This window comes from Streptomyces sp. NPDC014734 (genome assembly GCF_043083325.1).
Lineage (GTDB): Bacteria > Actinomycetota > Actinomycetes > Streptomycetales > Streptomycetaceae > Streptomyces.
Map to the genome: position 1 here is coordinate 1 of NZ_JBIBYN010000031.1, position 57,671 is coordinate 57,671.

38 protein-coding genes and 2 pseudogenes (1 of these 40 running past the window's edge) are annotated in these 57,671 nt (G+C 71.9%); 18 read left to right on the top strand and 22 right to left on the bottom strand.

Features of this window, described 5'->3' with window-relative positions; all coding sequences use genetic code 11:
* The coding region (locus tag ACF1CT_RS33250; protein WP_391787742.1) for a lantibiotic dehydratase at positions 1-1,812 on the top strand (1,812 nt) is incomplete at its 5' end.
* 312 nt (positions 1,813-2,124) lie between these two features.
* Here ACF1CT_RS33250 and ACF1CT_RS33255 read toward each other — a convergent pair.
* The 3 genes from ACF1CT_RS33255 to ACF1CT_RS33265 form a co-directional block, all read right to left on the bottom strand.
* Positions 2,125-9,363 carry an amino acid adenylation domain-containing protein gene (locus ACF1CT_RS33255; RefSeq protein ID WP_391787743.1) on the bottom strand — a complete coding sequence of 2,413 codons (7,239 nt, stop codon included), beginning with the start codon at positions 9,361-9,363 and terminating at the stop codon, positions 2,125-2,127.
* Positions 9,360-15,896, bottom strand: coding sequence for an amino acid adenylation domain-containing protein (locus ACF1CT_RS33260; RefSeq protein WP_391787744.1), 6,537 nt, complete (start codon positions 15,894-15,896; stop codon positions 9,360-9,362). Before ACF1CT_RS33260 ends, ACF1CT_RS33255 begins: the two co-directional genes overlap by 4 nt.
* 66 nt (positions 15,897-15,962) lie before the next feature.
* Positions 15,963-16,883 carry a TauD/TfdA family dioxygenase gene (locus ACF1CT_RS33265; RefSeq protein ID WP_391787796.1) on the bottom strand — a complete coding sequence of 307 codons (921 nt, stop codon included), beginning with the start codon at positions 16,881-16,883 and terminating at the stop codon, positions 15,963-15,965.
* 294 nt (positions 16,884-17,177) lie between these two features.
* On the opposite strand from ACF1CT_RS33265, the gene ACF1CT_RS33270 reads away from it, so the two are divergent.
* Positions 17,178-18,584 (top strand): MFS transporter, encoded by a 1,407-nt coding sequence (locus ACF1CT_RS33270; RefSeq protein ID WP_391787745.1) that lies wholly within the window; start codon positions 17,178-17,180, stop codon positions 18,582-18,584.
* A gap of 53 nt (positions 18,585-18,637) precedes the next feature.
* The gene (gene panD, locus ACF1CT_RS33275) at positions 18,638-19,063 is read left to right on the top strand and encodes an aspartate 1-decarboxylase (protein ID WP_391787746.1); all 426 of its coding nucleotides are present in this window, start codon (positions 18,638-18,640) and stop codon (positions 19,061-19,063) included.
* A gap of 101 nt (positions 19,064-19,164) precedes the next feature.
* On the opposite strand, the gene ACF1CT_RS33280 is transcribed toward panD, so the two are convergent.
* The 8 genes from ACF1CT_RS33280 to ACF1CT_RS33315 form a co-directional block, all read right to left on the bottom strand.
* The gene (locus ACF1CT_RS33280) at positions 19,165-19,854 is read right to left on the bottom strand and encodes a LuxR C-terminal-related transcriptional regulator (RefSeq protein ID WP_391787747.1); all 690 of its coding nucleotides are present in this window, start codon (positions 19,852-19,854) and stop codon (positions 19,165-19,167) included.
* 5 nt (positions 19,855-19,859) lie between these two features.
* Entirely contained in the window at positions 19,860-20,483 is a 624-nt protein-coding gene (locus ACF1CT_RS33285) for a LuxR C-terminal-related transcriptional regulator (RefSeq protein WP_391787748.1), read from the bottom strand.
* A 473-nt stretch (positions 20,484-20,956) separates the two neighbouring features.
* On the bottom strand, positions 20,957-21,994 hold the full coding sequence (gene sbnB / locus ACF1CT_RS33290; RefSeq protein WP_391787749.1) for a 2,3-diaminopropionate biosynthesis protein SbnB: 1,038 nt from the start codon (positions 21,992-21,994) through the stop codon (positions 20,957-20,959).
* Positions 21,988-23,139: a 2,3-diaminopropionate biosynthesis protein SbnA gene (gene sbnA, locus ACF1CT_RS33295; RefSeq protein ID WP_391787750.1), complete on the bottom strand. Its 1,152-nt coding sequence runs from the start codon at positions 23,137-23,139 to the stop codon at positions 21,988-21,990. The genes sbnB and sbnA overlap by 7 nt, the downstream gene beginning before the upstream one ends.
* A 32-nt stretch (positions 23,140-23,171) precedes the next feature.
* Positions 23,172-23,423 carry an MbtH family protein gene (locus ACF1CT_RS33300; protein ID WP_391787751.1) on the bottom strand — a complete coding sequence of 84 codons (252 nt, stop codon included), beginning with the start codon at positions 23,421-23,423 and terminating at the stop codon, positions 23,172-23,174.
* A gap of 582 nt (positions 23,424-24,005) precedes the next feature.
* Complete coding sequence (locus tag ACF1CT_RS33305) at positions 24,006-25,100, bottom strand: NUDIX domain-containing protein (RefSeq protein ID WP_391787752.1); 1,095 nt, start codon at positions 25,098-25,100, stop codon at positions 24,006-24,008.
* Between the two features lie 524 nt (positions 25,101-25,624).
* On the bottom strand, positions 25,625-25,885 hold the full coding sequence (locus tag ACF1CT_RS33310) for a hypothetical protein (protein ID WP_391787753.1): 261 nt from the start codon (positions 25,883-25,885) through the stop codon (positions 25,625-25,627).
* 117 nt (positions 25,886-26,002) lie between these two features.
* Positions 26,003-26,512, bottom strand: a complete 510-nt coding sequence (locus ACF1CT_RS33315; protein ID WP_391787754.1) for an NUDIX domain-containing protein — start codon at positions 26,510-26,512, stop codon at positions 26,003-26,005.
* Between the two features lie 693 nt (positions 26,513-27,205).
* Here ACF1CT_RS33315 and ACF1CT_RS33320 point away from each other — a divergent pair.
* Positions 27,206-28,498, top strand: a complete 1,293-nt coding sequence (locus tag ACF1CT_RS33320; RefSeq protein WP_391787755.1) for a hypothetical protein — start codon at positions 27,206-27,208, stop codon at positions 28,496-28,498.
* A gap of 459 nt (positions 28,499-28,957) precedes the next feature.
* Here ACF1CT_RS33320 and ACF1CT_RS33325 read toward each other — a convergent pair whose 3' ends face one another.
* The gene (locus ACF1CT_RS33325) at positions 28,958-29,524 is read right to left on the bottom strand and encodes a TetR/AcrR family transcriptional regulator (protein ID WP_391787756.1); all 567 of its coding nucleotides are present in this window, start codon (positions 29,522-29,524) and stop codon (positions 28,958-28,960) included.
* 95 nt (positions 29,525-29,619) lie between these two features.
* Between ACF1CT_RS33325 and ACF1CT_RS33330 the strand changes: the two genes are divergently transcribed.
* A complete protein-coding gene (locus tag ACF1CT_RS33330) occupies positions 29,620-31,089 on the top strand; it encodes an MFS transporter (RefSeq protein WP_391787757.1) in 1,470 nt (489 codons plus the stop codon).
* A gap of 220 nt (positions 31,090-31,309) precedes the next feature.
* Here ACF1CT_RS33330 and ACF1CT_RS33335 read toward each other — a convergent pair.
* Positions 31,310-31,925: pseudogene (locus tag ACF1CT_RS33335) on the bottom strand (TetR-like C-terminal domain-containing protein).
* Positions 31,926-32,018: 93 nt separating this feature from the next.
* On the opposite strand from ACF1CT_RS33335, the gene ACF1CT_RS33340 reads away from it, so the two are divergent.
* On the top strand, positions 32,019-33,329 hold the full coding sequence (locus ACF1CT_RS33340; RefSeq protein ID WP_391787758.1) for an alpha/beta fold hydrolase: 1,311 nt from the start codon (positions 32,019-32,021) through the stop codon (positions 33,327-33,329).
* A 348-nt stretch (positions 33,330-33,677) separates the two neighbouring features.
* On the opposite strand, the gene ACF1CT_RS33345 is transcribed toward ACF1CT_RS33340, so the two are convergent.
* From ACF1CT_RS33345 to ACF1CT_RS33355, 3 genes are all read right to left on the bottom strand, one after another.
* Positions 33,678-35,342 (bottom strand): TlrC/CarA/OleB/SrmB family ABC-F type ribosomal protection protein, encoded by a 1,665-nt coding sequence (locus tag ACF1CT_RS33345; RefSeq protein WP_391787759.1) that lies wholly within the window; start codon positions 35,340-35,342, stop codon positions 33,678-33,680.
* 631 nt (positions 35,343-35,973) lie between these two features.
* Positions 35,974-36,906 (bottom strand): DMT family transporter, encoded by a 933-nt coding sequence (locus ACF1CT_RS33350; protein ID WP_391787760.1) that lies wholly within the window; start codon positions 36,904-36,906, stop codon positions 35,974-35,976.
* On the bottom strand, positions 36,903-37,721 hold the full coding sequence (locus tag ACF1CT_RS33355) for an SDR family NAD(P)-dependent oxidoreductase (protein WP_391787797.1): 819 nt from the start codon (positions 37,719-37,721) through the stop codon (positions 36,903-36,905). The genes ACF1CT_RS33350 and ACF1CT_RS33355 overlap by 4 nt, the downstream gene beginning before the upstream one ends.
* Positions 37,722-37,879: 158 nt before the next feature.
* Here ACF1CT_RS33355 and ACF1CT_RS33360 point away from each other — a divergent pair, with 158 nt between their 5' ends.
* Positions 37,880-38,485, top strand: a complete 606-nt coding sequence (locus ACF1CT_RS33360; protein WP_384779312.1) for a TetR/AcrR family transcriptional regulator — start codon at positions 37,880-37,882, stop codon at positions 38,483-38,485.
* 477 nt (positions 38,486-38,962) lie between these two features.
* Here the strand turns inward: ACF1CT_RS33360 and ACF1CT_RS33365 are convergent, their stop codons facing one another.
* Positions 38,963-39,265 (bottom strand): recombinase family protein, encoded by a 303-nt coding sequence (locus tag ACF1CT_RS33365; protein ID WP_391787761.1) that lies wholly within the window; start codon positions 39,263-39,265, stop codon positions 38,963-38,965.
* A gap of 505 nt (positions 39,266-39,770) precedes the next feature.
* On the opposite strand from ACF1CT_RS33365, the gene ACF1CT_RS33370 reads away from it, so the two are divergent.
* Both ACF1CT_RS33370 and ACF1CT_RS33375 read left to right on the top strand, forming a co-directional pair.
* Positions 39,771-40,559 carry an ArsR/SmtB family transcription factor gene (locus ACF1CT_RS33370; RefSeq protein WP_391787798.1) on the top strand — a complete coding sequence of 263 codons (789 nt, stop codon included), beginning with the start codon at positions 39,771-39,773 and terminating at the stop codon, positions 40,557-40,559.
* A gap of 61 nt (positions 40,560-40,620) precedes the next feature.
* Positions 40,621-41,130 (top strand): hypothetical protein, encoded by a 510-nt coding sequence (locus ACF1CT_RS33375; RefSeq protein ID WP_391787762.1) that lies wholly within the window; start codon positions 40,621-40,623, stop codon positions 41,128-41,130.
* Between the two features lie 938 nt (positions 41,131-42,068).
* Here the strand turns inward: ACF1CT_RS33375 and ACF1CT_RS33380 are convergent.
* The 3 genes from ACF1CT_RS33380 to ACF1CT_RS33390 all read right to left on the bottom strand — a co-directional run bounded on the left by ACF1CT_RS33380 (position 42,069) and on the right by ACF1CT_RS33390 (position 45,675).
* Entirely contained in the window at positions 42,069-43,244 is a 1,176-nt protein-coding gene (locus ACF1CT_RS33380; RefSeq protein WP_391787763.1) for a protein-L-isoaspartate O-methyltransferase, read from the bottom strand.
* A gap of 110 nt (positions 43,245-43,354) precedes the next feature.
* Positions 43,355-43,816 carry a hypothetical protein gene (locus ACF1CT_RS33385; RefSeq protein ID WP_391787764.1) on the bottom strand — a complete coding sequence of 154 codons (462 nt, stop codon included), beginning with the start codon at positions 43,814-43,816 and terminating at the stop codon, positions 43,355-43,357.
* On the bottom strand, positions 43,813-45,675 hold the full coding sequence (locus tag ACF1CT_RS33390) for an ABC transporter ATP-binding protein (protein WP_391787799.1): 1,863 nt from the start codon (positions 45,673-45,675) through the stop codon (positions 43,813-43,815). The genes ACF1CT_RS33385 and ACF1CT_RS33390 overlap by 4 nt, the downstream gene beginning before the upstream one ends.
* Positions 45,676-46,527: 852 nt before the next feature.
* Here ACF1CT_RS33390 and ACF1CT_RS33395 point away from each other — a divergent pair.
* Entirely contained in the window at positions 46,528-46,773 is a 246-nt protein-coding gene (locus ACF1CT_RS33395; RefSeq protein ID WP_391787800.1) for a transposase domain-containing protein, read from the top strand.
* Here ACF1CT_RS33395 and ACF1CT_RS33400 read toward each other — a convergent pair.
* Positions 46,730-47,716, bottom strand: coding sequence for an alpha/beta fold hydrolase (locus ACF1CT_RS33400; protein WP_391787765.1), 987 nt, complete (start codon positions 47,714-47,716; stop codon positions 46,730-46,732). The genes ACF1CT_RS33395 and ACF1CT_RS33400 overlap by 44 nt on opposite strands.
* A gap of 145 nt (positions 47,717-47,861) precedes the next feature.
* On the opposite strand from ACF1CT_RS33400, the gene ACF1CT_RS33405 reads away from it, so the two are divergent.
* The 8 genes from ACF1CT_RS33405 to ACF1CT_RS33440 all read left to right on the top strand — a co-directional run bounded on the left by ACF1CT_RS33405 (position 47,862) and on the right by ACF1CT_RS33440 (position 56,790).
* Positions 47,862-48,494 carry a helix-turn-helix domain-containing protein gene (locus tag ACF1CT_RS33405; RefSeq protein ID WP_391787766.1) on the top strand — a complete coding sequence of 211 codons (633 nt, stop codon included), beginning with the start codon at positions 47,862-47,864 and terminating at the stop codon, positions 48,492-48,494.
* Positions 48,495-49,803: 1,309 nt separating this feature from the next.
* The gene (locus tag ACF1CT_RS33410) at positions 49,804-50,721 is read left to right on the top strand and encodes a ribokinase (RefSeq protein ID WP_391787767.1); all 918 of its coding nucleotides are present in this window, start codon (positions 49,804-49,806) and stop codon (positions 50,719-50,721) included.
* Positions 50,718-51,755: an ABC transporter permease gene (locus tag ACF1CT_RS33415; protein WP_391787768.1), complete on the top strand. Its 1,038-nt coding sequence runs from the start codon at positions 50,718-50,720 to the stop codon at positions 51,753-51,755. The genes ACF1CT_RS33410 and ACF1CT_RS33415 overlap by 4 nt, the downstream gene beginning before the upstream one ends.
* A 220-nt stretch (positions 51,756-51,975) precedes the next feature.
* Positions 51,976-53,007 (top strand): sugar ABC transporter substrate-binding protein, encoded by a 1,032-nt coding sequence (locus ACF1CT_RS33420; protein ID WP_391787769.1) that lies wholly within the window; start codon positions 51,976-51,978, stop codon positions 53,005-53,007.
* Entirely contained in the window at positions 53,007-54,575 is a 1,569-nt protein-coding gene (locus ACF1CT_RS33425; RefSeq protein WP_391787770.1) for a sugar ABC transporter ATP-binding protein, read from the top strand. The genes ACF1CT_RS33420 and ACF1CT_RS33425 overlap by 1 nt, the downstream gene beginning before the upstream one ends.
* A 55-nt stretch (positions 54,576-54,630) precedes the next feature.
* On the top strand, positions 54,631-55,086 hold the full coding sequence (gene rbsD, locus ACF1CT_RS33430; protein WP_391787771.1) for a D-ribose pyranase: 456 nt from the start codon (positions 54,631-54,633) through the stop codon (positions 55,084-55,086).
* Positions 55,087-55,206: 120 nt separating this feature from the next.
* Entirely contained in the window at positions 55,207-55,920 is a 714-nt protein-coding gene (gene deoC, locus ACF1CT_RS33435) for a deoxyribose-phosphate aldolase (RefSeq protein WP_391787772.1), read from the top strand.
* Between the two features lie 111 nt (positions 55,921-56,031).
* Positions 56,032-56,790, top strand: coding sequence for a GntR family transcriptional regulator (locus ACF1CT_RS33440; RefSeq protein ID WP_391787773.1), 759 nt, complete (start codon positions 56,032-56,034; stop codon positions 56,788-56,790).
* 551 nt (positions 56,791-57,341) lie between these two features.
* On the opposite strand, the pseudogene ACF1CT_RS33445 reads toward ACF1CT_RS33440, so the two are convergent.
* Positions 57,342-57,671 (bottom strand): annotated as a pseudogene (locus ACF1CT_RS33445) (2-oxo acid dehydrogenase subunit E2) (its annotated part continues 639 nt past the right edge of the window); the annotation flags it as partial.

Consider the following 57,671-nt stretch of genomic DNA (forward strand, 5'->3'; position numbering starts at 1 on the left):
TCGTCGTCGGTGTTCTTCTCCAGTTGGTCGATCGACGCGCTGGCCAGGACGTTGTCGGCCGACGAGCGGCTGATGGCCTGGATACCCCCGCGCCGGATGCCCTACATCCGGGCCGACTCCGACGACGGACCCGTCCGCATCCCGGGTCGCCCCCCGCAGCAGGCGCCACCCCACCTGGTGGCCCTGCTCCGCCTGGTGGACGGCCGTCGGCCGCCGGGCGAACTGGCCCGCGCACTGGGCCTGCCGCCCGCCGAGGTGACCACCGCACTGGCCGAACTGGTGCGCCGTCGCTGGGTGACCTGGCGGCTGGAGGTTCCCTCCGGGCCGTGTCCGGACCGGGAGTTGCGGGCGGTTCTGGAGCGGGTCGGTGATCCGGTGCTGCGGCGTGGTGCGCTGGAGCCGTTGGAGGTGCTGGAGCGGGGCCGGGACCGGGTGCAGGCGGCCGGCCGTGACGCCGGTGCGCTGTGCGAGGCGCTCGCCGCGCTGGAGGAGGACTTCACCCGGATCACCGACACCGCCTCCCAGCGCGCCAAGGGCACCCATACCGCACCGAACCGGTCGCTGGTCTACTCCGACACCCGGCGCTCCGCCACCGCCCGAGTCGGCCGCGACGTCCTGGACGCCATGGCGCCCCTGGACCCGCTGATGACCAGCGCCGCCTGGCTGATGTCCCAGCTCGGCGCCCGGGTGGAGCGGCGGGCCGCCGAGGTCTACGAGAGACTGGCCGCCGCCTCCGGCGGGGACCGGGTCAATCTCGCCGACTTCTGGTTCGCCTGCATGCCGATCCTGCACGGGGCCGCGGTCACCGACGCCGAGGAGGTACTGGCGGAGTTCCAGCGCCGCTGGGCACGGATCATTCCCGTCCCGGAGAACGCCCGCCACGTCCGGACGACGCACCGCGCGATCGCACCGCAGGTGGCCGAGGCGTTCCCCCCGGCCCCTGCGGCGTGGACCGCCGCCCGCTACCTCAGCCCCGATGTGCTGATCGTCGCCCGCGACACCGAGTCGGTCGGCAACGGCGACTTCGAACTGGTCCTGGGCGAACTGCACCTGGCGTCCAACACCATGGGCGCCTCGCTCTTCGTCAGCCAGCACCCCGAGCCGGACGAACTCCTCCGCCAGACCGGCCGGGACCATCCCGGCCCCCGGCTGCTGCCGCTGCTGCCCAAGGAACACAAGTCGCGGCTGTCCGTCCGGGTGCGCAATGTGCTGGTCCGGCCGGAGGACTACTGCATCGCCCTGCTGGAGCTCACCGCCGACCCGCACCGGGACCGCACCGTACTCAGCGCCGACGCCCACGTCACCCGACGCGGGGGCCGGCTGGTCGCGCTCCTCCCGGACGGCGGCGAGTTCGCCGTCACCGATGTGTTCGGCCATGTCCTGACCACCCTGGCCATGGACATGTTCCGGCTGCTCCCCGACGCGGACCATGTGCCGCGGGTGGCGGTGGACAAGCTGGTGGTGAGCCGGGAGTCGTGGCGGTTCACGGGCGGTGATCTGGGGTTCGCGGGGGAGAAGAGCGAGGCCCGGCGGTATGTGCGGGCGCGGAACTGGCGGAGCGAGCGGGGTCTGCCGCGGTACGTGTTCGTGGTGTCGCCGACGGAGCCGCGTCCGTTCTACGTGGATTTCGACGCCCCGGTGTATGTGAACATCCTGGCCAAGGCCGCGCGGCGGCTGGCGCGGAAGGACCCGGAGGCCAAGCTCACCATCACCGAGATGCTGCCCACCCCCGAGCACGCGTGGCTCACCGACGACCGGGGCAACGCGTACACCTCCGAACTCCGCTTCGTCGCCGTCGACCAGCACCACTGACAGCGCGACACACCCTCCGACGGGGTGCCCGACCACATCGGCCGGGCGCCCCGTCCTGCTGTGTCCGCCTCCGGCACGAGCCGTCCGCCGCCCCCGCGAACCCGCCGCGTGCGGCCGGACCGGCAGGCGCCCGTTCCCGTCGGATCCCGAAGCCCATCGCACCCCTTGGGCCGGGGTGTCCGACGACCACCGGAACCCGGGCACCGCGTGCGGGGCCGGCCCGGCACAGGGCCCCGGCCCGCCCCGGTGCGCGGACAGCACGGAGCCCGGCCGGGTGTTCCGGCCGGGCTCCGTCGGTGTCCTCCGCCGGGGTCAGCCCAGCAGCTCGGCCAGGGTCCCGGCCAGCGACGTGACATGGGGGAGGCGCATGACACCGAAGTGGTCGCCGGGGACCCGGTGGGCCTCGACGGCGGCGTTCAGCTCCCGCCAGCGGTCCAGATACTCCTCGTAGGTCTGGCCGAGAGCCACCTCGTGCTCGCCCCGGGCGAGTTCGTCGCTGATGATCAGGTGCAGCGTGCCGGGAAAGTAGCGGTGCCGGTAGGTGAGGGTCATCTCCATCACCTCGCGCCAGATCCGGGCCGACGGGAGCCAGACATCGGCCCCGTTCCGCTCGGGGAGCACGATCCCGGTCTCCGGGTCCGCGTCGTCCACCAGATGGTTCAGCAGCTTCAGGATCTCCTCGCGCAGCGCGCCCGTGTCCTCCCGCGGACCGGCCGCGGCCAGCTCCTCCAGCTTGGCGGTGCAGCTCTCGATCAGCCGGAACTCCTCCCACAGGCCCTGCCGTTCGTGGCTGTCCAGGCCCGGGTCGAGCAGGATGAACGTCACTTCCTCGCCGTCCGCCCCCAGCCGGTCCGCCATCTCGGCGGTGATCCCGCTGCCGCCGCACCAGCCGAGCAGCCGGTAGGGGCCGTGGGGGCGGGCCCGCCGGATCTCGGTGACGTACCGCTCGGCCATCTCCGCGGCGGTGGGCACCGGCATCCCGGGGCCGGACTGGAGCCCGGGCCACTCCAGGGCGGCGACCGGCAGGTCCTCGGCGAGGTGCGGGACCAGCCGCTGGTACCAGTGGGCGCTGCCGCCCCCGGGGTGGACGCAGAAGAGCGGCGCCTGTCCGCCCTCCCTGCGCAGCCACATCAGGGCACCGCGTGAGGTGCCGCCCGCCCTGCCGCGTTCCGCCGCGGCGGCGACGGCGTCCAGGGTGTGGTGCTCCACGAAGGCCCGCACCGTCAGTTCCAGGCCGTGGCGTTCCCGCAGCAGGGCGATGGCCCGCAGAATCAGCAGGGAGTGTCCGCCGAGCAGGAAGAAGTCGTCGTGGACGCCCACCCGTTCGAGGTTCAGGACCTCCGCCCACACCTCGGCCAGGGCCCGTTCGGCGGTGGTGCGCGGGGCCACCACCTCGCCGCCGGTGCCGACGCCGTCCGGCGCCGGCAGCGCGGCCCGGTCCAGCTTGCCGTTGGCGTTCAGCGGCAGCTCGTCCAGCCCGACCCAGGCGCTGGGGACCAGGAACGCCGGTACCCGTTGCCGCAGCGCGGTGAGCAGGGCCGCCGGGTCGAAGACCGCGTGCTTTTCCGGGACGACATAGCCGACCAGTTGCTTGTCGCCGTCCGGGCCCGGACGCACGGCCGCGGCGGCCTCGTGCACACCGGGCAGACCGCTCAGCGCGGCCTCCGCCTCGCCGAGCTCGATGCGGTGGCCGCGCACCTTGACCTGGTGGTCGCGGCGGCCCAGGAAATGGAGGACACCGTCCGGGTCCTGGCGGACCAGGTCGCCGGTCCGGTAGAGCCTGCCGCCGGGCCAGGTGCCGGTGGGGTCGGGGACGAAGCGGTCGGCGGTCAGCCCCGGCCGGCCCAGGTAGCCGCGGGCCACCCCCGGGCCGCCGAGCAGCAGTTCGCCGGGGACGCCGTAGGGGACCGGGTTGAGGTCCACGTCGGTGACCAGCGCGGTGGTGTGCGCGATCGGCAGGCCGATGGGGAGGGGCCGGTCCGTCTGCTCCGCGGTGAGGGCGTGCTGCCCGGTGGCGAAGGTGGTGCACTCCGTCGGCCCGTACATGTTGCTGACCCGCAGCCCGTGGCCGAGCGCGGTCCGCACCCGGCCGGGGGAGAGCACGTCCCCGCCGGCCAGCAGCGTACGCAGCCCGGTCAGCGCCTCGGGGCAGCTGTCCACCATCAGGTGGAAGAGGCTGGTGGTCAGGAACGCCACGGTCACCCGCCGCTCCCGCAGGACCTCGGCGATGCCCGCCGTGGTGGGGGTGCCGGGCGGGGCGAACGCCAGCCGTCCGCCGTTGGCCAGCGTGCCCCACAGCTCGAAGGCGGAGGCGTCGAAGGCCAGCGGGGAGACCACCAGCACGGTGTCCCGCGGCCCGATCTCCGCGTGGTTCTCGCCGTGCACCAGGCGCACCACGTTGCGGTGGGTGACCTGGACGCCCTTGGGACGCCCGGTGGATCCCGAGGTGTAGATGACGTAGGCGACGTTGTCCGGGCCGGTGCCCGCACCCGGATCGGTCCGCGGCTGCGCCTCCAGCTCGGCCCGTTCGGTGTCCAGCAGCACGCTCCGGACGCCGCTCGTGAGCGGTCCGGACAGCCGTTCAGCCAGCGCGCTGCGGGTGACCAGCAGCCCGGCGCCGGAGTCGGCGAGCAGACAACCGATCCGCTCCTCGGGGTACTCCGGGTCGACCGGGACGTAGCAGCCGCCCGCCTTCATCACGCCGAGGAGAGCGACCACCGTCTCCGGGCCGCGCTCCAGGCAGACCGCGACGGGATCCTCGGCCCGGACCCCGCGGGCCCGCAGCAGATGGGCGAACTGGTTGGCACGGGCGTCCAGTTCCCCGTAGGTGAGGGTGGAGTCCCCGTCGGCCATCGCCACGTCCTGGGGCCGGGAGCTGCCGGTGATCAGCTCCGGCAGGGTCGCCTCGGGCGGCAGGGGACGGGGCGCCGGGGTGGTGGTGGGTGCGGCTAGCTCGGCGGCGCGGAAGGCGCCGGGGGCGTCCTGCGGCCGCTCGGCCATGGTCCGCAGCACCTCCACGAAGGTGGCGGCCATCGCCTCCAGGCGGGCCCGCCCCGCCCAGCCGGGGCGGCAGGTCATCCGCAGTTCGCCGGGGAAGGTCCACACGTCGAAGGTGAACTCGTTGGGGCTGCTGTCGGTGATGGCCTCCGGGGCGGTGTCGGAGTTGTCCAGCACATGGAAGTCGAGGTAGCCGAAGACCACGTCGACCAGCGGGACGCCGCCGCCCCACTCGCGCTGCATGGCGGGCAGGGGATAGCGGCGGTGCGGCCAGACGGCCGCCTCCTCGGCGAAGACCGCGCGCAGCAGCTCCTCCCAGCTGGGCGCGTCCAGGTCCACCGCGAACGGCACGGTGTTGAGGTACATGCCGCGCACCTCGTCACCGTCCGGAAGCTCGGGGCGGCCGTTGCACACGGCGCCCGCGAAGAAGCGGCGCTGCCCGGAGATCAGGCCCATCAGCTTCAGATGGGCGGTGTAGAGCACCGTCTTCAGCGAGGTGCCGGTACGGGAGGCGAGACGGCGCAGCGCCGGGTCCAGCTCGGCCCAGGGGACCCGGACCTCGTGGGCGGGCCCGCCGGACTCGGCGAGCGCGGTGGGAGCGGGCAGCTCCAGGCGGGGGAAGCCGCCGATCCTGCCCTCCCAGAAGGCGCGGTCCTGCGCCGAGGCGAGCGAGGCCCGCTCCAGCGCGATGAAGTCGGCGTAGCGGGCGCGCGGCGGCGGGGTGACGGCGCAGTCGGCGTCGTCCCGGACGCGGCCGTAGCCGGCGCGGATCTCCTGGATCACCGAATGGTGGCTCCAGCCGTCCAGGATGGCGTGGCACTCCGTGTGGGTGAGGGTCCAGGTGTCCTCACCCGTGCGGTGCACGTGGTAGCGCAGCAGCGGGGCGCGCTCCAGATCGAACGGGACGCGCTGCTCGGCGGCACGGAACTCGTCAAGGGCGGACCGCTGTTCATCCGGCGTCAGCCCGCGCAGATCGGTGAACCCGACCTCGGCCTCGGCATGCCGGTGCACCAGTTGGAGCGGCCCGGAGAAGCCGGACAGCCGGAAGGAGGTGCGCAGGATCTCGTGCCGGTCGACGAGCCGCCGTACCGACTCGCGCAGCGCCGGGAGGGAGAACGGGCCGTCGTCGACGAAGTCGAAACTGCAGACGTTCTGGTAGGTATTGGCCTCCGGGTCGGCCAGCAGCTCGTACACCATCCCGGCCTGGACCTCGCCCAGCGGGTAGGCGTCGGCCAACCCGTCCGGCAGTCGCTCCCGGTCGGCCGGGTCGAGCTGGGCGAACGGTGCGACCAGCCGGTCTCGCTGCCCGTCATCGGTGGTCTCGATGGCGACGGTGGCCAGCTGCGCGGCGGTGGGGTGGGTGAACAGGTGCTGTACGGACAGGGAAAGGCCCCGGCCCCGGAGGGCGCCCACCGCGCGGATCGCCCGGATGGAGTCGCCGCCGAGATCGAAGAACCGGTCGTGGACGCCGACCTGGTCGAGGTCCAGCGCGGTGGCCAGCTCCTCGGCGATCGCCCGCTCCACGGGGGTGCGCGGTGCCGTGTACTCACCCGCCCGGCTGTCGCGGCTGCGGTCGGGGGCGGGCAGCGCCTTGCGGTCGGTCTTGCCGCTGGCGGTCAGCGGCAGGGCGTCCAGGACCATCCAGTCGGCGGGCACCATGGCGTCCGGCAGTCGCTCGCGCAGCCAGGTCCGGATCTCGCCGGTGTCGGGGCGGGCGGCGTCCGGTCCGGGGTGGCCGGTGACATAGGCCACCAGCCGCTGCTCGTGCACCGCGACGGCCGCGGAGGCGACAGCCGGGTGCTCGTGGAGGACCTCCTCGATCTCGCCCGGTTCGATGCGCTGGCCGCGGATCTTGACCTGGTGGTCCAGGCGGCCCAGGTAGTCGATGGAGCCGTCCGGCAGATAGCGGGCCAGGTCTCCGGTGCGGTACAGCCGTCCGCCGGGCGTCTTGCCGAAGGGGTCGGGGACGAAGCGGTCGGCGGTCAGCGCCGGTCCGCCGACGTAACCGCGGGCCAGCTGGATGCCGCCGAGAAGCAGTTCGCCGGGGATCCCGACCGGCACCGGCCGCAGTGCCGCGTCCACGATGTAGGTACGGGTGTTGGCGACGGGCCTGCCGATGGTGACCCGCCGGCCCGGGACGCACGGGGTGCCGGTGACGTCCACGGCGGCCTCGGTCGGGCCGTAGAGGTTGTGCGGGGCGATCCCGAGGCGTTCGACCGAGGCGGTGACCAGGTCCCCCGGCAGCGCCTCCCCGCTGCACAGGACGCGACGCACCGAGGCCAGCGGGGGGACGGGGCCCGCGAGGAAGGCCCGCAGCATGGACGGCACGAAGTGCAGGGTGGTGACGGACTCCTCGGCGATGGTCCGGGCCAGGTAGGCAGGGTCCCGGTGGCCGCCGGGGCGGGCCATCACCAGGGTGGCGCCGGCGGACAGCGGCCAGAAGAACTCCCACACCGAGACGTCGAAGCCCATCGGGGTCTTCTGGAGCACCCGGTCGGTGGCGTCGAGGCCGAACTCCCGCTGCATCCATTGCAGCCGGTTGACGATCGCCCGGTGCTCGACCAGCACCCCCTTGGGGCGTCCGGTGGACCCGGAGGTGTAGATGACGTAGGCGGCGTCGCCCGGACCGGGTGCGGCTCCGGCCCGGACCGGGACGCCGTCCGGGAGCAGTCCGCCGCGCGCCAGCGGCAGCACCGAGACCTCGGCGGGCACGCCGGAAGGTGCGGCCCCGGCGTCGGCGAGCAGGATCCCGGCGCCGGAGTCGGCCAGCATGAACCTGCGCCGCTCCGGCGGAAGTTCAGGTTCCAGTGGCAGATAGGCGCTGCCCGCCTTGAGTATCCCGAGGAGGGCCACCAGCAGACCGCGGGAGCGTTCCAGGCACACCCCGGTGACGGTGCCGGGGCCCGCGCCCCGGGCCCTGAGAGCGGCGGCCACGGCGTCCGCCCGGTGGTCCAGGTCCGCGTAACTGAGCGTCCCGGCCTCGTCGGTGACCGCCACGGCGTCCGGGGTGGTTGCCGCCCGGGCCTCGAACAGCCCGTGCAGCGTGCCCGGGGGGAAACGGACAGCGGTGTCGTTCCAGTCGTGCACCACCTCGTACAGCTCCGGCCCGGACATCAGCTCCAGACCGCCGACCGGCGCGTCCGGCTCGGCGACCGCGGCGGCCAGCAGCCGGGTGAAGTGGTCGGCCATGCGGGCCGCCGTGGCGGGGTCGAACAGCGCGGTGGCGTAATTGAGCCCGCCGGAGAGCGACCCGTCCGCCCGCTCGGTGACGCTGAGCGTCAGATCGAACTTGGCGGTGGTCTCGCCGACCGCCTGTCGCTCCACCACCAGCGTCCCCGTGCCACTGTCGTCGGCACCTCCGGGACCCTGGCCGTCGGCACCCTCCCAGAGGAACATCGCACCGAAGAGCGGTGTACGGGAGGGGCCGCGCTCCGGGGCGAGGGCGTTGACCAGCCGCTCGAAGGGCACCTCCTGATGGCCGTAGTCGTCCAGCGCGCCCTCCCGCAGCCGGGTCAGCACCTCGGCGAAGCCGGGGTCGCCCGAGAGATCGGTGCGCAGGACCAGGGTGTTCAGGAAGAGCCCCAGCATCTCCTGTGTCTCGGCCCGGTCCCGGCCGGAGACCGGGGTGCCGACCGCGATGTCGGTGCTGCCGGTGTACCGGCTCAGCAGCACCTGGAACGCGGCGAGGGCGGCCATGAACGGGGTGGCGCCGTGCTCGCGCGCCAGCCGGGAGAGCCGGGCGGCGGCCTCGGCGGGCACGGTGAACGGGGCGACCGCCCCGGTCTCGTCCCGGACCGCCGGACGCGGCCGGTCGGTGGGCAGCTCCAGCGGGGCGAGCCCCGCCAGGCGCTCGCGCCAGTAGCCGAGGCCGTCCTCCAGGCGCTTCTCGGTGAGCCGTTCGCGCTGCCAGAGGGCGAAGTCCGCGTACTGGAGGGCCGGCGGCCCGGGCGCCGGCCGCTCCGGGCCGGTCAGCCTCCGGTACCCGTCGGTCAGCTCGCGCACCAGCAGGTCCTCCGACCAGCCGTCCGCCGCGATGTGGTGCACGGTCACGAAGAGCGTGTGGTCCTCGGCCTCGCGCCGGGCCAATACGGCACGGAGCACAGGCCCCTCGGCCAGGTCCACCGGCTGCCGCCCCGAGGTGCCCAGCGCGGCGAGGCGGCGGGCGCGGTCCTTTGGGGCCGACCCGGTCAGGTCCTCCTCGACGAGGTCCACCGGCGCGGGCGCGTCGATCACCTGGACCGGATCGCCGTCGATCACCGGGTAGCGGGTGCGCAGCACCTCGTGCCGTGCCACCAGCGCGCCCAGCGCCCCGCGCAGCGCCCGGACGTCGAGGGGGCCGCGCAGCCGCAGCGCGGCCGTCATCAGGTAGGTGGTGGAGCCCGGGCCGAGCTGGTCCAGCACCCACAGTCTCTGCTGGGCGAAGGAGAGCGGCAGCGGGCCGCCGCGCGGGGCGCGGGCGATGCCGTCGGACGGGACCGGGACGGCGGCCCCGCGCAGCCGCTGCCTCAGCAGTTGGGCGCGGAGCGCCGCGGGGTCGAGGGTCTGGTGCGTCATCGTGCGCCTTCCGGGTTCAGTAGTTCCGCGACCTCTGCGTCGGAGAGCTGGGCGATGGCCGCCTCGACGGCCTCGGTCACGGCCGCCGCGAGGGCGGCGACGGTGGTCTTCTCGAAGAGCCGGCGCAGTGGGAGCTCCACCGCGAAGGACTCCCGGATCCGGGCGAGCACCCGGGTGGCCAGCAGTGAGTGGCCGCCCAGGTCGAAGAAGTCGTCCTCGGCGCCGACCTGTTCGACGCCGAGCGTCTCGGCCCAGATGGCGGCCACCGTCTCCTCGGCCGGATCACGGGGCGCCACATGGGCTCGTTCGGTGGTGGCCGGGGCGGGCAGGGCCTTGCGGTCGATCTTCTGGCTGGCGGTCATCGGCAGGGTGTCCAGGGAGGTCCACAGCGCCGGGACCATGTAGTCGGGCAGCCGCTCCCGCAGGTGCTCGCGGAGCACGGCCGGGTCCGGGGCGGGGGCGCCGTCCCGGCCGGTCACGTACGCGGCCAGCCGGCGGTTGCCCGGAGTGGTCTCGGGTGCGGTGACGGCCGCCGCGCCGACACCGGGATGCCCGGTCAGGGCGGCCTCGATCTCGCCGAGCTCGATGCGCAGCCCGCGGATCTTCACCTGCTGGTCGATCCGGCCCAGGAACTCCAGGGTGCCGTCCGGCCGGTACCGCACCAGGTCACCGGTGCGGTACAGCCGCTCGCCCGCCCCGCCGAACGGGTCGGGCACGAATTGTTCGGCGGTGAGTTCCGGCCGACCGTGGTAGCCGCGGGCGAGCCGCACGCCGCCGACGCAGAGTTCGCCGGGGACACCGAGCGGCACCGGGCGCTGCCGGGCGTCCAGGACGTAGGCCCGGGTACCGGCGAACGGGCGGCCCAGCGGCATGGAGGCGGTGTCCCGCTGCCCGTCGTGCTCGACCGCCCCGGTGTGCAGCAGGCAGGTGACGGTGGCCTCGGTGGGCCCGTAGCAGCAGACGAACCGGCCGGGCAGCCCGCTCGCCGACCACTGCCGGGCGTCGGCCACCGTGACCACGTCGCTGCTGAGGTTGATCAGCTTGAGCCCGGTGAGCACGCTCGTGTCGTAGTGCATCGCCTCCCGGTAGTAGGCCGGGGTGGTCTCCATGACCGTGACGCCGTGCTCGGCGAGCCGGGCCGGGAGTTCGGCCGGGCTCCAGAACAGCGGGTCGGCGATCACCACCGCGGCGCCGGTCAGCAGCGGTGCGGCGATCTGCTCCATCGCGACGTCGAAGGTCAGCGAGGAGAGCTGGACCACCCGCTCACCGGGGCCGATGCCGTACGCGTCGGCGGCGATCCGGCAGTGGTGGGCGTAGGCACGGTGGTCGATCATCACCCCCTTGGGCCGTCCGGTGGAGCCGGAGGTGTAGATCATGTAGGCGAGGTTGTCCGGGGCCGCCGGGACGTCCGGCAGCCCCTCGGCCGCGTCGACGGCAAGGTCCCCGGCGTCGAGGGCGTCCACGGTGAGTACCCGGAGTCCGTCGCCGGTGAAGGCGGCAGCGTGCTCGGCGGTGGTGACCACGAACCGCGCCCCGGCGTCCTCGACGGTCCCGGCGAGACGCCGCCGGGGATGCCGGGGGTCGAGCGGTACGTAGACCGCGCCCGCCCGCAGCACCCCGAGCAGCGTCACCACGGCGTCGATCCCGCGTTCCTGGCAGGAGGCCACCACCGTCTCGGGACCCGCGCCCAGAACCCGCAGCCGCCGGGCGAACCGGGCCGAACGCGCCTCCAGCGCGGCGTAGCCGAGCTCCTCCGCACCGAAGACCAGGGCGGTGGCGTCCGGGGTGCGGGCGGCCTGCCGGACGAACAGCTCCGGCACGGTCAGGTCGCGCTCGGCCCCGGGGAAGATCTCCGGCAGCCGGGCGGCGTGCGGGTCGGGCCAGCTTCCGAGCAGTTGCCGCCGCTCGGTGTCGGGCATCAGCTCCAACGCGGCAAGGGCGGTGTCCGGCGCGGCGGTCACCGACTCCAGCAGCCGCAGGTAGTGGGCGGCCAGCCGCTCCACCGTGGCGCGGTCGAACAGCGTGCTCGCGTACTCGAACCAGCAGTGCATCCGCCCGTCCGGGCGCTCCTTCACGGTCAGGGTGAGGTCGAACTTGGCCGTCCGCGGGCCGGCGTTGAGCGGTTCGGCAGGCAGCCCGCCGAGGGTGGTGATCAGCCCGCCCATGTGCTGGTGCTCGAACATCACCTGGAACAGCGGGTTGCGCGACAGGTCGCGTTCCGTCCCGAGCTCGTCCACGAGCTGCTCGAACGGCACGTCCTGGTGCGCGAACGCCTCAAGGCAGACCTCCCTCACCCGGGCCAGCAGGCGGACGAAGGCGGGGTCGCCGCCCAGATCGGTGCGGATCACCAGGCTGTTGACGAAGAGGCCGAGCAGCCCCTCGGTCTCCTCCCGGGTGCGGGCCGCCACCGGGACGCCCACCGCGATGTCGGTGCGTCCGGTGTAGCGGTGCAGCAGCACCTGGAAGGCACCGAGCAGGGTCATGAACGGGGTCGCGCCGTGCCGGGCGCCCAGCTCGGTTACCGCCCGGCCGACGGCCTCCGGGACATCGACGATGACGGTGTCCCCGGCGGCGTCGCGGGTGGCCGTCCGGGGCCGGTCGGACGGCAGCTCGACCGGGGTGAGGCCGCCCAGGCGGCCCAGCCAGTAGCCGAGTTGGCGACCCGTCTGCGGACCGTCCTCCCGGCCGCGCTGCCAGGCGGCGAAGTCCGCGTACTGGACCGGGCCGGGGCGCAGCGGTGACGGCCGTCCGGCGGCAAGCGCGGTGTAGGCGGTGTCCAGGTCGCGCAGGAACACCTTGGTGGACCAGGCGTCGAAGGCGATGTGGTGTGCGGCGAGCGCCACCCAGTGGTCCTCGGGGGCGGCGCGGATCACGGTGACCCGCAGCGGGTGCTCGGCCGACAGGTCGAAGGGGGCGCACAGCGCCTCGTCGAGCAGCCCCCGGGCGCGGCCGGCCGCTTCGTCCGAGCCGTCGGCGGCCCCGGTGAGGTCCACCAGCCGGAACGCCACCGGGCCCGGCGGGTCGATGAGCTGTACCGGGCGGCCGTCCCGGTCCGCGTACCGGGTGCGCAGCACCTCGTGCGCGCGGGCCACCTCGTCCAGCGCGCCCCGGAAGGCCGCGGTGTCCAGCGGACCGCGCAGCCGCAGCGCCAGCGGGATCAGGTACTCCTGGCTGCCCGGCTCCAACTGGTCCAGGAACCACATGCGCTGCTGGCCGAAGGAGAGCGGCGGCTCACCACCCCGGCCCACCGGCACGATGCCGCCGTCCCCGCTCCCGGTGCCGTCGCTGCCGTGTCCGGCCGACGCGGCCCCGGCGGCGCCGGTGGCCCGCTCGATGCGGGCGGCCAGGGCGGCGGAGGTGCGGTCGGTGAAGAGGTCGGCGACCGTCATCTCGATGCCGAAGGCGCGACGCAGCCCGAGCACCAGCCGGATGGCGAGCAACGAGTGTCCGCCGAGGGTGAAGAAGTCGTCGTCCACGCCCGGTTCGGGGATCTCCAGGACCGTGGCCATGGCCTCCACCACGGCCCGCTCGGTCGCCGAACGCGGGGCGGCCCGGCCGGTGTCCGCCGCGGCAGGGGACTGCGCGGCCTCCTCGGGCCCGGGCAGCGCGCGACGGTCCACCTTGCCGCTGGCGGTCAGCGGCAGGGCGTCCAGCAGCACCAGCCGGGACGGCACGACCGCGGCGGGCAGCCGCGCGGCGAGGTGCGCCAGCAGTTCCGTCCGCAGCTCCGCGTCGACGCCCCCGGGGGTGGCCGGCACGGCGTACGCGGTCAGCTCCAGTGCGCCGTGCGCGCCCGGCCGGGCCACGACCGCCGCCGCGGCGGCCCCCGGGTGCGCCAGCAGCAGTGCCTCGATCTCGGCCGGTTCGACCCGGACGCCGTGGATCTTCACCTGGTCGTCGGCCCGGCCCAGGAACTCCAGGGTGCCGTCGGCCCGCCAGCGCACCAGGTCCCCGGTGCGGTACCAGCGCCCGCCGGGCACGGCGGCGTACGGGTCCACGCCGAAGCGTTCGGCGGTCTGCCCGGGGCGGCCCAGATAGCCGCGGGCCAGCCCCACGCCCCGTACGCACAGTTCCCCGGGCACACCGATCGGGACGAGCAGGTCGGCCGGGTCCACCACGGAGACGCCCACGCCCGTCAGCGGGGCGCCGATGGCGACCGTGCCGGAACCGGGCAGACCCTCGCCCGCGTAGCGGTGCGCGGTCGAGTCGATGGAGCACTCGGTGGGGCCGTAGGTGTTGGAGACCTCGGCCCCCGGCACGACCGCGCGCAGCCGCTCGCACAGGCCGGCGGGCAGCGGCTCACCCGCCGAGCTGACCAGACGCAGCGCCGTGCAGCCGGCGAGTGCCGGTTCCTCGACCAGCAGGCGCAGCACCGAGGGCACCAACTGGAGCAGGGTGACCCCGTGGCGGGCCATGGCGGCGGCCATCACGGCCGGGTCCCGGTGCGCGTCCGCCGGGGCCATCACCACGGTGCCGCCGGAGACCAGCGGGGACAGGAACTCCCACAGGGCGGCGTCGAACCCGATGGTGGTCTTCTGGAGCAGCCGGTCGGCGGCCGTCATCGCGTACGCCTCCACCGACCACAGCACCCGGTTGCGCAGCCCGCCGTGCGTCACCACCACGCCCTTGGGGGTGCCGGTGGACCCGGAGGTGTACACCAGGCAGGCCGCGTCGTCCGGGCCGGCCGGGTAGGGGAGGACGCCGGGCGGCGCGCTCGGGGCGCCGGTCGCGGCGGACCACTCGGCGTCCAGGGCCCGGACCCGGGGACGGCCCCCGAAGCGGTCGCGCAGCGCCTCCTCGGTGAGCACCAGGTCCGCCCCGGAGTCCGTCAGGAGGAAGTCCCGCCGGGTGTCCGGGAGATCCGGTGCCAGCGGTACGAGGACGCCGCCGACGGCGAGTACGGCCAGGAGCGCGGTCACCAGCTCCGGGCCGCGGTGCAGGCTGACCGCGACCGGGTCGCCGGGGCGTACGTCCTCGGCGTGCAGCCGGCCGGCCAGCCGCGTCACCCGCTCGGCCAGCCCCGCGTAGTCCAGCGGGCCGCCGTCGTCGGCGACGGCCGTCGCCCGCGGAGTGCCGGCCGCCCGGTCGAGCACCAGCCGGATCAGGCCGCGGCCGTCCCGGTCCCGGCTGGCCGGGCGGGCCGTTCCTTCGCCCCAGGCGGTGAGCGTGGCGCGCTCCGCCGGGGCGACCGGCTCCAGCCGGTCCACCGGGGTGCCGGGCGCGGCGACCACCTGGTCGAGCAGGTGCAGGAAGTTCCGGGCCATCCGCTCGATCCGGTCCCGGTCGAAGAGCGCGGTGGGATAGATGAACTCACCGGCCACGGTGCCGTCCGGACGCTCCGTCAGGTGCAGGGAGAGATCGAACGCGGAGCTCTGTGCCCCGACGTTCACCCGGGTCACCTCCAGACCCGGCAGCGCGAACGGGCGGCGATGCGCGTTGTGCAGGGTGAACGCGGCCTGGAAGACCGGGTTGCGCCCGGCGTCCCGCTCCGGGGCGAGGGCCGCGACCACCCGCTCGAAGGGCACCTCCTGGTGGCTGTAGGCGTCCAGAGTGGTGTTCTTCACCCGGGACAGCAGCTCCCGGAAGTCCGGTGCCCCACCCAGATCCGTGCGCAGTACCACCGTGTTGAGGAACAGGCCGATCAGCCGCTCCAGCCTGGCGTCGTCCCGGTTGGCCAGGGAGACCCCGACCGCGATGTCGTTCTTCCCGGAATAGCGGGCCAGCAGCAGCTGGTACGCGGCGAGCCCGGCCATGAAGAGCGTGGCGCCCTGCTCCTTGGCGAGCGCGGCGAAGCGGGCCGCCAGCGGGGCCGGCACGGTGAACGCGACAGTGTCCCCGGCGGCGTCCCACCGGGCCGGACGCGGCCGGTCGGTGGGCAGCTCCAGCGGCGCCGCCCCCGACAGCCGCTCCTGCCAGTGGCCGAGCTGCCGCTCCAGCAGCTCCGGCTGGGCCGCCCACCATTCGCGCTGCCAGTCCGCGTAGTCCGCGTACTGGAGCTCCAAGGGCTCCGGGGACCGGGGCGGCGAGGCGGCACCGGCGACGAACACCCCGTACAGTTCCCGCAGTTCGTCGGCGAGCAGGCCCCAGGACCAGCCGTCGAAGGCGATGTGGTGGAAGGTCAGCAGCAGGGCCGCCTCCTTCGGCCCCAGCCGGACCACGGCGACCCGCCAGGGATGGTCCCGGCGCAGATCGATCGGCGCGCCGGCCCAGGCGCCGCCGAACTCCCGCAGGCTCTGCTCCCGCCGGTCCTCCGGGGCGTCACCGAGGTCGGCGAACTCCGGCTTCACCGGCTCGGGTTCGTCGATGACCTGGACGGCGCAACCGTCCTCGTCGACGTAGCGGGTGCGCAGCACCTCGTGGCGGGCGGCGATCTCGGTGAGCGCGGCGGTCAGCGCGTCCGTGTCCAGCGGGCCCCGGATTCTGAAGGTCTCGTGCATCAGATACTCGGCGGCGTCACCCGACCTGAGGTGGTCGAGCAGCCACAGCTGTTCCTGTGCGAAGGACAGCGGATAACCGCCGTCGACGGGTGCCATCGGTCGTGTCTCCCTGGGCAGGTGGTGGTGAGGGGCGGTGTGGACGAAGGGTGTGCGGGCGGACGGTCAGCCCCGCTCTACCGGTCCGCCGGAGGGCTCGGTCATCGCGACGGCGATCTTCCGGGGGCCGGTGAACGGCTCCCGGGCGTGCGCGGCGAGCATGTTGTCGACGACCAGCACGTCGCCCTCCCGCCAGTCGAAGCGGCGCTGTTCGGCGCGGTAGCAGTCCCGCAGATGGGCCACCACCTCGTCCGGCACCGGGGCGCCGTCGCCGTAGTAGGTGTTGGTCGGCAGGTCCGCCTCGTCGTACATCTCCCGCAGCGCGGCGCAGAGATCGGGCTTCAACGTGGTGACGTGGAAGAACGTGAGGTGGTTGAACCACACCCGCTCCCCGGTGACCGGGTGGCGGTGCACCGCCTCGCGCCGGGCACGGGTACGCAGGCCCCCGGCGGTCCACTCGGCGACCACGCCGTTGCGCGCGCAGTACGCCTCGACCTCGGCACGGTCCTCGGTGTTGAAGGCGTGCCGCCACGGGACGCCGAACCCGTCCGTGAAGTTGCGCACCACCATCCAGCCGCGGGCGGCGAACTCCTCCCGCACCTGGGGGTCGATGGCGGCCAGCACCCGCCGGGTGTCGGCGAGCGGGGTGGAGCCGAGGGTGTCGGGCGGGGTCACACAGGAGAAGAACAGCGTCAGCGGCCAGGTGGCCTGGTAGGAGTTCTCGTTGTGAAGGAAGATCTCCTCCGACGGCGGATAGTCGGTCGAGGTGTACACCTGGCCCTTGATGGTGGACCGGGGCGAGGAGCGCTCGGCGTAGGCCAGCGGCTCACCGCCGATGGTGCGGACCGTCCGCTCGAAGCCGTCCACCCCGTCGTGACCGAAGCCGCGCAGCAGTACGGCGCCGTGCTCGCGCAGCCGGGCGCGGATCTCCGGACGGGCGGCGGCCAGCTGCTCCGCGGGGAAACCCCGGCCGGGCGCGGCGGTCATCAGATGGGGAAGCGCCTGTCCGGACGCCTGTGGCCCGGCCGCCGGCGCGAACAGCGCTGAAGGGTTCGCAGTCATACCCGCCAGGTTCGGCGCACGCCCGTCCCCCGGGCAGAGAACATCCGGCGAAGTCTTCGGCAGGGCGGGTGCGCCACTTTCTGCGCGTCCTTCCCTGGGGCCGCTCCACCGCCGCCGGGCACGCTGACCCCACCGTGCGGCCCGGCCCACCAACAGGTGTGCCGGGCGTCTGGTGCGGCTGTCGAGAGGATTCCCCATGTCCGAGTGGAGGACACGTCCATGAGCAGGGTCGCCGAAGACACGGATGCCGTCCCCGGGCCACCGCCGTTGCGGCGCAACCGGGACTTCCTGCTGCTGTGGAGCGGTTCGGCGGTGGCGACCATCGGCTCCACGGCATCCACGGTGGCCTATCCGCTGCTGATCCTCGCGGTGACGGGTTCCCCCTCCGCCGCCGGGCTGGTCGGGTTCGTCGTACTGCTGCCGGCCCTGCTCTTCCAGCTGCCGGCCGGGGTCCTGGTCGACAGCTGGAACCGCAAGCGGGTGATGATGTGGTGCGACGGCCTGCGGGCGGCCGGCGCGGCCAGCGTGGTGCTGGCGCTGCTGGCCGGTGAACTGCGGCTGGCGCACGTGATGGTGGTCGGCTTCGTGGAGGGCACGCTCACGGTGCTCAACGGCCTGGCCTCCACCGCGTCGGTGCCCAATGTGGTGCACCGGAGCCAGCTGTCGGCGGCACTGGCCGGGAACGAGGCGCGCGGCAGGGCCGCCACCATGATCGGTACCCCACTGGGCGGCGTCCTCTTCGGCCTCGGCCGGGCGGTGCCGTTCGTGCTGGAGACCGTCGCCTACCTGGTGTCACTGGTGACGCTGCTGGGCATCCGCAAGGACTTCCAGGCGGGCCGCTCCGGCGAACCGGCACGCGCCGAGGCGGGCACGGACGGCGGCGCGGCGGCCGACAGCCGCCGCACCAGGATGCTGAGGCAGGCGGGCCGGATGGGGGAGGGGCTGACCTGGCTGTGGCGGCGGCCCCTGCTGCGGACCATGGCGCTTCTGGTGGCCGGCAGCAATCTGCTCTTCCGGGCGCTCTTCCTGGTGATGATCGTGCTGCTCGCCGAGGAGGGCGCCCGGCCGGCCACGATCGGCCTGCTGATCGGTGTGGCCGGGGGCTGCGGCATGCTCGGCTCCCTGGTCGCCGGCTGGTTCGGGCGCGCCCTCCGGATGAACGCCCTGGTCATCGGCGCCAACTGGGTCTGGGCACTGCTGATGTGCGTGCTGGCCTTCGGCGGCGGGCTGTGGCCGGCCGCGATCGCCTACACCACCATGTGGTTCGTCGGGCCCATCTGGAACGTGGCGGTGGGCAGCTACCAGCTCGCCGTCACCCCCGACGAGCTGCGCGGCCGGGTGCTGAGCGCCTCCAGCCTGCTGGCCAACGGCGCCCTGCCGCTGGGCGCGCTGGCCGGCGGCCTGCTGCTGGACAACTTCGGTGTGCGGGCCGCGGCGGCGGTGCTGGCCGGGTGGATGGTGCTGATGGCGCTGGCCGCCACCCTCGCCCGCCCGGTACGCAGGGCCACCATGACCGTCATCACCGACTCGTCGAGCCCCGTCCCCGCCGAGACCCCGGCCGCACCGAAGGCCCCGGCCCCTTCCGGTGCCCTGACGCCCTCCGCGACCGCCGCCGACCCGCGCTGAGAGCCCGGCCCCACGTCCCCTTCCCCCGTCCGAAAGACGCTGGAGAACACACCATGTTCCGTACCATGTTCAAGTCCAAGATCCACCGCGCGACCGTCACCCAGGCCGATCTGCACTACGTCGGATCGCTGACGATCGACGAGGACCTGATGGACGCCGCCGATCTGCTCCCCGGCGAGCAGGTCCAGATCGTCGACATCACCAACGGCGCCCGGCTGGAGACCTATGTGATCTCCGGGGAGCGCGGCAGCGGCGTCATCGGAATCAACGGCGCGGCGGCGCGGCTGGTGCAGCCGGGCGACCTCGTCATCATCATCTCCTACGCCTCCGTGACGGACGCCGAGGCCAAGGAGCTCGTGCCCGGCGTCGTCCACGTGGACCAGGACAACCGGCAGGTGTCGCCGACCGGTTCGGACCTCGCCGAGCCGGCGCCGGGCAGCGGCACGGTCCGCGGCGACCTCGTCCGGCCGCGGAACTGAGAACCGGCGCGGAACCGGCAACGGGCGCCGGGCCCGAGGTCCGCCGACCTCGGGCCCGGCGCCCGTCATCCGGAACAGGGCCGGGAATCGGTGCGGGCCGGTCAGATCAGACCGGCCCGCACCGCGCGTGCCACCGCGTGGGCCCGGTTGCGGACCTGGAGCCGGGCCATCAGTTCGTAGATGACGTTCTTCACGGTGTGCTCCGAGCAGGACAGGGCGCGGGCGATCACCGCGTTGCCGTGGCCCTCGGCGACCAGGGTGAGCACCGCCGTCTGGCGCGGGGTGAGCGGAGCCGCCGCCTGCGGCGTACGCGCGACGTCGGGGGCCGGGGCCGCCGGGCCGGGCCGGTGCGCGGTGCCCAGCAGACGGACCAGCACCCCGTAGGGCAGCCGGCCGTCGCCGTGGTGCGCGGAGTGCACGGCTGCCACCAACTGCGCCGGAGTGGCGTCGGCGGTCCGCAGGATGGTCCGGGCACCCACCCGCACGGCCCGCAGCACACTGTCCGGAGAGACCAACTGGGCGGCCACCAGGACCCGTCGGCGGTCCCGGCCCTCCGACGGTGGGCAGGATTCCACCGCCTCGTCCACGGTGCGGCCGGCGGCCAGCACCACCAGCCCGGCATCGGGCCGCGGCCCCTCCGCGAGCGGGATGCCGGCCCCGGTGAGCCGCTGGTGCCAGGACCGGCGCAGGCCGTCGTCGGCGGCACGCACCTGGACACGCACCCGCGTGGGGTCCGGCGCGGAGCCGTGCGTGGCGGAGACGTCCGCGAGCGCGCGGTCGGCCGACGTCACGGGGCTCACAGCAGACCCGCCCGCAGCGCGTAGGCGACCGCGTGGGCGCGGTTCTTCAGCCGGAACCGCTGGGTGACGTCGTGCAGCACGGTGGTCACCGTCCGCACCGAGTAGCAGAGTTCGTCCGCTATCTCGCTGGTCTCGTGGCCGTTGGCGACCAGCCGCAGCACCGCGCGTTCGCGTTCGCTGAGCCCCGCCGCACCCCAGGCGTCGGCAACGCCCGGGGCGGCGCCCTCCGCCCGGTGCTCCAGGAGTCCGTCCAGCAGGTCGGGCGGCACCGCGCAGTCCCCGCCGGCCGCGGCCAGCACCGCGTGCGCCAGCCGCGGGCCGCTGGTCTCGCGGCGGCGCAGCAGACCCCGGGCGCCCGTGGCGATGGCGTGCAGCGCCTCCATCGGGCCCAGTTCGGTGGCCACCAGGACGACCTCCGGACGATGCTCGGCGGCCCGGGTGCGGCGCACCAGGTCCAGTACCGGATCGGCCACCCGGTCGACCACGACCACCATCACGTCCGGCCGCTGCTCCCCGACGGCCAGCCGCACCTCCGGACTGCCCTCCAGGGCGCTCCGGGTGCCTGCCTCCAGCACCGGGTCCGGAGCAATGACGCTCACCCGCACCGGATCATCCCTCATGCGTTCTCCTCCTCGGTTGTGCCGACTCCCGCCGGTGAGACCGAGCATCGGCGCCGCGGCCGCGCGGGTCATCGGTGCACGGCACCCAGATTCGTGCCGTGCACCCGCCCCCCGGGACCGCCGCTCCCGTCCTGGCGGCCCGGCCCCCGCGCCCACCCGATCCCGCACGCGGTACGGCCCCCGTCCCGGCCGGTGCCGGGACGGGGGCCGTACCCCGGGACCCGTGCTGACCTGCCCCGGGTCGTTCTTCGCGCGGGGGTGGGTGGGAACCGCCGCAATATGGGGGCCGACCCCCATGAGCCCCCTCGTCCGGCGGCCAGATCGGAGCCTGTCGGGCGACCTCTGACGGGGCGGCCACGCCCTGGCACGCACGCTTCCCCGCGTTGTCGCCGGTCGCCGGCGCGCCGCTCCGCGTCGCCCCCCTCAGCCCGGGAATCGTATGCACCGGACCGCGTCCACCGTCCGGTCCGAGGTCACCCGACAGGCGCTCGGGCGGGCTCGGTGACCCCGGACTCCGGCAGGAACCCGGTGATCTCGGTGCCGACGCCCACCGCACGGGCACCGCGCAGCACCAGCCCGGCCAGCGCCAGATCCAGCACCCCCAGGCCGAACGGCGAGAACAGCGTGGTGCGTTGGGGGTCGCGGTGGCCCGCGTCCCCGCTCCGCAGGAGCTCGCCGAGGGTGGCGTCGATGAAGGAGCGGTCACCCACCCGGGTCTCCGCCAGATGCACGGAGGTGGCGGCCCGGCAGACATGGTCGGGGTCGTCGACCACGTTCACCGCGTCCAGGACGCCCTCCACCGTCACGTCCCGCAGCGAGACGTGCAGCACCAGGGTGCCGGGCCGACACGAGCGCAGGTCCAGGTGCGGCACGGTGGCCGTGGTCGCCAGGCTCACCAGCCGATGCGCGCCCACCGCCGCCTCCATGCTTTGGGCCACCCGCACCACCCGTCCGTCCCCGCCGAACTCCGAGGCGCAGCGGGCACGGAACTCCTCCGCGCGCCCGGCGTCCAGATCGAAGACCGTGATGTCGCTCAGCTCGGGCCGTACCACCAGCAGAAAGCGGAGCACCTCGAAGTTGATCACGCCGCAGCCGATGAGCGAGACACCCGTCTCCCGGCCGCCCTCGGGCGGGAGCGCGACCGCCGCGAGCGCGGCACTGGCCGCGGTGCGCCGGGCGGAGATGGTGGAGCCCTCCACCAGAGCCACCGGCCGGCCGGTACGCATGGAGTTGACGATGATCGCGGCGGAGGCACGCTCCAGGCCGTCCGCGACATTGCCGGGAAAGGAGGCGATCCACTTCATGCCGGCCAGCGGTTCCGGTCCGCCGAGGTAGGCGGGCAGCCCGATGATCCGGTTGCGGGTGTCGTCGGGGAAGCGGAGGAACACCGAATGCGGCAGAGAGGTCTCCTCGTCGGCATGGCGCAGATACGCGCCCCGCACGGCGTCCAGCACCTCCCGCTCCCGCCCGTCCAGAAGCCGCCGGACGTCTCCGTTGCCGAGCGTCAGCATGGTGTCACCCCGGTTGTCTCGCCGTTCTCGGCCACGTCGGCCCCCTCGTCCTTCCACAGATGGGTGACCTCACCGAACTGAGTCTTCACCCACGCGTCGTCGTAGATCGTGTTCAGATAGCGCTCGCCGCGGTCCGGCATCATCAGCACACAGGTGGCGCCGTCCGGGATGCGTCCGCTCAGCTGTTCCAGGGCCGTGGCCACCGCGCCGGAGGAGCCGCCGAGCAGCAGCCCCTCGCGCAGCGCCAGACGGCGGCAGCCCACCAGGCTGTCCAGGTCGCTGACGTGCAGTACCTCGTCGGCGAGCCCGCTCCGGTAGAGCGGTGGACGGACCGCCGCACCATGGCCCGGGATCAGCCGGCGCCCGGTCGGCGGCCGGAAGATGGCGCTGCCCTCGGCATCGACGGTGACCACGTGGGTGGGCAGCCGGTGGGCGCGGATCAGGTCGCCGCAGCCGCGCAGGGTGCCGGAGGAACTGATGGTGCAGAACAGGTAGTCGGGGGCCCGGCCCAGGTCCTCCACGATCTCCTGCATGGTGATCCGGTGCGCCCAGGCGTTGCGGGGGTTGGCGTACTGGTTGGGCCAGTACGCCCCGGGCAGCGCGGCGACCAGCTCCCGCACCCGCGCGATCCGCACCGGCTGGAACTCGCCGGTGACCGGGTCGCCCTCGGTGACGGTGTGCACCTCCGCACCGAGCGCCCGCATGATCGCGATGTTCTGCGGATTGGTGCGCGGGTCCACCACACAGATGAACCGCAGGTCCATGGCGCGGCACGCCTGCGCCAGGCCGACGCCGAGGTTTCCGGAGCTGGACTCGACGACGGTGCCGCTGCCGGGCACCACCGCACCGGTGGCGACCGCGTGGCTCAGCATGGTGTAGGCGGACCGGTCCTTGATGCTGCCGCCGGGATTGACCGACTCCAGCTTGGCCCAGACCCGGAATCGGGCCCCGGGCAGCAGCCTCGTCAGTTCCACCAGCGGCGTCCCGCCGATGGCGGCCGGCGCCCCGGTGCGGTCCGCGCCGTACGCGGTGCGTGCGGGGCGCGAGAGATCGGTGGCGTCGGGCGGTACGGCTTCCTCATCCTCGGGCTGGTGCGCCCGCGCCACGGGGGCCGGCCGGTATCGCGGCTGGGAGACGGAGTTCATCGCCGGGATTCCCCTCGGTGTCGGTAGGCGGATCAGACCGGAATGCTCTGTTGCCCGCCCTGACCGGCCGCCGCCCCGGCGGCCTCGCTCTCCATCCGGCGGCGCAGACTGGCGGGACGCATGTCCGTCCACACCCGGCCGATGTGGTCCAGGCACTCCTGCTTGCTGCCCTCGGTTCCCTCGGCCCGCCAGCCCGCGGGCAGTTCCCGTTCGGCCTGCCAGATCGAGTACTGCTCCTCGTCGTTGAGCACGACGCGGTAGACGCTCTCGGTGTGGTCGGACATCGCCGTCTCTCCTCGGTCGGTGGGGGCGCCGCGGTCGATACCGGCGCCAGAGCGAGCGTGCCTTCCGGCGACGGCCGGCCGTAGAGACAAACGGGCAGCGGTGACGGCGGCGGCGGATCGCCGTTCCTTCCCCCGCCTCGGACGCCGGGGCGTCGGCGCGTGATCTCGGCGGCCTCCTGGTGGAGACGGCGCGGGATGTCTCGGGCACGGCGGCCGCCTTGGCGAGGACGGCGCGGGCGGCTGCCGCACCATCGTGCGGTCGTCAGCCGCGCACCGGCCCGGAGCCGGGACTCGTCCCGGAGGAAGAACTCCTCCTCCGGGGTACTGCCGGGGTCTTGCGGTGCACGTGTCTGTGATGGTTCGGCGTGCGGCGATCCGTTTTCGGCCGAGGCCGGATGGATCTCCCTCGTGGGTCGTTACCGGGGCCGTGAGGTTCGACGAGTCCGCACCGAGTGGGAACATCCGCGATCCGGGACGAGCCGTGAAGCCCGGGAATGCGCGGACCGGCTGCCCGCTTGTCGTGCCGGGCCCAAGTCCTGCAGGCACCGGCCGGGTGGGGCGGCGGCCGAAACGCCGCGCGGGCTACCAGGTGACAGGGGTGGCGAGTTCGGTGACGGGCTGTGCGGCGGCCCGCGGAATGCCGAGACGACGGCGGGCCTCCTGGACGGCATCGAGTTGAGCGCCCGCTGAGGGCCCCCAGTCGAACAGCTCCAACGCCTGTTCCGGCGTGGTCAGGATGCGCGTGTAGGTGTGACCGGTGGCCGGGTCGGGCCGGACGGGGCCGACATGGGTGAGAGCCGCGGCGAGACGCACCCTGGCGCGCGCCCGGTCGGTGTCCGGGAGATGCCCGATGAACAGGGGCTCGCCGTGATGGGCGGCCGCTTCCTCGTCGGCCTCCCTGCGCAGAGTGGCGACGACGTTCCCTCCGTCCTGGGGCTCGGGAGTGCCGCCGGGGAGGCACGCCGAGCCGGTGCCCGGTCCCAGGAGGACCAGGACACGTCCGTCAGGGGCGAAGAGCCAGCCCCAGGACTGGACCACGGGCATGCCCCGCGGAACGGGGTCCGGCCTCCAGCCGAAGTGGTGTACGGCCCGGGTCGTGTGCAGCACCTGGACCCGGTCCAGCACCGTGGGCGCGATCGGGCGGCCGTCCTCCAGGATCGCGGGTCCGGCGGCATTGATGCGGGCACGGAGCGCGGAAAGGGCCCGGCGGGCGTCGCCGGGGGAGAGCAGTTCGGGCAGCCGGGCGGGCTCGACGAAGCCGATTCCGGTGATCTCATGGTCGGGCAGCCGGATCCCGGCGATCTGGGCGCTGTCCCAGGTGCCGCCGTCGTACACAAAGATCGTCTCGCCGGGAAACCGCATGCCCGCCGGAGCACCGGAGGCGGTGGCGGGGACCCAGTCGACGGCAAGGGCGTGTCTGACGGTGGCGGTGACGCCGAGTTCCTCGTGCAGCTCACGTGAAGCGGCGTGTGCGGGGGACTCTCCCCTGTCGACGGCGCCGCCCGGCAGCCGGCACATGCCGTGATAGTCGACGTGCTGAACAAGCACCCGACCGTGAGCATCGGTGATCAGCACGGCCGCGCCCGCCCACAGTGCGGCAGCGGTCCGGACGGCCCCGTACTCCTCGTCCGTCATCGTGGTGGGTGGTTCGCCGGGGTAGGCATCGGTGCCGGCCAAGGCGCGTCTCCGATCGCGGTGGTAAAAGGGGCGGTTCGTTTCGGCGTGGTCCGGTGCGGAACCCCGGGCGTTCACGTCCCGGAGAAGCGCTTCTTCATACTGCTTTGCCCCGCGTGGGCGCACGGGTCTGCACCGTCGACCTCGGCCGGGACGTTTCTGGTTCTCGATGTACTCCTCGATGACGGTGAGCGGAGCACCTCCGTACGGGGCAGCGAATCGCGCGGATTGGCGCAGAGGGCCCTCCTGCCGCCGCGAACAGGGCCGTTGAGCCGGATGATCACGTGCCCTCCGGGACTGCGGCCGGTGTCCCGCCGTACTTGTGACGAGGACTCGTGGTTGGCACCGAGGCGCGGCCCCGACCGGTGCACGTGCCGGATACGCGTCCTCGTGATGGCGCCGAGTTCAGCAGGACAGGTGGCACCGACAGACAGGCAGCAGCCCCGCGCGTGCCCGCGTCGCACCGCTGACCAGCAAATTCACGGGCCCGGGCCCTGCCGGTGCCAACCGTCCCGCCTTCGTGCCAACTACGGCCCCTCGCCACAGTACTCAACGGTGGTTTGGAGAACCATCCCCTGTCGGCAGGGCTTGTCGCCGTACCGGATCCGGACATGGACGAGGTAGGCGGGCGCGGCGTCTCCGAGAATCGCCGGGGCGTCGCAGCCCTTCGCGACCGGGGTGACGCCGGTGCCCTCGTCCTGGTGGGCGGACAGGCCGCAGAAGCCGGGCAGGAACGTCGCCGCGTAGAGCCGGAGCGAGCCGGAACAGACCCCGCTGCCCGTCCTCACCCCGGTGGTCCCCGGCTCCGTGCTGGATGCCCGAACAGGCCCGCACGGCATCCGGCACGGCCAGGGCACGCCCGCTCGCGGGCACCGCCGGCCAGGGCAACAACACGATGCCGCCGGTCACTCGGGTCCCCAGCCCCAGGTGTCGAAGTACGCGGCCACGCCGGTACGGCGCGCCCCCTCCACGGCACTCAGGCGAGCGAAGTCGCTGGACGGCATCAGCTCTTTCCACCCGGCCAGTGGCAGGACACGGACCTCGTCGTGTTCCTCCGGGGCGAGGGCGACATCACGGATCTGCGCTGCAGTGAGCCGGCCGCCATCGAAGACGCAGCCGATCGTGCTGTAGGGCCATCCGCCGCCGGGCGGTCCGTACACCGTGGCCAGGAGCCGGGGCGGCCCGGTCGGCGTGATCCCGGTCTCTTCCCGGCACTCCCGCACGGCCGTTCGCCAGGGGGGTTCGCCGGGGTCCATCGTGCCGCCCACCAGCTGCCAGGGGTGCGCGGGAGAGTAGACGGAGTGGACCTGGAGCGAACGCGAGGTATTGCATTGAATGCAACACTCCGCCTGAGCCTGTCCGACCCGTTGTGCCTGATCACAGCGTCGTCGGCTACTAACGCCGTTGGTTCGCATACGAGTTGACCATCAGGTGCGACTCTGGTGCCTCAATGCTGCATCTGATACAACGTCGGCGTGAGTGGAGAAGCGCCCGGTTCGGCACGACTGGTACTCGCTCGGAACGTCGTTCATCTGGACCCGGCGCCGGCGATGTTCACGGCAATGCTGGAGGGCTGAAGAGACACCCGACGCGACGACGGGTCTGTCCTGTGCGAGCGATGCGCACCGAGGCCGGAGCGAGCTTGCGTGCATTGCGGCAGGATCTTGAGGAGGGCCAGAGTCCAGCGAGGGGTTGGGGCGGTGTGCCGCCCCTGCTACGCCGCCCGCCAGGCGCCACGGCGGACTTGCGGCCGTTGCGGGGAGACCCGTCCCGTGCATGCCCGCAGCCTCAATGGCGAAATCGACCTCTGTCCGGACTGCTACAAGCAGGCCCATGTCGGGTGGTGCCACCTTTGCGGGCGGCACCGACCGGGCTACGGCCAGGGAGCGACGTTCCGCTGCGACGCCTGCCGGCCCCGCCGTCGAGCGCTGTGCACCGACTGTGGCCGCGACCGCCCTGTCGAAGCCACCTACCCAGTTGGCCCCTTGTGCGGAGCCTGTCACCAGCGCCGCCGCCGGCACCCTATGCCGTGCGGGACGTGCGGGGCCACGCGCGTCATGGGCGGCCGTTCGCCGGACGGGGCTGATCAGTGCGGCCCTTGCTCCGGTGTGGATTCCATCAACTTCACATGTCGCCGTTGCGGTTATCCCGGCGACATCTACACCGACAAGAGTTGCAGCCGGTGTGTTGCCCGCGACCGTGTCACCCAGCTCCTCTCCGGACCCGCCGATGAGGTCCCCGAGCAGTTGCAGTCTCTGGCCGAAGCCCTCGGCAACGCGGAGGATCCCTGGTCGGTCCTCGCCTGGATCCGAGGTCGAGGCGGGCGCCTGTTGGCCCAGCTCGCCGCACAGGGACGCGAGATCACCCACGACACTCTCGATGCGCTTCCCCCCAGCGGAGCCGTCCACCGCGTCCGCGCCATCCTCGTCTCCGCCGGCGCACTTCCCTGGAGGAACGAGAATCTGGCCGGCCTGGAACTGTGGGTCGCCCGCACTGCCAGCCAACTGGACGCCCACCATGCCCAGGTGATCAAGCCCTTCGCTGAGTGGCAGATCATCCGTGATGCCCGTCGGCGCGCCGCGCGCGGGCACTACAGCGCCGGTGCCGCACACGCGGACCGCCTCGACATCAAGGCCGCCATCTTCTACCTGGCCTGGCTCGACGCACAGGGACGGACTCTGCGCTCCGCGACCCAACGCGATCTGGACCTCTTTCTGACCGCTCATGCGCCCAAGTGCCGCACTCTCGGTCCCTTCTTGCGCTGGGCCATCGCTCGACGGCTGACCGCCCCCGGGATCACCGCACCGAAGAAGCGCGGGAGTCCGCCCTCCCGGATTCTTAGCGAGGAGCAACACCTCGACCAGCTGCGCCGATGCCTGATTGACGACACACTGCCGCTGGAGGTCCGCATCATCGGAGCGTTCGTCCGGTTGTACGCGCAGCGGGTTTCCCGCATTGTCACCTTCACCATCGACCGCTACAGCACCCACGACGGCCGCGCCTACTTCACCTTCGCCGCGCACCCCGTGCTGCTGCCTCCCACCCTGGCCGCCTTGGTGGAGCAACAGATAGCCGCTCCGCGGCTCAGTGACATCCTTGCCCCTGCGTCCAGCCGCACGTTCCTTTTCCCCGGCCGCCCGCCGAGCAGACCACGCACCGCAGCGTCGGTCCTGACCCTGATGCGCGCCCACCAGTTGCCGATCCTCACGGCACGTAACACCGCCATGATCGAGGCGGTCACCGAGTTGCCCCCGGTCGTCGTGAGTGACCTCTTCGGCATCTCCGCATCGACCTCGGCCCGCTGGGGCCACCTGGCGAGCACGAGTTGGGCCGCGTACCTGGCCGCCCGCGATGCTGACCTGCCAGAGGACTCGGACGTGACAGGCGAGGGCGAAGCGTAGGTCCCCCTCCGGTGGCTTTGTTCACGAGAACGGGCTCTGGTCCACTTCGCGTGGTCGCGTACGCAGCGTGACTGTCGATCTTCTCGTGATGGTGGCTGAGATAGCCCGAAAATCGCCCGGCGGTGGACAGCGTGGCCGACAGTGCTTCGCCGTGAACGAAGTACGCACGCAGCTCGAGGAGTTGCTGTTCTCCTCGCCGGAGAACGTGATGGTGGAGTCGATCGAGGCGACCGACATGGCCGTCCGAGTCGAGGCCCTGAGCACTGCCCGGCAGGGGACTTGCCCGTGCCGAACACTGCGCGATCTACTACTAGGCATCCAAAACGGCGAGGACGGGGCCGCCGGTGCTGGCCACTGTCGTAGACGTGTAGGGGAACGTCTCCGACTCCGGGGCGGCACTCGCACCTCACGGAGCCCCGACACCGCGACCGAGGGTTGATCCCTGGAAACCGGGTTGGGTCACAGCAGTCGGTCAACCAGCCCGTCGATGTAGTCCGGGGTGAGCGGGCCCATGCCGAAGAGGACGCGGATGTACATCGGGGCCATGATGTGGTCCAGCACGTCGAACGCGTCGATCGCACGCTCGCCACGGTCGCTGGCGCGGTCGAGCATGGACTGCAATTGCCGCATGCGTGCGGTGCGGAGTTCAAGTCCAGCTTCTAGGCCCTGCTGACCGCTGCTCGACAGGGCGACGGCCAGGTTCAGCACCGCCAGACCGTCGGGTCCGGTGATCTCACGGGCCACATTGGCCGCGTACGTGCGCAGGTCGCCGACCAGGCTCCCGGTGTCCGGCATCGGGGACTGCGCGTTGAGGCGGGTGAGCGCCACGTCGGTGAGTAGGGCCTCCAGGCCGCCCCACCGGCGGTAGATGCTGCTGTCAGCCACACCCGCGCGGGCCGCGACGTCACCAACGGTGAAGTTGCCGTAGCCGCGCTCGCCGGTCAGGCCCGTGACGGCCTCGTGCACCTGCGCGCCGACGCGGGCGCTGCGCCCGCCGGGCCTCCGGGTTCGCTGTTGCTCATTCATACCCCCACCTTAACGCAGCCCACGCTTGCGTTTGCGAGGCGACGCCTCTACAGTCACCTAACGCAAGCACCAACTGCTTTTAGAGGGGAATCACCTTGGCGGCATCGCCTGAACCCGTAGGCAGTCGATCGAACCGGGCCGTCCTGCTCACGGTGGCCTGCCTGGGCCAGTTCATGGTCCTGCTCGACAACACGATCGTTGGAGCGGCGCTGCCCGATATGCAGCACCGGCTGCACACCCAGCTGACCGGTCTGCAATGGATCGTCGATGCGTACGTACTGCTGGTCGCCATGCTGCTGATGTCCGGCGGCATCTTCGCCGACCGGTTCGGCCGCAAGCGGGTGTACCTGACTGGCGTGGCGGTGTTCACTGTCGCTTCGGTGCTGTGCAGCCTCGCCCCCTCGGTCGGCTGGCTGGTCGCCGGCCGAGTGCTGCAGGGCGTCGGGGCCGCGGCGCTGAGTCCTGCCTCGCTCGCCCTGCTCGCCGCCGCCTATCCCGTGCCACAGGAACGAATCAAGGCGATCGGGCTGTGGGCCGGACTCAGTGGAATCGGTCTGGCCGCAGGCCCCGTGGCAGGTGGCGTACTAACGGAGGCATTCGGCTGGCCCGCCATCTTCCTGGTCAATCTGCCCATCGGCGTGATCCTTCTGCTGGTCGGTCTGCGCCGCCTTGAGGAGACCCGCAATCCGAACGCCCCCGCGATCGACATTCCGGGGACGGTGCTGTCCGTGCTGGGGGTGGGGACGCTGACCTACGGGCTGATCGAGGGTGGCGCCCGCGGCTGGACGTCGCCGGCGATCCTGGGCAGCTTCGCCGCCGCGATCGCCCTGCTCGTCGCCTTCGTCGCCGTCGAAGCGCGCCGTTCCACGCCTATGCTGCCGCTGCGGCTGTTCCGTCAGCGTCTGTTCACTGTCTCCAACACCGCGATGGTCGTGGTGGGCTTCGCGCTCATGGGGTCGTCGTTCTTCTTCTCCCAGTTCTTCGTGTACGTCCAGGGCAGCTCGATCCTGACAGCTGGACTGCAGACCCTGCCGATGTCCCTCGGCATGGTGATCCTCAGCCCGTACGCGGGCCGACTCGCCGCCCGGCACGGATTCCGGATCGTGGCCACCACCGGCCTGGCACTGGCCGGCGCGGGGCTGCTGGCGCTCGGTATGGTGCACGCCGACACCGGCTACGGGAACGTGTGGTGGCGGCTGGCAGTCGTCGGCATTGGCTTCGCCCTGACCATGTCCCCGCTGACGGGAGCCGCCATCCAGTCGGTCGACCCGCAGGAAGGCGGCCTCGCCTCAGGCATCAGCAGTACCACCCGGCAGATCGGCGCGGTGCTCGGCGTGGCAGTACTCGGAGCCGTCGTCCGCGGCCGGCAGTCGGGCGGCGCCTCCTTCGAGACCGGCCTCAACAGCGCCTTCCTCGCCGCCGGCGCCGTCATGCTGGCCACCGCCGTGTTCACCGGCCTGTGGCTGGCGAAGTCCAAACCCGCGGAAGACTCCGCGGCGCCGCAAGGTCCCACCTATCCTGTCGCGGTCACCACCTCGAACAAGGCACCCGCGAAAAGCCGTTGACGGCGACAGCCACCTCGGACGGCCACCGGTACCGCGCCGGGAGCGCTCACAACCCAGCCGCCGCGTGGCCGGCCCGGCTCGGCCTGAAGTCCCCGGACCGGCCGCCCAACTCTCCGCCCGCTCCCATACGGCCACATCACCCTCGGCGGTTACTCCTTCAACCTGGCCCTTCGACTCGTCCCTCCGCCAGCCGTCTCCGAGTGGCTTCGGAGCAATGGCTTCACAGCGCCGGGCTCATGCGTCGAAGGCCAGGGAAGGCGGCGGGGGTTGCCCAGCCCCGCAGCACGGCATCAATGGTTGATCTGAACGCGGCATCGGCTGCAGTGCCGTCGAGGCTCCCGGCGAGTTCGAGGGTCACGAGCCCGTGCAGCGAGACCCACAACGATACGGCGATCTGTGTGACGTCGCCCGCGAGGACGCTGTCCGCCACAGCGCGGTCGATCGCCGCGACGAGCGGTTGCACCGGATCCCGGTCGCCGACCCGGGTCGACGGGACGAAGGACTGTGCGCCACCGAACAAGGCCGTATACAGGTAGCGGTGTTCGCGTCCCCAATGGCGATACGCCGCGGCCAGCGCGTACAGATCCTCCAGGGCGGCCTCCGGGCAGGGAACAGCCGTCAGGTCCCGGAACAGGCCGGCGACCGCCTGGTCGCGCACCTCGCGGAGCAGTCCGTCCTTTCCCTGGAACAACGTGTACACCGCCGCCGTCGAAGTTCCGGCGGCGGCGGCCAGCGCGCACGGTGACCGCCTCCCGAGGACGGGTGGCGAACATCTCGGTCGCGCATGCCGCGAGCCGTTCTCCGACGGCGGCGTCATTCGTTCTCGGCCTTCCCATGGGAAAGCAGTTTACCCGTTCTGCTAACATCGTTTCAAAACAGTGTTTTAAAATACTGGGGGGATCACCATGTCACCAACTGTCATACGTCGCTTGCGCCTTGCTGGCCGCCTGCTCGCGGCTGTCGCCGCGGTGGTGGGGCTGGTCGCCCTCTTCCTGGCGTTGATCGCCGCCACCGACGGCGCGGGATCGGGATTCGTCGCATGGTCCGCGGCTGTCGGGATCGCGGTTCTCGCAGCGCTGTGGCGGGGCCGCCGTCGCTCCTGGCAGGGACGGCTGGTCCCGTTCCTGCCGGTGCTTGTCGCAGCGGCCCTGACGCTGTCGGTGTGCGTCCCCACGGTCTCCACGACGCGCCGCCACCCGGCCGACCTGTCGTTCGTCACCACCGAGCACTGGCGCCTGTCCACCGGCAGCCGGGTCGCGGTCTACCACTACCCGCCCACTGGCAACAGCCCCCGCCACCGCGTTCCGCTCGTCTACCTCAACGGCGGACCTGTGCGCGGCATCTCGGTGCTCGACCACCGCTTCCTCCAGCAACTCGCGGGACAGGGCTACGACGTGTACGCCTACGAGCAGGCCGGCGGTGGACGCAGCGACCTGCTCCCCATGGACCAATACTCGATCACCCGGTCCGTCCATGACCTCGGCGCCTTCGTCGACAAGCTCGGTAAGGGCCACGCCGACGTGCTGGGATTCTCCTCGGGCGCGATCGTGCTCACCCGCGCGCTGGCCGACCCGGCGACGGCCGCCCACCTGCACCGGGCGGTCATCGCCGAGCCAGGCCCGATGGACGGCCCGACCGCCCGGATCGCGGGGCACAAAGGCCGGCCGTCGGCCCGCGGCATCGCACCAGCCATGACCGGCCCGCGCTCCACCCACGTCCCGCGGTACGGGGTCGCCTTCGGCTTCATGCGGCTCGGACTGCTCAGCCCTGACAGCGGGCTGGTAGGACAGGCAGAAGGCGCCAACGCCTTCACCGCCGCCGATCTCGGCAGCGACACCGCGTCCGCCTATTGCGCGCGGGACGCGCACCGCATTCCGGTCGAGGACACAAAGCAGAACTTCTCCTTCAGCGCCGCCGCCAGCCTCCGCATCCAGCAAACGATCGAAGACTCCCCCTCCCTCGCCCCACAGCTCAAGCGCTCCCGGACACCCGCGATGCTGATGATCGCCGAGTGCTCCTCCCAGATCCGGCAGTGGGAGACGACCGTGCTCGCAGACAACCCCGCCATCCAGCGCACCCAGTACATGCCCGGCGTCGGCCACCACATGTGGAACGGTCTGGGTGACAACGACCAACGGGCAGCAGCCGTCATCACCGCATTCCTCCAGGACAAGCCCGCACCGCTGCCTGACTACCCGACCCGGGCCGACATCCCGGCCTTTCTCCACGATCACAAGTAAGGGCAGGGAGCCTGTCCGAAGTGCGGCGTACAAGCTGGCTCGCCGTGCCGCTCGCGGGGCGGCACGGCCGCCGCGGATGGTGCCGTCCGCCAGCCCTGCCGAAGCCCGCGCGAGGACGAACCCGGCGCGGACGTCGGTCTCGAAGTGCTCCAGTTCCTCAGCCGAGGCCGGATCGCGGAACTCGCGCAGATCGCGTACGGCTGCCAGTGCCAACCCGAGCCCCCTCGCCCTCACCCCGATCACAGATCGATCGGACGAAGCGTGAACGCTTCAATAATCCTGAAGTTGCGTCACTGGCTCGCAGGACACTCCAAGGAGACAGAACACCCTGGCCACGGGGACGAGGTCTCAGCAGGGCTCAGAGGACCTCGCGGGATGTCGCACAGACTGTGCGACGTGGCCGGCGTTCAGTTCCACGTGCCTGCCAGTGAAGCGGGTTCGCATGCGGCGGTCGTGGGTGACGACGACGACTGCGCCTTGGTAGCAGGCCAGGGCTCCTTCCAGTTCTTCGACCAGGACGGGGGAGAGGTGGTTGGTGGGCTCGTCCAGCAGCAACAGGTCGATGGGTTCGCTGACGAGGCGGGCCAGTTCGATCCGGCGCCTTTGTCCGTAGGACAGTTCGCTCACTTTCAGGCGCAGGTCGGCAGGGCTGAACAGTCCGAGGGACAACAGACGGTCGATGTGCTCGTCCAGTTCGCCTCCGCGGCCGTGGGCGAACGCCTGTGGGATGGTCAGGCCGGGCGGCCACGGTGTCTCCTCCTGTCTCAAGTGCCCGACCCGGCCTCGCGTGCGTACCGTCCCCTCATCCGGCTGCAACTCACCGGCCAGCACCCGCATGAGCGTCGTCTTGCCGGCCCCGTTGGGCCCGGTGACCAACAGCCGCTCCTCGGCGCCGATCCGCAGCGACGGCACGTGCAGCCGGTCCTCGACACGGATGCCGGTGAGTTCCGCCGCGGCCTGCGACGTCTGCCCCTCTGCGGTGGTCATCCGAGCGGCGAAGACCAGCGGTTCGGACGGCGGCACGACAGGATTGTCCGTCAGCCGTTCGACTCGCTCTTTCGCATTGCGGATACGGACCATCGCCCCGTGGCCACGGCCGCGGGCACGGAAGCCGCCGTGGCCGACCACGGCAAGCGGCACCTTGCGAGGGATCGCCTCCAGCCGTGCCACATTCGTGGCCGCCAGCTTCTGGTTGCGGGCCAACTCCGCGCACCAGTCCGCGTATTCCTGCAGACGGCGCCGCCGCTCAGCGGCCTTGGCGGCCAGGTAGCCGTGGTAGCCGTCGCCGTGACGCGTCACCTTGCCCTCGCCGACCTCCAGGATCGTGGTGGTGACCCGTTCCAGAAACACCCGGTCATGGGTGACCGCGAGCACCGTGCCGCGATGCGTCCGCAGGTGTGTCTCCAGCCAGTTCACCGCCTGGTCGTCCAGATCGTTGGTTGGTTCGTCCAGCAGTAGCAGCTCCGGCTGGGACGACAAGGTCGCGGCCAGCGCCAGTCGTGATCGCTCACCACCCGACAGCGTGCCCAGGGCCCGATCCCGAGCCAGACCCGGCAAGCCGAGCCCGTGCAAGGCGATTTCCACCCGAGCGTCGGCCTCGTAGCCGGCGCGCGCCTCGTACTGGGCGACCATGCGAGCGTAGGCGTCCAGCGCGGCGATAAGCTCCGCCCCCGCCAAACCCGTGAGTCCGGCTTCGGCATGGTGCATCCGCGCTTCGAGTTCACGCAGGTCGGCAAGAGCCATATCCACCGCGTCCTGGACGGTGGCCTCGGAGGGCAGGGCCAACGACTGGGCCAGATAGCCCGAGCCGCCTGGTGCGATCACAGCCAGTTCGCCGTTGTCGGGCCGGTCCTGCCCGGCGATCAGTCGCAACAGGGTGGATTTACCGGCTCCGTTGTCGCCGATGATGCCGGCCCTCTCGCCCGGCTTGACGCTGAAGGACACGTCGTCCAGCACGACGCGGTCGTCGGAGCGGCGGGTGACGTTCTGAAGAGATAGCTGTGCGGTAAGCATGGAGTCCCCTGTTCTCGGCCGGGCCGATCGGCACGGGTGGACGGACGCATCCGCGCACGCCGGAAACACTCCGCGGCATGCCAGACAGGCGGCATCGCGGGAGAAACGGAAGCACGGATGTGAACGCGCGACAACGGAGCCAAGCTCAACGCAGCCGCACGGGGACTATCACAGAGAACCCATGCGCAAGACCGTAAGCGGGGAGTCCCTGGGGCTGCAAGCTATTTTCTTCGGCGAGATGACAGAAAGGGGCAACAGGGGCGGGCGAGTCCCTGCGGCCGGCCGGCCGACGACGAGTACGCGTACAGCACCGGCGCGGATGGCACCGCGGCCTCGAAGTACATGTGCTGACCCGTACTGACGAAGAACACGAACATCCGGAGACGGGACTGCGCCCTGACGGTCGTCCAACACCGGGGTTCAGGGCCCCAGACGACCTGACCGGCTACGGGGTCACGGCAGCCAGATGATCCAAGCCTAGGCATCAACCAGCCGACGCCGTAGCCAGATCCGTCGAAGATGCCCGGCACTCGGCCGCCTGTGATCCCGGATCCGCGCTTACTTGTTTGCGGGCGCTCTGCGGGGACTGCTTCCCCGTCCGCGAGGGTGACGGGTCGCGGGACGATGGCCGTCAGGACGCCACGGAGGCCGGTGACGCGGCGGGGGCGCGATCGATCGCGGCGCCGGAAGGCTGTGGCACCCGGCCGGTGTCGCCGCTCCGGCGCAGCCCCAGAACCACGCCTACCGCAACGAGCAGCACGCCGGTGATGTCGGCGGGGCCCGGCCTGTCCAGGCCGAGGGCGACGGTCGTGAGCAGGGCGCCCACGGGGACGAGGCCGGCGAAGAGGCCCGCGCGGTCGGCGCCGAGGCGGCGCAGGGCGTCGTACCAGAGGAAGAAGGCCGCCGCGGTCACGATCGCGCCGAGGTAGCCGAAGGCGGCTGCCTCGCCGGACGTGGGGAGGCGCAGCGCGGACGTGCCGTCCAGGGCGAGGCTCGCGGCCAGCAGCATGGGGACGGACAGCGCGGCGGGATACGCGGCGACCCTCAGTGGGCCCAGTTTGGGCAGGAGCGGGACGGCGAGCAGGGAGAACGCCACCTCGCAGGCGAGGGCGCCCAGCGAGAGGAGCAGGCCCGGCAGGCTGCCCGAACCGAGGCCGGCCGCGACGGCCGCGCCGACCGCGACCACGAGCGCGGCGCCGACCGTACGCGGGGACGGTCGCCGGCGTGCAAGGAGCGGGCCGACGAGGGCGAGGACGAGGGGGACGGCCCCGACCACGCTGCCGATCATCGCGGGTCCGGCGTGCCGGGTGGCCTCGACGAGGAAGAGGTTGAAGCCGGCCAGACCGGTGGCGGCCAGCGCCACCAGGAGCAGGAGTTCACGCGGCGTCAGACGGACGCGGGGCAGCCGCCGGTGGCGTACCACGGCGAGCAGGATCACCGCGGCGAGCGCGTAGCGCAACGCTTGCCCGGCGAAGACGGGATAGCCGGCGACGGTGGCGGAGACGGCTGTGGACGTGCCGACGAGAAGCATCGCCGAGGCGGCGCCGGCGGGGGCGGATTTCATGCGGTGCGCTCCTGAAGGGTCGGGGCGGCGGCGGGTGTGGTCAGTACCTTGCGGGTGACGCGTTCGGCGATGGCGGCGACCACGGTGCGGGGGCGGCGCGGCGTCAGGTGTGCGGCGAGAGCGTTGCCGAACCCGGGGGCGACATAGCCGCGGTCGCGGTCCAGCGCCCGTAGCGCGGCACGTACGACGGGCTCCGGAGTGGTCATCGAGCCCATGACGGCAGCCTTGCGGGTGCCGATGGTGTCGAAGAAGGCGGTCTCGACCGGGCCGGGGCACAAGGTGAGCACCCGGATGCCGCGCCGCCGGTACTCCTGGCGCAGGGCGAGCCCGAAGTTGAGGACGAACGCCTTCGCCGCGCCGTAGACGGCGAAGTACGGGGAGGGCTGGAAGGCGGCGTTGGACGCTACGTTGACGACCGCGCCGCGGCCGCGCTCCAGCATGGCGGGCAGCAGTTCATGGGTGAGGTCGACGAGGGCGACGACGTTGACCATCAGCTGGTCGTGGTCGCGGGCGCCGGACAGTTCTTCGAAGCGGCCGCAGGTACCGAAGCCGGCGTTGTTGACCAACAGGTCGACGCTCAGCCCGCGGGCCGTCAACTGTTCTGCGACGCGGCGGGCCGCGTCCGGCTCCGCGAGGTCCTGGACCAGTACGTGCGCGCGGACTCCGTACTCGGTGACCAGACGCTCGGCGAGCGCGGCGAGCCGGTCGCCGGACCGTGCGACCAGGATCATCTCGTGCCCCTGGGAAGCGAGTTGCGCGGCGAACTCCGCGCCGAGCCCCGACGACGCTCCCGTGACGAGGGCGGTGCGGTGCATGAGGGAAATGTCGTGCATGAAAGCCTCCTCGGCTGACATCAACTGAGTGCTGAGCGTACCGGTATTGCCGTGAAATGCAACAGGCTTGATGCAACTAGTGCGTGGAGAGAACCGATGCCGTACCCTTTTAAGGGTCAAGTGGTCTGACTGGAGGCGTCATGGGCGAGACAGCGGCACGAACGTTGCGGGCGGACGCAGAGCGCAGTGTGCGCGCGATCCTGGAAGCGGCCGAGCGGCTTCTCGCCGAGGATCCCGGTGCGTCCATGGAGCAGATCGCCGCGGCGGCGGGAGTGGCTCGGACGACGATCCATCGACGGTTCGCCAACCGGCAGTCGTTGATCGAGGCGCTGGCGTCGTCCGCGGCCCGCCAGCTCGCCCAGGCAGTGGACGACGGCAGGCCCGACACCGCACCACCCCTGGTGGCGATGCACCGGATCACGGCCAACGTGCTCCAGGTGAAGAGTGCTTGGGCATTCGCCCTGGAACTGCCGGCCGACCCGGACAGCGAGGCCGCCGCCCTCCATCGGGACATCGACGACCGCTGCACCGCCGTACTGAAGCGGGCCAGGGCCGACGGCCTCATCGACGAAGCGGCCGACCTCGACTGGGTACGCCGCGTCTACTACGCGCTCATCGGCGAGTCCCTGCGCGAGAGTGCGACGGCCATCGGCCCAGACGCCGCCCACTCGGGGATCAACGAGCCGGATGCCCTCGCCGCCCGAATCATCGACACCCTGCTGCGTGGGGCGGGCCCGCGCGCCTGACAGCGCACTTGAGGAGCCCACGAGACGGCACGTCCGTGCTCCTGGCGCCGCCTGGGGACCGACTGTTCGACGACGAAGCGGACGTAGGGGTCCATGGCTTCGGTCACATCGCGCAGTTGAGCCGAAGGAAAAGCGGCACCGTCCGGGGCGGGACGGGATCACCTCCGCCGGACGACGTCTTGCCGCGGATAGCGGGAAGCCGCGAGTGTTCAGCGCTACGTGGACGGGCGGACGGATAGTTTGCGTCATCCGGGCTCTTGCGGGCCGTGTCCCTGACGGCGCGGCGCGGGAGACCCCGGTCTTGTACGGACGCTCCTTCGCCACATGTCACAGAAGGTGATCATCCGACGTGCGTAGTGTGGCCGGGCGAACGTGCTCCTGGCCGTTTTGCCCCCCCCCGAAGGCTCACGAGCTCTATGCGAGCTGGGGCTACGAGAAGGTGGGCGAGCGCGCCCGCCCCGCCGTACGCGGTCATAGTCAAGTAACTGCACGCGTGAGCGCGTCCGCTGCGCGCCGGCGCAGCGGCGCACACCTGGCAGCCTGGTGCTGGCGGGCGAGGGCCTTGACGGCGGTGCCTTCGCCGAACGCCTCGACCACCTGCGCCGCCTGGTCCGGGTCGAGCGCGGCGGGGCGGCCGAGCGTCTTGCCGGCGGCTTCGGCCGCGGCGACTCCTTCGCGGGTGTTCTCGCTGATCATGTCGCGCTGGAACTCCAGCATCGCAGCGCGGACGTTGACCATCATCTTGGTGCCGGGGTCGTCGGAGGGCGAGGTCGATGCCACCGAGCGGAAGAGCCGGGCGGCGTCGGCTATGCGGATGGTGTCGCCGACGCTGGCCTCGTTCAGGAGCCGGGTGAATCCGGCGCGGTCAAGGGAGAGCTGCCGGGTGGAGGTGGCGGGGTCCTCGTAGACGGGGCGCCGGCGGTCAGCAGCGGGGCCAGGGCATGGCGCTGGCGGGCGTGGGTCGCTTGTCGGTGGAGTGTCGCAGGTAGAGACCGGTCGGCCATGTGGTCTTCGCCTTCCCTGGGTGGGCCTGGCGGTGTCCGCGGCCCACCCGAGCGGGGAGCGAAATGGGGAGGTGGAACAGTGGACCGGATTCGATTGGATCTGCGGCCGGTTCCGGCAGGTCTGCGGGCCGAACCGGTTGGATCTGCGCGCGGCAGGCGTGCCTGGGCAGGCCGCACATCTGCGCATATCGCCGTGCTCGGCTTGCCCGGCCGGCCCCGCCCTTGACGATAGGCAGGTGAATGCCTGCATAATCGCAGGCGTGAGCCTCGAAGCAACAGCGATGGACTTGGTGTTCAAGGCGCTGGCCGATCCCACACGGCGGCTCCTGCTCGACCGGCTGCGCGAGCACAACGGGCAGACCCTGCGCGAAGTGTGTGAGCGCCTCGGCATGGCACGCCAGTCGGCGACACAGCACCTGGACATCCTCGTGCGGTCCGGCCTCGTCACCGTGGTACGGCGCGGCCGGGAGCGGCTGCACTACCTCAACCCGGCCCCGATCCACGAGATCGAGGAGCGCTGGATCTCCGGTTTCGACAAGCCCCGCCTGCAAGCGATCAGCGCCATCAAGCACCAGGCAGAGGAGTACGCCATGACCAACGCACCCGCACCGGTGCCGGACTACGTATACGTCACCTACATCCGCGCCAGTGCGCAGCAGGTGTGGCAAGCCCTGACCGATGCCGACTTGACGGCGCGCTACTGGGGACACGCCAATGTCTCCGACTGGCAGCCGGGCTCGGCCTGGGAGCACCGGCGAGCCGACGGCTCAGGCAAGGTCGACGTGGTGGGCCATGTCCTGAAGGCCGAGCCCCCGACCCGGCTGGTCATCACCTTCGAAGACGCCCCCGATGTCGAATCGCCGAGACAGCCGTCGGTCGTCACCTTCCTCGTCGAACCGCATCAGGACATCGTCCGCCTCACCGTGACCCACGAGAACCTTCCCAACCAGGAGATGCTGGGCGGCATCTCGGCCGGCTGGCCGGCCGTGCTGGCGAACCTCAAGTCGATGCTGGAAACCGGCGAGGTCCTGCCGCAGGCCCCCTGGGATATGTCCCGCGCCCACACCTGAGCGGTGCCTCTCCGCCCCTCGTCTTCATTCCGCTCAACGCCCGCACAGAGAGGTGCAACCCATGCTGGACACCGCCCCGCTCCAGGACGCCTACCGCTCACTGCTCGACGCCGCCGCCACCGTGGCCGACGCCCCCAGCCCCGCCCCGCCGGACGGCGAGTGGAACGCCGACCAGATCCTCGCGCACGTCTCCCTCGTCAGCGCCGCCACCATCGCCGCCGTCGCGGGTATCGCAGCGGGGGCCCATACGACGTACGACAACCGGATCGCCCTTGATGCCTGGACCATCGAGCACACCATCGCGCACGCCGGCGGCAACGCTGGGCTCCGGGACCGCATCAGTAGCCAGGCAACTGCCCTGTGCGCACTCGCCGGAGGTGCGGCGCTCAGCGACGCCGAACTCGGCACCCCGGTGCCCGCCCGGCTCCTGTCCCACGACACCCTCCTGGTCGATCGGCCCATGCCGCTGCACGACATCGTCACCGGATTGGCGGAGGCAGAACTGCCCGGCCACACGAAACAGCTCCTCGCCCTGTTCCCCGACCAGGCCGTGGCCGAGGCCACGCGGTGACCAGGTCACAGCGATCCCGACTTCGGCTCGTCAGGGAGATGTTCGTGGAACCTGCCCGTGCTGATGGGCTGTTGGCTGCAGTCCCCGGTGCGTGAGGTATGCGACGGGGGCGGGTTGACGCCTGAGGCACGTCGACGCCGAGAGACGGTGCGGATGGCGGAATACCGCAGGGATCGAATACTGACTCTGCGCCAGTCGGCTGGTCGTCCTCGTCAGTGAAGTAGACGCACGCCCACAGGGTTGCCTTGGGAACTGTTTCGGCGTACTGCTCCAGCGCCATCGAGGACCTGGCGGATTCATCGTCCGGCCGCATACTCGGGACCGCCGGTCGCCGGGTCGCATCCGGCGAACCGATCGTGGTGGCAGGGGCCGTGTCACGGCGCATGGGCTCTCTCCAGTCGGCGAGTTGCAGGATTGGTGCTCGGCGCGCAGCCGGGACGGAGTCCGCCGGCCGCGCTCGACCGGTTCGGGATCGTCATGGGCGGTGCCGAAGACGATCCCGCCCACGGTGTCGAGGGCCGCGTCGACGGCCAGGTGCGAGGGAAAGGACCGGCGGCAGATGACCAAGTCCGTTTGCCGCACTGTTTCGCAGGGCCGCGATGCGAGTGGTCCGTACCCGTCGGCTGCGGCGTGGGCGAGGGCGCGGCGGCGGCCGAGTGCGGGAGCGAGTGCGTCCCGGCCCCGGTCCAGCATCTGCCGACTCACGTCGACTGCCTCGACGCGTGCCGGACCGGGAACGGCGTGCCGCAGCGCGAGTGGCACCTGTCCGGTGCCGGTGCCCAGGTCGAGCAGCACCGGATCCGGGTGGCCGCGGCGGGCACCGGCCGGCAGGAGCACCGTGGCCTCCGGTGCGCCCGGCCGGAAGCGGGCGCAGTCGGCTGCCGCCGCCGCGAACAGGCCTTCCCGGTCCGGCGACGGGGCCGGAACGCTCGTATGTTTCACGAGGCGGCTCTCTCATCGGATGGGCGGGGGACAGGCAGGCACCACTTCAGGCGGCCGCATTCGGAGGCCACTCGCTGCCCACCGTCCGGCTCCAGGATCAGACGGTATCGGCCGGGGGATCCTGCTGCTCGCCACAGGGCAGCGAGGTCCTGGATCTCCTTCCAGATGTCACGAGGACCGTGCGTGACGACGTTCCAGCGCCGCTCGCTCAGCGGCTCCACGCGCAGCCACGACCCGCAGCCGGGGGCGCCGATCACCAGGTGCTCGGCGCCGAAGTCCCGTACCAGACCACCGAGGAGATGACCGGCAGCCAGCCACAGGCCCCGATCGGTGTTCGCGGGCGGGGCCAGCATGCTCCGCTGCGTCCACGTGTCCGGCTCGGCCGTGATGCGTTGCCGGAACTCCTCGGTGAGCCAGATCCTTTCCATGCCGTGCCCCGCCCGGTGGGCGAACTCCACGGCCCGAAGCTCCGCCCGGACATGACCATCGGAGGTGCGCTCGACGACGGCAAGGCCCGGCCACGAGGGCGAGACGGTGGTGACATGCGCGAGCAGTCGGTTTCCGGGCGCCAGCTGCTCGACGAGGGCGGGCGGCACACCCGCCACCGCGTACGACACCAGGATCCGGTCGAACGGCGCACGGGCCGGACAGCCCTCGTCCCCGGCCCCGCACACCGCTTCCGGCAGGAACCCGAGGTCGGCCAGCCGTGCCGCGGCCGCCCGCGTGAGGTGCCGGTCCCGGTCGAGGGTGACAACCCCCTGGTCGCCGCAGACCTGGCAGGCCACCGCGGCCGTCACTCCCGCGCCCGTGCCGACGTCCAGCATCCGCTGACCGGGACGGAGATCCAGCTCGTCCAGCAGCGAGGCAGTCAGGCCCATCACCGTGGACATCGACGTGATCGACGCCCCCGACCGACATCCGCGCTCCCGGCCGAGAAGCGGTTCCCCTTCGTGCTGGACGAGCACACTGGCTCCGCCGTACAGCACCCTCCGGAGTTCCCCACGGTCCTGCGGCGACGCCCAGTCCAGCAAGTCCCAGCGCCGCGGTGTCTCGCCGTCCGCGGAACGCCGCACATAGGCCTGTGGCATCAGCACCTCGCGGGGCAGCACCAGCAGCGCCTCGCGCACGGGTCCGGGCCGGAGATCACCCGACGCCTCAAGACGGGCCACCATTTTCTGCCGCGCGGCGGCACAGTCCGCCGCCCGAGGTGCGGCATGCCGTGCCGACGGCGGCGGAGCAGGACACCGTTCGGGCCGGGACTCGGACTTCGGCTGCGGAGCTGTCATCGGCGCTCACCGGCCCGTCGCGGTGCGGAGGCGGCCATGACCGATGCCGTCGACGGCCGCTCGGGTGTGGGGCACGACCTCGGTGGGGAGATCCTCCAGCCGAGGAGGATCCGGTCGTCGCCGACGTGGTCGCCGGGGACGAGGAGCAGCCCCGTGCCCCTGTGGCCGATGTGCAGCACACGTCGATCACGGCCGATGACGACCGCGCCGCAGGTGATGTGGCCGGGCGGCGCGGCACGACTGCACGGGTTGTCACTGTCCAGGACGGACGGCAACCCGACCAGAGCCCCCCGCTCCTCCGGACCCCGGGCCGGATATGCCTCGGCAGTCGCACGAACGCGGGAACGGGCGGGCGGCGCGTCATCACCTCGGGAGGGCGCGGGGTGGTCGAAGAAGCGCGGGGTGGTGGACGAGTTCACGCCGGCCCGGGCATCTGCACGGGCACCGGGGCGGCTCATGCGCGCGTCCCGTCCTTCTCGCCGTCCGGCTCGGACGAGACCTGATAGGACAGCAACTGCCGGAACGGTCCGGGCTGCTGGGCGAGCTGCTGGTAAGTGCCCTCCTGAACGACCCTGCCCTCGTCGAGCACGACGATCCGGTCGGCCACGGCGACGTTGGTGATGCGATGGGTCACCAGCAGCACCACCCGCTCCCGGGCCAGGTCCCGCAGCCGCTGGAAGATCCGGTACTCCGCGCGCGGATCGAGGTTCGCGGTCGGCTCGTCAAGAACCAGCAGCCCGGCCTCACGGAAGAACGCCCTTGCCAGGGCGACGCGCTGCCACTGACCGCCGCTGAGCTCCTCCCCGTTGAGCCATTCACGCGCAAGGAGCGTGTCCAGCCCGGCACCGAGCCTGTCGACGACCTCATCGGCACCGGAAGCCTCGCACGCCTCACGCACCGCCACGTCACCACGAGCCGTGGGCTGCCCCAGGGTCACGTTCTCACGCACGGTCAGCGGCCAGTGGGCGTAGTCCTGCGGCACCAGGGCCACCTGCTCCCACAACGCCTGGGGGTCGGCGTCGCCGGTGGCCACGCCGTCCCACAGCACCTGCCCGTCGGCAGGCAGGTACAGACCGCTGACCAGCTTCGACAACGTCGACTTGCCCGACCCGTTGAAACCGACCAGGGCGGTGACCTCGCCGCGGCGCAAGGTGAGCGACACGTCGGACAGGGCGTTGCCGTCCTTGCCCGAATAACGGTGGGTGACCGACTTGACCTCGATCTTCTCCGGCGCCTTCGGACGGTGCGAACCCCGACGCAAGCGGAACCCGCCCGCCTTGTCCAGGAAACCGCTCCAGTCATCCATGTACAGGCCGGTGCGCACGGCACGCGCCCCGACGGCTACGAGCCCCCGGACCGACTGCCCGACCGTCTGGAGAGCGAAGACGGCCGTCCCCGCGTGCCCGACGCTGATACGGCCGTTGGCCAGCAGCCACACGACCGCCGACCACACCACCGCGGACCCCACGCCTCCGCACAGCGCACCGGCCAAAGACATCCGGGCACCCGTGTCGGCCGCGGCCCGGTCCTCGCGGTTGATCCGGGCAACCGTCTGCCGATACCGGCCGGACAGGAACGCGGCCATGGTGCCGGCACGGATCTGATCGGCAGCCTCCCTTGTGAAGATGTGCCAACGCAGCACCGACAGCATCCGGTTGTCGCCGTTGCTGCGCAGATTCGCCAGGTACCGCACCCGGGCGGCGCTGACCTGGGCCAGGGCCTGCGGAAGACTGGCCGCCACCAGGAGCGGGAGGAGGCCCCAGTGCACACTGGCCAGCACGACGGCGCCGGCGAGGAAACTGGCACTCGAAGCGATCAGGTCCTGGCCCTCGTCGATCAGATCCCCGGTGACCTGGGCCCCGCGGTCGGCGGCCTCGCGGTCACGGTTGAAGTCGGGCTCGTCGTAGGCGCACAGCTCCACCCCGGCACAGCCGGTGAGCAGCATCTGCTCGGCCTCGCGCGACATCAGCGGGCCCAGCCGGGAGGACAGCCAGCTGACAGTGATTCCCAGGAGCGCACGCACACCGGAGGCACCCGCCAGCAGGGCCACGGAGGGCCACGCCTCCAGAAGCCGGTGGTAGACGTCTCCACTGTTCAGCAGCGCCGTTAAGGTGCCCGCGATGGCGACCAGGCCCAGGGCCTGCATCACGCCGGCGACGGCCTGGCACAGCAGCAGACCGACGGTCGCCCGCCGGTCGACCTGCCAGGCGAGAGCCAGCGAGCGGCGCACCAATTGGGGCAGACGCCGTGCCATGTCACGCATCCGGATGGATCGACCGGCCGCTTCACGGCTGCCGGTCAGATCGACGTAGCGCATCTGCGGGGCGGAGGCGTCGGCTGCGGGCCCGGCCTCGGGGGAGGAGCCGTCCGTAACACCTTCGGGCCGGCCGGGCGTTGCGGCCGCGCCGTTTCCGGAAGGGGCGGTGCGCGGTCCTGGCACATTGCGGGCCGAGGCTTCGGGCTCGTTCATGCTTCCCACCCCGTATCCGGGCCTGCCGGGGTACGGGTGCTGTCGAAGTCGAGCGTGATCGAGCCGGGCCGTTCGATTCTGGGAGGCCGGTTCACGGGGGCGGGACTGGGGTGCATGGCGTCCTCCGGCTGGGCGTCGGTGTGGCACTGGTGCACTAAAAAACGTGGCTCACGGCTCGCCGTAACGGGTGACAGCGAGGGGAATTCTGGATGTTTGTGCGAATATTGCGGTTCGCGCCGGGCGCGCGGCGCGGAGTATTCGAAACGTCCCCGTTCGATGGACGGTTGCCCGTTCGGCCGCATCCCCGAGGAGGCACCGGCCAGCCTGAGGACCGGACCGAACCGTGCAGTTGCCGCACGGCGACGGCGCACGCCGCACGGAGTCACCGCGAGGCAACGGCCGATTCAGCGCGGTCGCACCGCGGTCACCGAGCAGACGTGGCGAGGTTGCCGACCCCGAGGCGCCCGCAGCGGCACCGGGGGTCCGCCCGTCGGCCCGTCCTGCCGAGGAATGCCGTCGGGTCCTGGCCCAAGGCCGGGTGGTCGACGTTTTCGCCGGTCACGCAAGCCCGTTGAGGGATCCGCGGCGTAGGGCAACGGAGCTCTTCGGTACAGGCAGTCGTCCAGGACAGCTTGTTCCCGAGGAGGCCCGTTGCCGTTTCGTCATGTTCTTTCGGTCCCGGTGGTGGTCATCACCCGTATGGTCACCGTGGCGGAGAGCGGGGCCGCGCCGAGGGATCTGGGCAAGTTGACAGCCCTTGTGCCGTCCGATCTGGTCGACGCGGTCCTGGAAGAGACGCGGTCGATGCGGCGGCGACCGCGTGATCTCCCGTCGCGGGTCGGGGCGTACTTCCCGCTCGCGATGTGCCTGTCTCCGCAATCTGCCCGGCAGCCCGTCTGGTTCAGCCCCGGACGGTGGCGAGCCAGTCGGTCAGCAGGCCGTTGACCTCGGTGGGACGTTCCTGCTGGATCCAGTGGCCGCAGCCGTCCAGGAGGTGGGAGGCCGACAGGCCGGGGAGGGTGGTGGGGTAGGCGTCGATGGCGTCGGCCATCCAGGTGGTGGAGGCATCCAGGGCGCCGCCGACGAACAAGGCGGGCTGCTTGATCGGGGCTCCGTTGTGCGGGGCGAGGTCCTCCCAGTCTCGGTCCATGTTGCGGTAACGGTTGAGTGCGCCGGTCAGGCCGGTGCGCTCGAACTCCCCGGCGTAGACGTCGAGGTCCTCCTCGCTCAGCCAGGCCGGGAGCGGGCCGACGGGGAAACGGTCGCGCAGCCGGCCGCCGCGGGCGACGAAGTGCGGGTCGGGCTCGCCCTGGGCGGGCATGGTGCCGGCGGACAGGGCGGCGTAGAAGCCTGCGAGCCAGCCCCGCACGTCGGGCTCGATCTCCGTCTCGGCACGGCCGGGCTCCTGGAAATAGGAGACGTAGAACTCCTGCTCAGGGCCGCCGATCCGGCCGAAGACGTCGGTGGGGCGGGGGCCGCCGGGCGGCGCGTACGGGACGCTCAACAGGCCGACCGCGCGGAAGACTTCGGGGTGGATCAGGGCGGAGGCGGCGGCGATGTTGGAGCCCCAGTCGTGGCCGACGATCACCGCGTTCTCCTCGCCGAGGGCGCGTACGACGGCGACGTTGTCTTCCACCAGGTCGAGCATTCGGTAGGCGTCGGTCGCGGCGGGCTTGGAGGAGCGGCCGTAGCCGCGTACGTCGATCGCCACCGCCCGGTAGCCGGCCGCGGCGAGGGCCGGGAGCTGGTGGCGCCAGGAGTACCAGGACTCGGGGAAGCCGTGCACGAGCAGGATCAGCGGGCCGGTGCCCTGCTCGACCAGGTGCAGGCGCCCGGCAGGGGCCTCGACGGTGCGGTGGCGGAGTGCGGCGGTCGGCTCGGATCGCATGGGGGACTTCTCCTCGGTTCGCGGGGGTCCGGCGGGTACCCACCGATCATGCGGCGCGGCGGCCACTCGGCGCGATCGGCATTGCCATTCTGGCAAGATCGCAGGACAGGGTGGTGAAGCGGCACGGCGGGAAGGAACGTGAACGGTGACAGGGGACGACGTGGCCGAGACGCTGGCAGCGATGGGGCACCGGCTGCGGGTCGTGCGCGAGCGCCGTGGTGTCACACTCGCCGACGTCAGCTGCGCGACCGGCATCTCACCCAGCACTCTGTCGCGGATCGAGACGGGCCGGCGCAAGCCCACCCTGGAGGTGGTGCTGCGGCTGGCGAAGGAATACGGAGTCTCCCTGGACGAGCTGGCGGGTACCGCACCCGCCCCTGCGGCCGGGCCCCGCAGCACGACGCCGCACAGTTTCGGCGACGACAAGGCGGTGTTGCCGCTGGCCCGGTACGTCGGCGGCCTGCACGCCCACAAGCATGTTCTGCCTGCTGTCGAGACGCCGCCTGGGCGGCCCCGGCAGGTGTCCCACGAGGGCTACGAGTGGCTGTGCGTCCTGTACGGACGGTTGTGGCTCGTACTCGGTGACCAGGATCTCGTCCTGGCTGCCGGGGACGTCGTCGAGTTCGACACCCGCGTACCCCACGGAGTCGCGAACGCCGGATCCGATGGCCCCGTCGAGTATCTGATCATGTTCGGGCCTCAGGGCGAACGTCTGCGGCCGCGCACCCCTCCAGCCGCTGGTCGTCGTGGGACTGATGACAGAAAGGCTGCCGAATGAGCCTTGTGGCAAGCTGCGTGCCTCGTTGGCGACCACCACGTCGCTTCGTCCGGTCTCCTTCGTCCGGTCTCCTTCGTCACGGCATCCGGATCCGCTGGTGACAGCTATGGGTGACAGCCATCGTGCGTCGGCTCAGCAATTCCCCCTAACGACCGTGACAGGAGCCCGCTGTTCGACGCCGACCACGACCCGGTCCGCATCGCGACCCGGAGGTCCGCTCCTGAACTCAATCCGCCAGGACGCCCCGGGGCGTGTGGAGCTGCTGCTCGGCTCCTGGGCCCGCCGTCCGGCGAGGGCCGAGGGGATCCGGCGACCGGGCTCCGGCGGACTCCGCCGCGAGGGCGGCGAGGACCGGGGCGCGACGACGGTGGCAACGTCTGGGACGCAGTACTCAGTCGATAGCGCCCTTGGCCGCGGTCGAGACTCGCCCTGCCTCCATCTCGTTCCGTGGCGAGCGGTAAGTGCGGGTGCTCGAAGACCGCTTCGGCCGGTCACCCGGGGAACGCGTGGGGCAGTACAGTGATTTCGGAGCGGCGAGGCATGGGCATCTGCATTTCACCGGGGACTTGACTCCCGACTCGGTCGCGGCCCGTGTCGAGCGGGTCCACGGCCGGGCCGAGAAGGCCGGAAGCCGGACCGCCGAGGAGTCGGACGACGTCGGCCGGGAGTCCGGGGCGTACTGCGTACAGCGAGCGGTCCGCCACCTCCCAGCCCGTCCGTGTCACGTCCGACCCCGAGGCGAAGGCGCCGTCGGCGGTCCGCGCGGGTGCCAAGGGTGCCTCGGCCGCACCGAAACAGGTGCCGTCGCGCACCGTGCCCCGCCGCCATGCGCAGTGGGAGAGGGCACAGGAGCAGGTGCCACGTCATGGCAGCACGTTGCCGCCGTCCGGCTGTCTCGCGCCTCGGACGTCGGGCGGCAGTCCGCCAGTCGGTGGAACCGCTGGGCGGAACGGGAGCCGTGACCCTCGCAGTGATCGGTATCCGTCCGCACCGCACCGGGCGATGGCCTCCGTGATTTCCTCGATGCGATCGGCTGCCGGGACCGCGCCCGGGTCGGAGGCCCACGTGATCTGCGACAGGCCTTCCGTGCGGCTTTGAAGCCGTCGGCCGGGGCGGCGCCCTGCGTACCGAGACGTTCGGCGACGCACCACAGGTAGGGCGGGCGGCCAGTTCCGAGCTGTCGATCCGCCCTTCCGGGGCCCGGGTGCGCTGTCTTCGGCATTCGCCGCGTGCCGACCATTGACTATGGACATCTCTGTACCTACGATCGCGCTTGTCCATGGTTGTCCATATACAAAGTGGTGTGCCGATGAAGATTGCGGTTGTCGGAAGTTACGGAGCCGGCCTCACCATGCGAGTCCCCAAGGCGCCCGCAGCCGGTGAGACCGTCTCGGGTGGCCTCTTCGACTCGGGTGCCGGCGGGAAGGGCAGCAATCAGGCCGTCGGCGCCGCGCGGCTGGGCGCCGAGGTCGCGCTGCTCACCGCCGTCGGCGACGACGAGTTCGGCCGCTCCGCGCGCGAGCTGTGGCGGCGTGAAGGGGTGAGCGCCGAACACGTGGTCACCGCCGGGGCGCCCACCATGGTCGGTTTCATCCTGGTCGAGCCCTCCGGGGAGAACCGCATCGCCATCGCGCCCGGCGCCCTGGACGAACTGGACGCCGACGCCGTCGACGCCTTCCGTGCCGAGATCGCCTGCGCCGACGTCCTCGTCGTCTCCATGGAGATCCCCGAGGAGGCCGTCGTTGCCGCCCTCCGCGCCGGACGCGAAAGCGGCACCCGCACCCTGCTGAACCCGGCTCCCGCCCGCCCGCTGCCCGACGCGTGCTGGCCCCTCATCGACGTGCTCACGCCCAACCAGACGGAGGCCCCCGTGCTCCTCGGCCTCGACGAGGGGCACGGGCTCGGCGACGAGGACCTGGCCCGGGCGCTGCAGGAGCGCACCGGCGGCACCGTCGTCATCACCCGGGGCGGCGAGGGCGCGCTGGTCGCCCAGCACACCGGCGTCACCACGGTGCCCCCGCATCCGGCCCGGACCGTCGTGGACACCACGGGCGCCGGGGACTCCTTCACCGCCGCCTTCGCCGTCGCCCTGGCCGAGGGCCGGCCCGTCGACCGGGCCGTGGAGTTCGCCGCCGTCGCGGGCTCGCACACCGTGTCGATCCCGGGCGTCATTCCCGCCCTGCCCACCAGAGCCCAGCTGAACGCCCTGATTGGAAGTGCCTCGTGACCTCGACCATCACCAAGCCGCCCACCACAGCGGCCCCGTCGTCCGACGCGAGCACCCGGCAGTTCCCGCTCGCGCTGCGCAGACTGCTGCACGCGCGGGAGGCCGGCGTCTTCGCCGCGCTCGTCCTGCTCTTCCTCCTGGGCACCGTGCTCTCGCCGACCTTCGCCCAGTCCGACAACCTCCTCGCGGTGGGCCAGCAGATCGCGCAGATCGGCATCATGGCCGTCGGGGCGACCTTCGTCATCCTCAACGGTGAGATCGACCTCTCGGTCGGTTCCACGTACGCCCTCTCCGCGATCTCCACCGGCATGCTGATATCGGACGGCTGGAGCTGGCCCGCGGCCATGTTCGTCGGCCTCGCGGTCGGAGTCGTCGCCGGACTCTTCAACGGCCTGGCCGTAGTCGTTCTCGGCGTCCCGTCCTTCATCGTCACCCTCGGCACGCTCAGCGTCTTCCGCGGCATCGCCCTGCTCATCTCCGACGGCGCCCCGATCTCGCTGAGCTCCTCCCAGCCCGGCGTCGCCGAGTTCAACCTGCTCGGCCAGGGACGGCTGTTCGGCATCGTGCCCATGCAGTTCGTCTTCTTCGCCGCCGTCGCCGCCCTCGGCGTCGTGCTGCTGGCCCGCTCCCGCTTCGGCTTCAACACCTACGCGGTCGGCGGCAACCAGGAGGCCGCACGGCTCGTCGGCGTCAACGTCAGGCGGGTCAAGCTGACCGCCTTCGTCCTTTCCGGCTTCTGCGCGGGCCTCGCCGGCGTCCTCGGCCTGTCCTTCCTCTCCTACGTGCAGGGCGTGACCGGACAGGGCCTGGAGCTCACCGTCATCTCGGCGGTCATCATCGGCGGCGCCGCCCTCTTCGGCGGCTCCGGAACGATGTGGGGCACCGTCATCGGCGTCGCCTTCATCGGGCTCCTCCAGAACATCCTCAACATCAAGGGCATCTCGTCCTTCTGGCAGACCGTCGTCACCGGCCTCGTCATCGTGACCGCTGTCGCGGCCGACACCTGGCAACGCAAGCGCAAGACCCGCGCCTGACCCGTACCGCCCGACACCCGCCGACCCCGCGCCTCCCGCACGCCCCGCACCCCGCGGACACCCATCCGGAACGCCGTCCCTCCGGCCCCCGCCCCCGTACATCCGGCAGCAGCCCGCACACCGGCACCGCCGGTGGCTCGGACCGCCCCGCCACCGCCGCCCCACCGGCCCTTCCTCCCCCCGCCGCCCGCTGACCCACGGACTCGACGAAGGAGCCCCCATGTCCCCGCGCACCCTCCTCAGAAGCCTCACCGCGGCCACAGCCGCCGCAGCAGCCCTCTCCCTCACCGCCTGTGGTGCCATCACCTCCGCCGACGGCGGCTCCGGCAGCTCCGGCGACGGCTCCTTCAAGCTCGCCTCGTACATCCAGCAGCGGATCGACGACGACAAGCCGATGCGCATCAAGCTCAGCTACCACGACCCGTCCCTCGCCTTCGCCACGCCGATCGGCGCCGGCATGAAGAAGGCCGGCAAGGAAACGGGTGCCGACGTCGCTCTCATCGGCCCCACCGGCGGCGACGCCGCCAAGCAGGTCTCGGAGATCCAGACGCTCATCCAGCAGAAGGCCGTCGACGGCCTCGCCGTCTCCTCCGCCTCCAGCGACGCCCTCAAGCCCGTCATCAGCCAGGCGTACAAGGCGGGCATCCCGATCATCTCCTTCAACACCGACAACCCCGACTCCGAGCAGATGGGATTCGTCGGCCAGGACCTCAAGGGCTCCGGCAAGGCCCAGGCCGAGCAGCTCCGCAAGGACCTCAAGGGCGACGTCAACGGCAAGTCCGTCGTGGTCTTCTCCGTCGACACCGGCGCCGGCTGGTCGCACGACCGCTTTAACGGCTTCAAGGAGGGCCTGGACGGCAGCGGACTGAAGATCGTCGGCCCGGTCAACGTCGGCAACGAGCCCAGCAGCGCCTACAACACCGTCGAGTCCACCATGTCCGGCCAGTCGAACGTGGTCGCCGTCGCCGGCCTCGACTGCTGCTCCACCACGGCCGCCGCCAAGTGGGTGGCCCAGTCCGGCAAGGCCGACGACATCACCATGGGCGGCTTCGACCTGCTCACCCAGACCGCCGAGTACATCAAGCGCGGCGTCCTGAACTTCAGCATCAGCCAGAACCCGGCCGAGCAGGGCTACCAGGCCGTCAAGGTGCTGCACGACTTCCTCACCAACGGCACCGAGATCAAGGGCGTGGACACCGGCGCCCAGTTCGTCACCCGCGACAACCTCGCCGACACGGCCGTGGAGGACTGATGACCCCCGCACTTCACGACGCCTCCCCCGGGGGCCCGGACCGCACCGCGGACCCGGGCACCGGCGGGCCGGCCGTCCAGATCCGAGGCCTCACCCGCAACTTCGGGCCGGTCCGCGCCCTGCGCGACGTCTCCTTCGACGTCCCCGCCGGCGACATCACGGCCCTCCTCGGGGAGAACGGCGCCGGCAAGTCGACCCTGCTCAAGATCCTTGCCGGACTCCAGCCGCCCAGCGAGGGCAGCGTCACCGTGTTCGGTGAGGAGGTCACCTCCTTCGAACCGGCCACCATGCTCAGCCGGCACGGCGTGGCGATCGTCCCCCAGGAACTGTCGCTGCTGCCCGACCGCACCATCGCCGAGAACGTGCTCAGCGGAGTCGAACCGGGCCACCGCTGGTTCCCCTCCCGGCGCCGCATGCTGGAGCGCACCACCGAACTCCTCGCCGAACTCGACCTCCGCCTGGACCCGAACGCCTCCGTCCGCACCCTGGACCTGGCCACCCAGCAGCTCATCGTGGTGGCCCGCTCCATCGCCCGGGGCTGCCGCGTCCTGATCCTGGACGAACCCACGGCGATGCTCACCCCCGCCGAGGCCGACCGCCTGTTCGCCCTCATGGACCAGCTCAAGGCAGCCGGGACGACCATGCTCTACGTCTCCCACCGCATGCCGGAGGTCTTCCGCCTCGCCGACCACATCCAGGTTCTGCGCGACGGCGGCCACGTCGCCTCCTGGCGCAGCGAGGACACCACCCCCGACCAGGCCGTCGCCGCCATGGTCGGCCGCGAACTGGGCCGGCTGACCCGCCGCGCCGACGCCGCCGCCACGCCCACCGCCGAACCGGCCCTCAAGGTCCGCGGGCTGAGCGGCAGGCGCCACCAGGACGTCTCCTTCGACCTGTGCCCCGGGCAGATCCTCGGCGTCGCCGGACTCCCCGACTCCGGCCGCGTCGAACTGCTCCACAACCTCTTCGGCGGGGACTCCGGCACCGGCGGCACCGTCGAACTGCTCGGCGAACCCTACGAACGGCGCAACCCGATCGCCAGCGTCGAACGCCGTCTGGCGTTCGTGCCCGGCGAACGCCGCGCCCAGGGCCTGCTGACCACGATGAGCGTCGGCGAGAACGTCGGTGCCCTCACCACGAAGGCGTTCAGCCGGCTCGGCCTGATCCGCCGCCGCGCCTTCGACGCGGCCGCCACCGAACAGGCCCAGCGGCTGGGGGTCAAGACGGCCACCATGGCCCAGCCCATCACGAGCCTGTCCGGCGGAAACCAGCAGAAGGCCGTCCTCGGCCGCTGGCTCGCCATCAACCCGGGCGTGCTCATTCTCGACGAACCCACCCGCGGTGTGGACATCGGCGCCAAGGCCGAGATCTACGCCCAGCTCACCGCGCTCGCCGACGAGGGCCTGGCGATCCTCTGCTCCTCCTCCGACCTGCCCGAACTGCTCACCCTGACCGACCGCATCGCGGTGATGAGCGAAGGCCGCCTCGTGGCCGTCGTCGACTCCGCCGACGCCACCGAGGAATCCGTGATGACCCTCGCCACCGGAGCGGCACCGGCCGCGGCCTGACCCGACCGCCCCGCAGACCCGCCGGTCCCCGAGACCCCACCCGAAAGGAAACACCATGAAGCGCTCCGGCATCCTCAACGCCGAACTCAGCGGAGTCCTCGCCACTCTCGGCCACACCGACCTGCTGCTCGTCGTCGACGCGGGCTTCCCCGTGCCGCGCGACGCGCACCGCATCGACCTGGCCCTCGCCGAGAACCTGCCCGACCTGCGCACCGTCCTCGGCCTGATCGCCGACGAACTGGTCGTAGAAGGCGTGGTCCGCGCCGAGGACGTCCCGAGCCACAACCCCCGCCTCGACTCCTGGCTGCACGAGCGCTTCACCGGAGCCGAGTTCACCACCCGTCCGCACGCCGAGGTCCTCGGCGACCTCGCCCGCGAGGCCAAGGCCGTGGTGCGCACCGGAGCCTTCGAGCCCTGGGGCAACGTCGGCCTCTACTGCGGCGTCGACGCACCCCGCTGGTTCGGCGGTGAGGGCGTCGTCGTCCCGGAGCAGTACGCCTCCAAGGTCTGAACCGCGCCGGCCCGCACACGGCCGCCGACGCACCGTCAACTCGTGGCGGCAGCACCAGCAGAAGACCCGGTGGCCGATCCGCCGGACTCCTGCCGCCACCCACCCAAGGGAGAACACCCCGTGTCCGAAACCACCGTCAAGCCCAGCGAACTCGACCTCACTCCGGCCGAGTTGGCTCCATTCATCCAGCACACCAAGATCGACCCGGACGCGACGCGCGACGAGATGATCGCCCATGCCCAGGAGGCCGTCACCCACGGCTTCAACGCGGCGATGGTCCCCGCCTCCTGGCTGCCGCTCGTCGTCGCCGAGCTGAAGGGCACCGGCGTCGAGGTGGCCTCCGCCCTGGACTTCCCGGCCGTCGGCGTCATGACCAGCGCCGGGAAGGCCGCCGAGGCCGCCGAGATAGCCCGCCTCGGTGCCGACCAGCTCGACATGGGAGTGCAGGTCGGCTGGCTCAAGAGCGGCCGCTACGATGACTTCCGCGAGGACATCGCGGGCGTTGTGCGCGCCTCCGGCCTGCCCGTCAAGGTCATGCTGGAACTGCCCCTGCTGACCGACGCCGAGAAGGAGGCCGCGGTCGAACTCGCCATGGAGGCGGGCGCGTCCTTCCTGAAGAACGCCAGCAGCGGCCAGATCGAGACGGCGAATCCCACCAGCGTTCGTTACCTTGTTGACCGGGCGCGCGAAGGGGTCCGGGTCAAGGCATCGGGCTCGATCAAGAGCTACAGCCAGGGTCTGGAGCTCCTGCGGGCGGGCGCCTCCCTGCTCGGCACCAGCGCCGGCCTGGCGATCATCACCGACACCGGTGATGCGTCCACGACCAGCTACTGACCGACCGGACACCACCGCCGTACCCCGGCCGCTCGCCGCGGCCGGGGTACGGCTTCCACGCCGGAGCGACACCCGTCCTCCGGTGAGAGCGGAAAAGGAGATGCGACGACTGTGACGGCCGACAAAGGCGGGCTCCCCGGCATCAAACGGGACGTCCCCACGGCGATCCACGTCCAGATCTCGGAGCACATCCGGCTGCGGATCGCCAGTGGCGAGTGGCCGCCGCACTACCGCCTCAAGAGCGAGCCGGAGCTGGCCCAGGAGTTCGGTGTCAGCCGCGGCACGTTGCGCAGGGCTTTGACCACGCTGATCGAGGAGGGCCTGCTGCGCCAGGTCCGGGGCCGGGGCACGTTCGTGACCTCGACGACGATCGAACCCGCCATTGCGCAGAAGCTGAGCACCCTGTCCGAGGACTTCGCCGACCAGGGTGTGGTGACCACGACAACTGTGCGCGAGTGCGCGCTGATCGCGCCGCCCAAGCCGGTCGCCGCCCTGCTGGACGTGGCCCCGAACACCCGTGTCCTGCGCCTGGTGCGGGTGCGGCGCACCGAGCAGGGGCCGGTCGCCCTGCTGTTCAACTTCGTGCGCACCGACCTCGCGCCCGGCATCGAGGAGGTCGACTTCACCTCGGCCAGTCTCTTCGGGGTCCTGGAGGGCACGTACGGCCTGAAGATCGCCACGGCCCGCCGTACCTTCGGCGCGGAGGCGGCCGGTGCCGACGTCGCAGCCTCCCTCGACCTCGCGGAGGGGGCCCCGGTCCAGTACCTCCAGCAGGTCACCTACCTCGCCGACGACCGGCCCGTCGAGTACTCCGACGTCTGGATCCACAGCGGACGCCTCCGCGTGACATCCCTCCTGCTACGCCGCTGAGCGCGGCGGGGGCCACTTGTCCGGCCAGGCACACCGGGCCCCGTCCGTCCCGTCATCCCGGGGAGGGCGGGGCCGCGCCGTCGCCCGGGACCCCCGCCCCGCTCTCCGAGGAGCGCGGTGATGCGTGACGACGCCGAGGGCGACGGATCGCCCGCGGAGGAGCAGGGGCCGGGGCAGTGGCGCGGGTCATGATGAGACGGCCGGCCTCTGGAGTGAGCGGGACGGAGCCTGCCGGGGCAACCGGTCGTGGCAGCTCGGTCTGGTCCGAGCGGACGGGATGGGCTGTCGACCGTGACGCTCGATTGACGCTCTGGGCGCACTCACGCTGCGCGGCGAGCTGAAAAAGCTGCTCTGACCTGTTCTTTTCCGTGCCGCGCTCAGGCCGACGTCCTTCCGATGACGTACCACGTGGAGTGCGTGGCGATCTTGGAGCCGGTGAAGCAATGGCTCTGACCTGCGGTTCTGTGCGTGTGCTTTATGGGCGGTGCGGGCGGTGCGGGCGGTGTGGGTGATGTAGGTGTTACGGGCGGTTGTCCGGCGAGACGGTCGGCACGGTGCTCGTCGGCGCCGTCCACCAGGCGGTGGTCGTAGGAGAGCGTCACGTAGGTCATGTCGCGCACGGCGATTGTGTCGCCGAGCTCCGGGCAGGAGGCGACGACCGGGCGCTCGACCGTGGCGCCGATGCCCCGGATGGCGACATGGTCCGGCGGGATGACGGCCGTGTCGGACAGCACACCGCGCGACCCCGGGCCGGAGATCGTGAAGGTGGCACCGGCCAGGTCGTCCGGGGTGGTCCTGTCCATACGGACCTTGTCGGCCGGCTCGGCGGTCCGCCTGGCGATGCCCGCGAGGTCGAGTTCACCTGCGTCCTTGATGACCGG

Bases quoted from the DNA above. Each gene is read 5' to 3' on its own strand.
- ACF1CT_RS33395 (WP_391787800.1), top strand. From the start codon at position 46,528: ATGGTCACCGTGGCGGAGAGCGGGGCCGCGCCGAGGGATCTGGGCAAG.
- ACF1CT_RS33255 (WP_391787743.1), bottom strand. From the start codon at position 9,363: ATGACGCACCAGACCCTCGACCCCGCGGCGCTCCGCGCCCAACTGCTG.
- ACF1CT_RS33400 (WP_391787765.1), bottom strand. From the start codon at position 47,716: ATGCGATCCGAGCCGACCGCCGCACTCCGCCACCGCACCGTCGAGGCC.
- sbnA (WP_391787750.1), bottom strand. From the start codon at position 23,139: ATGAACTCCGTCTCCCAGCCGCGATACCGGCCGGCCCCCGTGGCGCGG.
- panD (WP_391787746.1), top strand. From the start codon at position 18,638: ATGTTCCGTACCATGTTCAAGTCCAAGATCCACCGCGCGACCGTCACC.
- ACF1CT_RS33315 (WP_391787754.1), bottom strand. From the start codon at position 26,512: ATGCGAACCAACGGCGTTAGTAGCCGACGACGCTGTGATCAGGCACAA.
- ACF1CT_RS33360 (WP_384779312.1), top strand. From the start codon at position 37,880: ATGGGCGAGACAGCGGCACGAACGTTGCGGGCGGACGCAGAGCGCAGT.
- ACF1CT_RS33420 (WP_391787769.1), top strand. From the start codon at position 51,976: ATGTCCCCGCGCACCCTCCTCAGAAGCCTCACCGCGGCCACAGCCGCC.
- ACF1CT_RS33265 (WP_391787796.1), bottom strand. From the start codon at position 16,883: ATGACCGCCGCGCCCGGCCGGGGTTTCCCCGCGGAGCAGCTGGCCGCC.
- ACF1CT_RS33370 (WP_391787798.1), top strand. From the start codon at position 39,771: ATGGACTTGGTGTTCAAGGCGCTGGCCGATCCCACACGGCGGCTCCTG.
- ACF1CT_RS33325 (WP_391787756.1), bottom strand. From the start codon at position 29,524: ATGAATGAGCAACAGCGAACCCGGAGGCCCGGCGGGCGCAGCGCCCGC.
- ACF1CT_RS33355 (WP_391787797.1), bottom strand. From the start codon at position 37,721: ATGCACCGCACCGCCCTCGTCACGGGAGCGTCGTCGGGGCTCGGCGCG.
- ACF1CT_RS33425 (WP_391787770.1), top strand. From the start codon at position 53,007: ATGACCCCCGCACTTCACGACGCCTCCCCCGGGGGCCCGGACCGCACC.
- ACF1CT_RS33390 (WP_391787799.1), bottom strand. From the start codon at position 45,675: ATGCGCTACGTCGATCTGACCGGCAGCCGTGAAGCGGCCGGTCGATCC.
- ACF1CT_RS33375 (WP_391787762.1), top strand. From the start codon at position 40,621: ATGCTGGACACCGCCCCGCTCCAGGACGCCTACCGCTCACTGCTCGAC.
- ACF1CT_RS33380 (WP_391787763.1), bottom strand. From the start codon at position 43,244: ATGGTGGCCCGTCTTGAGGCGTCGGGTGATCTCCGGCCCGGACCCGTG.
- ACF1CT_RS33385 (WP_391787764.1), bottom strand. From the start codon at position 43,816: ATGAGCCGCCCCGGTGCCCGTGCAGATGCCCGGGCCGGCGTGAACTCG.
- ACF1CT_RS33410 (WP_391787767.1), top strand. From the start codon at position 49,804: ATGAAGATTGCGGTTGTCGGAAGTTACGGAGCCGGCCTCACCATGCGA.
- ACF1CT_RS33260 (WP_391787744.1), bottom strand. From the start codon at position 15,896: ATGGCACCCGTCGACGGCGGTTATCCGCTGTCCTTCGCACAGGAACAG.
- ACF1CT_RS33300 (WP_391787751.1), bottom strand. From the start codon at position 23,423: ATGTCCGACCACACCGAGAGCGTCTACCGCGTCGTGCTCAACGACGAG.
- rbsD (WP_391787771.1), top strand. From the start codon at position 54,631: ATGAAGCGCTCCGGCATCCTCAACGCCGAACTCAGCGGAGTCCTCGCC.
- ACF1CT_RS33285 (WP_391787748.1), bottom strand. From the start codon at position 20,483: ATGAGGGATGATCCGGTGCGGGTGAGCGTCATTGCTCCGGACCCGGTG.
- ACF1CT_RS33350 (WP_391787760.1), bottom strand. From the start codon at position 36,906: ATGAAATCCGCCCCCGCCGGCGCCGCCTCGGCGATGCTTCTCGTCGGC.
- ACF1CT_RS33345 (WP_391787759.1), bottom strand. From the start codon at position 35,342: ATGCTTACCGCACAGCTATCTCTTCAGAACGTCACCCGCCGCTCCGAC.
- sbnB (WP_391787749.1), bottom strand. From the start codon at position 21,994: ATGCTGACGCTCGGCAACGGAGACGTCCGGCGGCTTCTGGACGGGCGG.
- ACF1CT_RS33270 (WP_391787745.1), top strand. From the start codon at position 17,178: ATGAGCAGGGTCGCCGAAGACACGGATGCCGTCCCCGGGCCACCGCCG.